This window comes from Acinetobacter sp. YH12144 (assembly GCF_013418345.1).
Taxonomy (GTDB): Bacteria; Pseudomonadota; Gammaproteobacteria; order Pseudomonadales; family Moraxellaceae; genus Acinetobacter; species Acinetobacter amyesii.
Window position 1 is genome coordinate 57,672 of sequence record NZ_VPCD01000010.1, and the last position, 57,671, is coordinate 115,342.

55 protein-coding genes and 2 pseudogenes (2 of these 57 cut by a window edge) are annotated in these 57,671 nt (G+C 39.7%); 29 read left to right on the forward strand and 28 right to left on the reverse strand.

Translation table 11 applies throughout. The features are described 5' to 3' along the window. Both fumC and FTU79_RS08340 read left to right on the forward strand, forming a co-directional pair. A protein-coding gene (gene fumC / locus FTU79_RS08335; protein WP_180003739.1) for a class II fumarate hydratase crosses the window boundary here: on the forward strand, positions 1–221 show its end. 1,174 nt of this gene lie to the left of the window's left edge; 221 of the gene's 1,395 nt are visible here — the last part of the coding sequence; the start codon falls outside the window, past its left edge; the stop codon is at positions 219–221. Between the two features lie 361 nt (positions 222–582). After that, positions 583–1,074 carry a hypothetical protein gene (locus FTU79_RS08340; RefSeq protein WP_078193829.1) on the forward strand — a complete coding sequence of 164 codons (492 nt, stop codon included), beginning with the start codon at positions 583–585 and terminating at the stop codon, positions 1,072–1,074. A gap of 127 nt (positions 1,075–1,201) precedes the next feature. Here FTU79_RS08340 and FTU79_RS16730 read toward each other — a convergent pair. After that, positions 1,202–1,988 (reverse strand): annotated as a pseudogene (locus FTU79_RS16730) (IS3 family transposase); the annotation flags it as partial. Positions 1,989–2,373: 385 nt separating this feature from the next. Between FTU79_RS16730 and FTU79_RS08345 the strand changes: the two are divergent. Both FTU79_RS08345 and FTU79_RS08350 read left to right on the forward strand, forming a co-directional pair. Beyond that, complete coding sequence (locus FTU79_RS08345) at positions 2,374–2,586, forward strand: DUF4177 domain-containing protein (protein WP_168378641.1); 213 nt, start codon at positions 2,374–2,376, stop codon at positions 2,584–2,586. After that, complete coding sequence (locus FTU79_RS08350; protein ID WP_168378640.1) at positions 2,583–2,795, forward strand: hypothetical protein; 213 nt, start codon at positions 2,583–2,585, stop codon at positions 2,793–2,795. Before FTU79_RS08345 ends, FTU79_RS08350 begins: the two co-directional genes overlap by 4 nt. A gap of 85 nt (positions 2,796–2,880) precedes the next feature. On the opposite strand, the gene FTU79_RS08355 is transcribed toward FTU79_RS08350, so the two are convergent. Both FTU79_RS08355 and FTU79_RS08360 read right to left on the reverse strand, forming a co-directional pair. Further along, entirely contained in the window at positions 2,881–3,366 is a 486-nt protein-coding gene (locus FTU79_RS08355) for an Lrp/AsnC family transcriptional regulator (protein ID WP_078188537.1), read from the reverse strand. A gap of 216 nt (positions 3,367–3,582) precedes the next feature. Further along, entirely contained in the window at positions 3,583–4,443 is an 861-nt protein-coding gene (locus tag FTU79_RS08360; protein WP_180007848.1) for an alpha/beta fold hydrolase, read from the reverse strand. Between the two features lie 173 nt (positions 4,444–4,616). On the opposite strand from FTU79_RS08360, the gene FTU79_RS08365 reads away from it, so the two are divergent. Next, the gene (locus FTU79_RS08365) at positions 4,617–5,078 is read left to right on the forward strand and encodes a hypothetical protein (protein WP_180007847.1); all 462 of its coding nucleotides are present in this window, start codon (positions 4,617–4,619) and stop codon (positions 5,076–5,078) included. 273 nt (positions 5,079–5,351) lie between these two features. Here FTU79_RS08365 and FTU79_RS08370 read toward each other — a convergent pair whose 3' ends face one another. Both FTU79_RS08370 and brnQ read right to left on the reverse strand, forming a co-directional pair. Beyond that, positions 5,352–5,588, reverse strand: a complete 237-nt coding sequence (locus FTU79_RS08370; RefSeq protein ID WP_078188534.1) for a hypothetical protein — start codon at positions 5,586–5,588, stop codon at positions 5,352–5,354. Positions 5,589–6,147: 559 nt separating this feature from the next. Further along, positions 6,148–7,440: a branched-chain amino acid transport system II carrier protein gene (brnQ, locus tag FTU79_RS08375; RefSeq protein ID WP_180007846.1), complete on the reverse strand. Its 1,293-nt coding sequence runs from the start codon at positions 7,438–7,440 to the stop codon at positions 6,148–6,150. Positions 7,441–7,789: 349 nt separating this feature from the next. Here brnQ and map point away from each other — a divergent pair, with 349 nt between their 5' ends. Next, on the forward strand, positions 7,790–8,584 hold the full coding sequence (gene map, locus FTU79_RS08380) for a type I methionyl aminopeptidase (RefSeq protein WP_168378636.1): 795 nt from the start codon (positions 7,790–7,792) through the stop codon (positions 8,582–8,584). Between the two features lie 319 nt (positions 8,585–8,903). Here the strand turns inward: map and FTU79_RS08385 are convergent, their stop codons facing one another. Next, positions 8,904–9,818 (reverse strand): LysR substrate-binding domain-containing protein, encoded by a 915-nt coding sequence (locus FTU79_RS08385; RefSeq protein ID WP_180007845.1) that lies wholly within the window; start codon positions 9,816–9,818, stop codon positions 8,904–8,906. Between the two features lie 279 nt (positions 9,819–10,097). Between FTU79_RS08385 and FTU79_RS08390 the strand changes: the two genes are divergently transcribed. Then, entirely contained in the window at positions 10,098–11,009 is a 912-nt protein-coding gene (locus tag FTU79_RS08390; RefSeq protein ID WP_078188530.1) for a LysR family transcriptional regulator, read from the forward strand. A gap of 134 nt (positions 11,010–11,143) precedes the next feature. Here the strand turns inward: FTU79_RS08390 and FTU79_RS08395 are convergent, their stop codons facing one another. Both FTU79_RS08395 and FTU79_RS08400 read right to left on the reverse strand, forming a co-directional pair. Continuing rightward, positions 11,144–12,052: an alpha/beta fold hydrolase gene (locus FTU79_RS08395; RefSeq protein WP_180049620.1), complete on the reverse strand. Its 909-nt coding sequence runs from the start codon at positions 12,050–12,052 to the stop codon at positions 11,144–11,146. Positions 12,053–12,077: 25 nt separating this feature from the next. Beyond that, the gene (locus FTU79_RS08400) at positions 12,078–12,617 is read right to left on the reverse strand and encodes a PadR family transcriptional regulator (RefSeq protein ID WP_180049622.1); all 540 of its coding nucleotides are present in this window, start codon (positions 12,615–12,617) and stop codon (positions 12,078–12,080) included. Positions 12,618–12,798: 181 nt separating this feature from the next. On the opposite strand from FTU79_RS08400, the gene FTU79_RS08405 reads away from it, so the two are divergent. The 3 genes from FTU79_RS08405 (at position 12,799) to FTU79_RS08415 (ending at position 16,650) form a co-directional block, all read left to right on the forward strand. Continuing rightward, positions 12,799–14,823, forward strand: a complete 2,025-nt coding sequence (locus FTU79_RS08405) for an NADPH-dependent 2,4-dienoyl-CoA reductase (protein ID WP_180049625.1) — start codon at positions 12,799–12,801, stop codon at positions 14,821–14,823. Positions 14,824–14,945: 122 nt separating this feature from the next. Beyond that, positions 14,946–15,350, forward strand: a complete 405-nt coding sequence (locus FTU79_RS08410) for a nuclear transport factor 2 family protein (protein ID WP_180026266.1) — start codon at positions 14,946–14,948, stop codon at positions 15,348–15,350. 208 nt (positions 15,351–15,558) lie between these two features. Next, the gene (locus tag FTU79_RS08415; protein ID WP_180049626.1) at positions 15,559–16,650 is read left to right on the forward strand and encodes a YheT family hydrolase; all 1,092 of its coding nucleotides are present in this window, start codon (positions 15,559–15,561) and stop codon (positions 16,648–16,650) included. A gap of 37 nt (positions 16,651–16,687) precedes the next feature. Here FTU79_RS08415 and FTU79_RS08420 read toward each other — a convergent pair whose 3' ends face one another. Beyond that, positions 16,688–17,863 (reverse strand): MFS transporter, encoded by a 1,176-nt coding sequence (locus FTU79_RS08420; RefSeq protein ID WP_180049628.1) that lies wholly within the window; start codon positions 17,861–17,863, stop codon positions 16,688–16,690. A 1-nt stretch (position 17,864) separates the two neighbouring features. Beyond that, a complete protein-coding gene (dkgB, locus tag FTU79_RS08425; RefSeq protein ID WP_218945433.1) occupies positions 17,865–18,671 on the reverse strand; it encodes a 2,5-didehydrogluconate reductase DkgB in 807 nt (268 codons plus the stop codon). A gap of 109 nt (positions 18,672–18,780) precedes the next feature. Between dkgB and FTU79_RS08430 the strand changes: the two genes are divergently transcribed. Continuing rightward, entirely contained in the window at positions 18,781–19,665 is an 885-nt protein-coding gene (locus FTU79_RS08430) for a LysR family transcriptional regulator (protein ID WP_180049670.1), read from the forward strand. A gap of 112 nt (positions 19,666–19,777) precedes the next feature. On the opposite strand, the gene FTU79_RS08435 is transcribed toward FTU79_RS08430, so the two are convergent. Beyond that, on the reverse strand, positions 19,778–20,191 hold the full coding sequence (locus FTU79_RS08435; protein ID WP_180005101.1) for an internalin: 414 nt from the start codon (positions 20,189–20,191) through the stop codon (positions 19,778–19,780). Between the two features lie 229 nt (positions 20,192–20,420). Between FTU79_RS08435 and FTU79_RS08440 the strand changes: the two genes are divergently transcribed. From FTU79_RS08440 to rodA, 6 genes are all read left to right on the forward strand, one after another. Beyond that, positions 20,421–22,061 (forward strand): CTP synthase, encoded by a 1,641-nt coding sequence (locus FTU79_RS08440; protein ID WP_180049630.1) that lies wholly within the window; start codon positions 20,421–20,423, stop codon positions 22,059–22,061. 31 nt (positions 22,062–22,092) lie between these two features. Next, the gene (gene kdsA / locus FTU79_RS08445) at positions 22,093–22,950 is read left to right on the forward strand and encodes a 3-deoxy-8-phosphooctulonate synthase (protein WP_078188522.1); all 858 of its coding nucleotides are present in this window, start codon (positions 22,093–22,095) and stop codon (positions 22,948–22,950) included. Positions 22,951–23,014: 64 nt separating this feature from the next. Continuing rightward, entirely contained in the window at positions 23,015–24,304 is a 1,290-nt protein-coding gene (eno, locus tag FTU79_RS08450; protein WP_180049632.1) for a phosphopyruvate hydratase, read from the forward strand. 16 nt (positions 24,305–24,320) lie between these two features. Beyond that, on the forward strand, positions 24,321–24,713 hold the full coding sequence (locus FTU79_RS08455) for a septum formation initiator family protein (protein WP_078188520.1): 393 nt from the start codon (positions 24,321–24,323) through the stop codon (positions 24,711–24,713). Beyond that, positions 24,676–25,401, forward strand: coding sequence for a 2-C-methyl-D-erythritol 4-phosphate cytidylyltransferase (gene ispD, locus FTU79_RS08460; protein ID WP_180049634.1), 726 nt, complete (start codon positions 24,676–24,678; stop codon positions 25,399–25,401). Before FTU79_RS08455 ends, ispD begins: the two co-directional genes overlap by 38 nt. An 86-nt stretch (positions 25,402–25,487) precedes the next feature. Continuing rightward, entirely contained in the window at positions 25,488–26,624 is a 1,137-nt protein-coding gene (gene rodA, locus FTU79_RS08465; RefSeq protein WP_180007840.1) for a rod shape-determining protein RodA, read from the forward strand. A gap of 360 nt (positions 26,625–26,984) precedes the next feature. On the opposite strand, the gene FTU79_RS08470 is transcribed toward rodA, so the two are convergent. The 8 genes and pseudogenes from FTU79_RS08470 to FTU79_RS08505 form a co-directional block, all read right to left on the reverse strand. Beyond that, positions 26,985–28,169 (reverse strand): hypothetical protein, encoded by a 1,185-nt coding sequence (locus tag FTU79_RS08470; protein WP_180007839.1) that lies wholly within the window; start codon positions 28,167–28,169, stop codon positions 26,985–26,987. Positions 28,170–28,416: 247 nt separating this feature from the next. After that, positions 28,417–28,719, reverse strand: coding sequence for a cyd operon YbgE family protein (locus tag FTU79_RS08475; protein WP_078188516.1), 303 nt, complete (start codon positions 28,717–28,719; stop codon positions 28,417–28,419). 3 nt (positions 28,720–28,722) lie between these two features. Beyond that, complete coding sequence (gene cydX / locus FTU79_RS08480) at positions 28,723–28,824, reverse strand: cytochrome bd-I oxidase subunit CydX (RefSeq protein WP_002120988.1); 102 nt, start codon at positions 28,822–28,824, stop codon at positions 28,723–28,725. Positions 28,825–28,848: 24 nt separating this feature from the next. Then, the gene (gene cydB, locus FTU79_RS08485; RefSeq protein ID WP_168378622.1) at positions 28,849–29,994 is read right to left on the reverse strand and encodes a cytochrome d ubiquinol oxidase subunit II; all 1,146 of its coding nucleotides are present in this window, start codon (positions 29,992–29,994) and stop codon (positions 28,849–28,851) included. Continuing rightward, positions 29,991–31,577: a cytochrome ubiquinol oxidase subunit I gene (locus FTU79_RS08490; protein ID WP_168378621.1), complete on the reverse strand. Its 1,587-nt coding sequence runs from the start codon at positions 31,575–31,577 to the stop codon at positions 29,991–29,993. Before FTU79_RS08490 ends, cydB begins: the two co-directional genes overlap by 4 nt. Next, entirely contained in the window at positions 31,577–31,768 is a 192-nt protein-coding gene (gene cydP, locus FTU79_RS08495) for a cytochrome oxidase putative small subunit CydP (RefSeq protein ID WP_078188513.1), read from the reverse strand. Before cydP ends, FTU79_RS08490 begins: the two co-directional genes overlap by 1 nt. 752 nt (positions 31,769–32,520) lie before the next feature. Further along, positions 32,521–32,748 (reverse strand): annotated as a pseudogene (locus FTU79_RS16735) (transposase). Positions 32,749–32,807: 59 nt separating this feature from the next. Further along, positions 32,808–32,957 carry a hypothetical protein gene (locus FTU79_RS08505; protein WP_168378620.1) on the reverse strand — a complete coding sequence of 50 codons (150 nt, stop codon included), beginning with the start codon at positions 32,955–32,957 and terminating at the stop codon, positions 32,808–32,810. A 308-nt stretch (positions 32,958–33,265) separates the two neighbouring features. Between FTU79_RS08505 and FTU79_RS08510 the strand changes: the two genes are divergently transcribed. Then, on the forward strand, positions 33,266–33,484 hold the full coding sequence (locus FTU79_RS08510) for a transposase (RefSeq protein ID WP_168378619.1): 219 nt from the start codon (positions 33,266–33,268) through the stop codon (positions 33,482–33,484). A gap of 135 nt (positions 33,485–33,619) precedes the next feature. Here the strand turns inward: FTU79_RS08510 and FTU79_RS08515 are convergent, their stop codons facing one another. Further along, a complete protein-coding gene (locus tag FTU79_RS08515; RefSeq protein ID WP_180049636.1) occupies positions 33,620–34,339 on the reverse strand; it encodes a UDP-2,3-diacylglucosamine diphosphatase in 720 nt (239 codons plus the stop codon). A gap of 122 nt (positions 34,340–34,461) precedes the next feature. Further along, positions 34,462–34,971: a peptidylprolyl isomerase gene (locus FTU79_RS08520; protein ID WP_078193500.1), complete on the reverse strand. Its 510-nt coding sequence runs from the start codon at positions 34,969–34,971 to the stop codon at positions 34,462–34,464. 168 nt (positions 34,972–35,139) lie between these two features. Between FTU79_RS08520 and FTU79_RS08525 the strand changes: the two genes are divergently transcribed. Both FTU79_RS08525 and FTU79_RS08530 read left to right on the forward strand, forming a co-directional pair. Then, positions 35,140–36,867: a glutamine--tRNA ligase/YqeY domain fusion protein gene (locus FTU79_RS08525; RefSeq protein WP_180049638.1), complete on the forward strand. Its 1,728-nt coding sequence runs from the start codon at positions 35,140–35,142 to the stop codon at positions 36,865–36,867. A gap of 136 nt (positions 36,868–37,003) precedes the next feature. Then, a complete protein-coding gene (locus tag FTU79_RS08530; RefSeq protein ID WP_180007836.1) occupies positions 37,004–37,915 on the forward strand; it encodes a bestrophin family protein in 912 nt (303 codons plus the stop codon). 9 nt (positions 37,916–37,924) lie between these two features. On the opposite strand, the gene FTU79_RS08535 is transcribed toward FTU79_RS08530, so the two are convergent. Then, on the reverse strand, positions 37,925–38,848 hold the full coding sequence (locus tag FTU79_RS08535; RefSeq protein WP_180007835.1) for a LysR family transcriptional regulator: 924 nt from the start codon (positions 38,846–38,848) through the stop codon (positions 37,925–37,927). Positions 38,849–38,944: 96 nt separating this feature from the next. Between FTU79_RS08535 and FTU79_RS08540 the strand changes: the two genes are divergently transcribed. Continuing rightward, on the forward strand, positions 38,945–40,006 hold the full coding sequence (locus FTU79_RS08540; RefSeq protein ID WP_180049640.1) for an aldo/keto reductase: 1,062 nt from the start codon (positions 38,945–38,947) through the stop codon (positions 40,004–40,006). A gap of 83 nt (positions 40,007–40,089) precedes the next feature. Continuing rightward, positions 40,090–40,548 (forward strand): SRPBCC domain-containing protein, encoded by a 459-nt coding sequence (locus FTU79_RS08545; RefSeq protein ID WP_372491103.1) that lies wholly within the window; start codon positions 40,090–40,092, stop codon positions 40,546–40,548. 139 nt (positions 40,549–40,687) lie between these two features. Here FTU79_RS08545 and FTU79_RS08550 read toward each other — a convergent pair whose 3' ends face one another. Next, positions 40,688–41,224, reverse strand: a complete 537-nt coding sequence (locus FTU79_RS08550; RefSeq protein WP_078193494.1) for a lecithin retinol acyltransferase family protein — start codon at positions 41,222–41,224, stop codon at positions 40,688–40,690. A 135-nt stretch (positions 41,225–41,359) separates the two neighbouring features. Here FTU79_RS08550 and FTU79_RS08555 point away from each other — a divergent pair, with 135 nt between their 5' ends. Next, on the forward strand, positions 41,360–42,136 hold the full coding sequence (locus tag FTU79_RS08555) for a phosphodiester glycosidase family protein (RefSeq protein WP_257224273.1): 777 nt from the start codon (positions 41,360–41,362) through the stop codon (positions 42,134–42,136). A gap of 56 nt (positions 42,137–42,192) precedes the next feature. Here FTU79_RS08555 and FTU79_RS08560 read toward each other — a convergent pair whose 3' ends face one another. From FTU79_RS08560 to putA, 4 genes are all read right to left on the reverse strand, one after another. Next, the gene (locus tag FTU79_RS08560) at positions 42,193–42,441 is read right to left on the reverse strand and encodes a hypothetical protein (protein ID WP_180041590.1); all 249 of its coding nucleotides are present in this window, start codon (positions 42,439–42,441) and stop codon (positions 42,193–42,195) included. A gap of 263 nt (positions 42,442–42,704) precedes the next feature. After that, positions 42,705–42,929 (reverse strand): hypothetical protein, encoded by a 225-nt coding sequence (locus tag FTU79_RS08565; RefSeq protein WP_168378613.1) that lies wholly within the window; start codon positions 42,927–42,929, stop codon positions 42,705–42,707. Positions 42,930–43,181: 252 nt separating this feature from the next. Then, positions 43,182–44,264, reverse strand: coding sequence for a tRNA (uridine(54)-C5)-methyltransferase TrmA (gene trmA, locus FTU79_RS08570; RefSeq protein WP_180049642.1), 1,083 nt, complete (start codon positions 44,262–44,264; stop codon positions 43,182–43,184). Between the two features lie 228 nt (positions 44,265–44,492). After that, positions 44,493–48,221: a trifunctional transcriptional regulator/proline dehydrogenase/L-glutamate gamma-semialdehyde dehydrogenase gene (gene putA, locus FTU79_RS08575; RefSeq protein WP_180049644.1), complete on the reverse strand. Its 3,729-nt coding sequence runs from the start codon at positions 48,219–48,221 to the stop codon at positions 44,493–44,495. A 133-nt stretch (positions 48,222–48,354) separates the two neighbouring features. On the opposite strand from putA, the gene FTU79_RS08580 reads away from it, so the two are divergent. After that, positions 48,355–48,849 (forward strand): Lrp/AsnC ligand binding domain-containing protein, encoded by a 495-nt coding sequence (locus FTU79_RS08580; RefSeq protein WP_180049646.1) that lies wholly within the window; start codon positions 48,355–48,357, stop codon positions 48,847–48,849. Between the two features lie 61 nt (positions 48,850–48,910). On the opposite strand, the gene putP is transcribed toward FTU79_RS08580, so the two are convergent. Continuing rightward, positions 48,911–50,413 (reverse strand): sodium/proline symporter PutP, encoded by a 1,503-nt coding sequence (gene putP, locus FTU79_RS08585; RefSeq protein ID WP_180049648.1) that lies wholly within the window; start codon positions 50,411–50,413, stop codon positions 48,911–48,913. Positions 50,414–50,837: 424 nt separating this feature from the next. On the opposite strand from putP, the gene FTU79_RS08590 reads away from it, so the two are divergent. From FTU79_RS08590 to FTU79_RS08610, 5 genes are all read left to right on the forward strand, one after another. Continuing rightward, entirely contained in the window at positions 50,838–52,286 is a 1,449-nt protein-coding gene (locus FTU79_RS08590; RefSeq protein WP_180049650.1) for an aspartate ammonia-lyase, read from the forward strand. A 317-nt stretch (positions 52,287–52,603) separates the two neighbouring features. After that, entirely contained in the window at positions 52,604–52,960 is a 357-nt protein-coding gene (locus tag FTU79_RS08595) for a hypothetical protein (RefSeq protein ID WP_180022141.1), read from the forward strand. A gap of 179 nt (positions 52,961–53,139) precedes the next feature. After that, positions 53,140–56,607: a transcription-repair coupling factor gene (gene mfd / locus FTU79_RS08600; protein WP_180049674.1), complete on the forward strand. Its 3,468-nt coding sequence runs from the start codon at positions 53,140–53,142 to the stop codon at positions 56,605–56,607. A 223-nt stretch (positions 56,608–56,830) separates the two neighbouring features. Beyond that, entirely contained in the window at positions 56,831–57,265 is a 435-nt protein-coding gene (locus tag FTU79_RS08605) for an HIT domain-containing protein (protein WP_067762788.1), read from the forward strand. 61 nt (positions 57,266–57,326) lie between these two features. Further along, positions 57,327–57,671 carry the 5' portion of an adenylate/guanylate cyclase domain-containing protein gene (locus FTU79_RS08610; RefSeq protein WP_180049653.1) on the forward strand. It continues 1,122 nt past the right edge of the window, so only the first 345 of its 1,467 coding nucleotides appear in the window; its start codon is at positions 57,327–57,329; its stop codon lies beyond the right edge, outside the window.

Sequence of the window (57,671 nt, forward strand, 5' to 3'; positions counted from 1 at the left end):
CAAACCGTGAAAAAATCGATCATTTCTTACATGATTCATTAATGTTAGTTACGGCACTCAATCCTGTAATTGGTTATGAAAATGCTGCAAAAGTTGCTAAAACTGCATATAAAGAAGGTAAAACTCTAAAGCAAGTTGCGGTAGAACTCGGTTTAGTCACTGCAGAGCAATTTGATGAAGTGGTTCGTCCTGAGCAAATGGTTTTACCCAATACCAAATAAATTGGTTTGAGATCATTCATCTAGAGTGTTTGAAAATAAAAAGAGGGGCTGATTCATATTCAGCCTCTCTTTTTATTGGATATATGATTGAATTATTTTTCAACTAGTTATTGCCTAACACAGATTCTTTGGATTCATATTCATCTTGAAATGTATGTATAGAAACCAGACGATTTATTAAAAATAGGGGAACGAACAAAATGAAGAAAGGCCTGATGATGAAGCGAGTAATTCATTGGATTGGGCTTTGAATTCATTGGCACACTTGTTAAAATGCCTTTCTTTTTCTGTTTTCGTTGCTATTTGACATTTGTTTGAATAAATATTTGCAAGACAGTGTTTTATTTAAGGATTTCCCCCAATGCTCACCATCTATTTGACAGATGTCCAAAAGAACGTTCAATTTAAAGACTATCCGGGCGAGCATCCTGTTAAATTTGTTTTGAATTTTAAAAAGATTTTCCCAAGTGTTATGGAGCTTTTGCTACCAGTTTTGCCTGAGAATGAAAATCTAGAAGAAATGAGCTGGGAATCAACAACGACAGATTTTGAAAAATTTAAATTACTACTCAGTGGGTGGGGCGTAATTGAGCTACGTTTGAATGCTATTGCCCAATATAAAGACCGTGCTTATGCAGATAACTTGGTAAAAAAAGCACAGCAAAAACGTAAAGAATATAAAAAAGCACAGTCAAAATTACAAACCGTTGAACTTGATTATTTATTCATGCACGAAGTTCATGGTTTGATTGATGCAGAGTTGGTCGAGCTAGGTGAAAAATTCTATCTACCGACTTTACGTGAGCTTTGGAAAAACCAAGTGTCAGCGAATGTATTAGAAGCAAAATTCTAAACTGCACACAGTTTTAGTCGAAAAATCCTCCGCTTAGGAGGATTTTTTATATGCACAGCAGAACTTCAGATTTACTGCGGCAAGTGACTGTTTCATAGTGACCCATCAAGCAAGTGAAGCATTGATCCTAAACAATATCGTGAACGGTCATCCCTTCTAAATACTTAAAATATTTCTGCTTAAAGGCTTTTAGACTTAACCAGTCATTTGTAGAAGGTCGTCTAATTCGATGGTAGTAAACTTTGAGAATAATACAGCATCGGTTTCTTTTCTAGTAGTAAACACTACCGTGAATCACATGGTCTTTTAATGTGGGAGACAAGCTTCGCTTACTGCATTATCCCATGAGCAGCATACTGTGTAAGGTCGCGACGGTTGTATACTAGAATACCGTTATTCATCAATAAATAGCCCCTACAATCATGATTACAGTACTTCGAGTCTGTGAAGTATTGCTTTGCAAGGAAATGTACCATGCACCTGTTTGGATAACCTTGATGAGCTACTGCTTAATTAAATGCATTACACGCATATTAATTGATGGTCTGATTTTACTTGACCATTACAATGGCTAGTTTGCCAACAGACAGTACAACGACTAAATAAACTTAGCATCCACATAAATACAACCCATCTTGCTTGGTACTGATATAAGTAATATCCGTTGTATGCTTATATTTGCGTGCAACTTTATTCAGTAAACTTAGCTTTTTAAATATTCTTAGATTCTACAGACAGAACATTCATTCATACGATAATCAAGATCATGTATGTCATGGACATGATTGTGCGCCTAAATGAGTATGATGCTGCCAATGGATAGCTTTCAAATCATCATACATAAATAAATCTAACATTTTTCATGCATAGAAGCGTGAAGTGCTGACACCTAGATATTTGCAGGCAGAAGAGACTGCAGTGATTATTTTTAACTGATCGGTGATAGATTTAAGTAAGTATATCGTTGCTTTGAATACTTTCTTAGCTTTACGAGTATAGGGCTATGCTGGCAGCATGTCGAAAGACACAGCAAACTATTAGCGAAAGAGTCTCTCAAAGATGCTAAAACTTGAAAATCATAAATGCGGACATTAAAAAGCCCCATGGTTAGGGGCTAGTCGTATCACTCGCGTGATACTCATATAAGGCTCATCTCATACTGCATGTATTAAAACATAAAATCGAAAAAATTGCTGAGCAAATTAGGCGGGTAAAACTAGGTTATTTTAGAAAAAAGCGATCGCTATACTTTGCCCTGAACATTTGTTCATTTCACTATAACCATAAAGAACTATATTGATGAAAGAATATAAAGTTGTTATCTATCAAGAAGGCATGCTGGGATCTTTACTGCTTGGCTCTTCAAAAGTTGATCCTGTTAAATTCACCAATTTTTTAAATCAAAATGCGCAGCAAGGTTGGGCGGTGATTACGATGGAAAAAGATATCCGCCGTATGCTACTTTTTTGGAAGCGTGAAGCTTATGTAGTTGTTTTGGAGAGAGAAATATGAAATATGGTGTCTTTAGCGCACTTATTATTTCAGTTTTATGGGGGTTATTAGCCATCGCTCAGTTGTGGTTTGAGTTGCTCAGTGTCGAAGTATTTACCAAAATAACCGTCACTGTGGCGATTCTAGAAGCCATCATTATTATCGCAACATTGGTCATACGTGAGTATTTGACAGATAAAAAATTGAAAAAAGATGGCTTTATAGATTAGACCGCATAAATAGGGCGATTGAGTGCTGAACTCAATTGCCCTTAAATTTTAAAGTCATCTTATAGATTAAATCTATATTGGCTCATTACTCAATCATCATAAGGTCAGCACTGCTGGCAGATTTTAATTGTCGTAGCGCAAAAATAGAGCGTGTATGGCGTATACCTTTCATAGAATATAAGTTTTTACGCAAAAAACGCTCATAGTGTTCAGCATTTTTAACCGCAACTTTCACTAAATAATCGTAATCGCCAGTGACTAAATGTGCCTCTACCACTTCTGGCATATTGGCTAAAGTTTCACTAAATTGATCTAAAATTTCATCATCGTGACGTTCTAATGTGATTTCAATAAAGAATAATTCATTGATCCCAATCGATTTTGGATTGATGTTGGCTGTATAACCATCGATAATTTTTAAATTTTCTAGACGTTTTAAGCGTGTCCAACATGGCGAAGAGGAGAGACCAACACGTTCAGAAAGCTGGGCTATGGTGAGTCGTCCATCTTCTCTTAATGCGGATAATATTAAACGATCAATTCTGTCGAGGTTGTGTCGTGCTTCACTCATGCCAAAATAGAATATAATTGAGAAAAAATAGTTATATCATTTTTTGCAATGGTCGGCTGAAGAAAATTAGCACACTCGGACTTGCAATGCAGATTTTAAAGATAGAAAAATAAATTATGTAAGGTGTTAGGCAGGGTGATTGAAGCTAAAAATAGAAAATCTTGTGCAGATTATAAAAAGACCACTCAGCCGGATTACTGACTGAGTGGCAAAAACTTAAGCGTGTAACTGTTGTTCAATGATCGGCCATAGGTTTTGATGTGACGATTTAAACATCAACATATGTCCGATGGCTTTATGACCTGTTTCTTTCGGTTTTAACTCAATCATTTGAGTCGAAGCATTCGGGTATAAGCGCAGCAAGTCTTTGACATTGGCTTCCGTGGCGATTTCGTCATCAGAGCTCCATACGGCAGTGATCGGACAGCTCACCTGTTGATGAAAATCATGCTGAACAGTTTTGCCTAAGGCGTTGATGACATAACCGGGTTTGCTACAAAATTCAGCCCATTCACGAGCAACATCTTTTGGCAAATTTTCACCCATGCCAATCGCATTAGTCGGGCCATAGCCAATGGTATAGCGTGCAATCGGGAAGATCACATTAAACATCACTGGAGCTAAAAGCTTGGTGCGACCTTTAAGATCTTTGACATGACCTGTAGAGCCAGAAACAGCAACCACTTTGGCAACTTTGTCATAATTTGGCACGATACCTAATAATTGTCCGCCTGCGCTATGACCGAGTAATATGACTTTAGGTGCCTGCGTTTTACTGATCAAAGCGTCGATTGCCGCAGGGATATCTAGCTGCCCCCATTGCACAATACTTGCTGTCGATTGTTTTAAAGGGCTGTGTAGCGACTCACCAATACCACGAAAATCGAAAACTAAAACGTCATAGCCTTGTTGGCTCAACCATGTTGCATAGCTATTATAAAATTGCTTGGTAATGCCTGTGGCTGGACAAATCAACACAGGTAAAGCCTGTTTGAGCTCTGTCTGGTGCGGATAAAAGCGCGCACTCAGTGAATAGCCGTCTTGGCAATGAATCGTGAGTTTTTCAGATGATGACATGATTCAAACTTCATGGGTGTGTTCCGATGTCACTAATTTACACAAGTTCCAAAAAGAAACCTGAAAAGAGTATGACTCTAAAGTCATGTCATAACAGGTTTGAAGCAAGTACTATTGCAGAAGAAATACAGATAAAAATAATGCGTATAATTGAACAATGGATGTAAATTAAAATGGACATGCTTCAACTTTCGAGTGCAGTAAAAATTGCGATAGTTTTTAGTGGGATTTATTTATGGGTAGGTATGCTCACAGGTGTGTGGAAATATGCACAAATAAGGCAGTCTGAACTGGCACGTGCGCATTATTATGTAGATATCGCACATCGGAGCAGTTTGTTATACGCCCCAGCGACGCTTATTTTAGCGGTATTGGCCTATTTTTCAGCACTTCCACATACACTCAATTTACTCTTTGTAATCATCAATTTGTTCTTTTTTAGCTTTTCGATTTTAAGCTATGTGCTGCATGGCTTTTTAGCTGATACCACCAATCAATTTAAAGTACCGCACGTCTTAGGCAAATGGCATTTACCTAAATGGATGATGAGTATGGCAATGCTTGGATTGGTGATTGGCGAGTTAATTGCAACACTCGGATTGCTCTTCGGAGTCATCGTTAAATTTTGGTTTTAAGCAAAGTAGTATCAAATAAAAATCGTATCAATTAGATTGGAGGCTAATCAGGAGATAAAAGCTTTTAAAGTGCAGACGATTGTTAGGTCGAAGAATTTATATAAACAAAATTTTAAGTTCTGCAGAATTGAAAATTTATGAGAAAAGGCTGATGATTTTCTGGTTATTTTAGGGATTATTTGTATTGTTATTTAAAAAGGATTAAATGATCGAGAAGGTGGGGGTGGCATCTTTCTTTTTTCAAGATGGATGATGCCTCATCCATCTTCTAACTTAAAATTCTGTTGATTTTTGCTTTCGATATTTGTGGTCAATGACTGCCCATAAATAAAAGGCTACAGAGACAATAAGCGCATAAGCAAAATATTCAGGTCTTAAATTTCCTTGTATTAAGCCTTGAATAAGTAGTGTCAGCATGAGAGCAATAGTGGTGCTTGTATAGGTCACCATGTTCTTATTTGCCTTCAGAGCGTTAATGAAGAATTGCTTTTTGAAATGTACTGATAACATCTCCACCCCTCCTTGTTGTTGTTTAGCCAAAACCCATGATTTTGGTCAGGTTTGAACTACTGTTGTACTTCGAAACTAGAAGTATTTCAATAGCAAATGTCATTATTTTGTCATAAAACTATGTTAGATCATCGTATAAGAATAATCATTTTATTCATATACTAAATATTATGAATCTAAAGGTGTTGACTGGTGAGTAAAATGGTCGATGCATAATATCTATGTATGAATAAGCAATATATATACCAACACGGGTATATCGGCTTTATGACACGAAACCGCCTAGCTTACAGTCTGAATCGGGCTTAATCATGGAGTTTGTGTACGGTGTATTTTGCAGAAAGTATTTGTATTTTAACTATTATTATATTTTGTAGCCAAAGGGCTGGATTTTTTTCTCATCATGAAAATAAAACTTTATTAAAAAAGTTCAATGACTTAGGATTTTTGCGCTGTAGTAGGACAAATAAAAGTCAGTTTGGGTAAAACTCGACAATTATTGGTCACAGGTAAAATCGTCATTCGGGTAAAACTCCGATTTTAGACAGGTCAAAAAAGGTTATTTTTTAACTTTGTCAATTACAGCAGCAATAATCAGCACAATCACAGAAGGGATCAGCCATGCTAAATTTTGTTGAGCAAGCGGTAGATTGGCAATAAAGCTTGGAAGCGCATCTTCGAAACCAGCTACTTTTAAACCATCAAAAATACCGAAAATAAACGCACAAGCGGTAACAGGAGCAATAACTCGTGATGGTGAAATAAACCATTTAGAGCAGAAGCTAAGTAGGATAACTGCAATCGCAGGTGGATAAATTGCACTTAAAACAGGCACTGAAACTGCAATGAGTTTGGTTAAACCTAAGTTTGAAATCAGCAGTGAGAAACCAACTAAAATGAACACAAAAACTTTGTATGGAATTTTAGTCAATTCTGAGAAATATTCAGCACATGCGCAGGTCAAGCCAATCGCGGTAACCATACATGCAACAAAGATCATTGCAGATAGGAAATAAGCGCCCATATCACCAAATGCATGTTGTACATATGCATGCAGGATCACTGCACCATTTGTTGCATTTGGAGCAATATCATGGCTGCCCATACCGAGTTTGAACAAGCTGATATAAACCAGTGTAAGTCCAATACCTGAAATAATACTGGCAATGACAGCATACTTGGTGACGAGCTTACTATCCGTTACACCACGTGAAGTAATGGCTTTTACGATCACGATACCAAAAACTAAAGCACCTAAAGTATCCATGGTTAAATAACCATTGACCACACCTTCAGAAACTGGTGCAGCCACGTAGTTACCAATTGCAGGCGGAATTACACCAGCAGGGATAAAGAACGCAGAGATACCCAGTACAATGAGACCTAAGATCTTGAGCGGTGAAAGGAAATAACCCACAGTATCCAAAATTTTGTTTGGATAAAGTGAAACAATGGTCACTAATGCAAAATAAATCACGCTATAAATTAGCAGACTGTTTGCGCCGTTACCAAAATAAGAAGAGAAACCAATTTCATATGAAACGGTAGCTGTACGAGGTGTTGCAAATAAAGGTCCAACAGCTAAGTAACACGCGACAGTAAGGATAATGCTGGCTGCTTTACCCAAAGGTGAACTTAAAACTTGAATAGAACCCTCAACACGCGACAAAGCAATAATCGTGATGACAGGTAGACCAACTGCGGTGATTAAGAAACCAAATGCAGCTAACCAAACATGTTCACCCGCTTGCTGTGCGACAATTGGTGGGAAAATAATGTTACCTGCACCAATAAACAGTGCAAAGGTCATAAAACCTAAGGCAACAATATCCCGTGTACGAAGACTTGTCATAAAGGGGAGATGAACTGTGAAAAAAGGCAATTTTAGTGCAATTAAGCTCGTTTTTGGAGCAAAATTTATAAATCGTATAGATAGTTTTTATAATACGAATCATGAATATATTGACAGATAAAATAATGTTTTATTTATATTTATGATAAATAAAAGAAATTTATTGTATATAAATTTTTTATAGAAATATGTTTAGCGATTAAGATTTATCAGATATAAATCAATTGTTCTAATTTTCAGCACTAAATAGGATGCTATAAGCCGAATAAATGCAGAAATATTGGCTGAATAAAACAAAAAAAATCTAAAAGGTCTATAATTCGGTGTATTCAAATTTGAGGATATTCAGATGAAAGCTTCCAAAATCACGATTAAAACCGAGCAAGATATTGAAAAATTACGCATTTCAGGTCGTTTAGCTGCTCAGGTTTTAGAGATGATCGGGGAGTATGTCAAGCCGGGCGTGACCACTGAATATCTAGACGATATCTGTAATGATTTTATCGTCAACACACTTAAAGTGATTCCTGCCAACGTTGGCTACTATGGCTATACCAAAACCACCTGTATTTCACCGAATGAAGTGGTTTGTCATGGTATTCCTTCGAAAGAAACTGTATTGAAAGATGGTGACATTATCAATATTGATGTTGCCATCATTAAAGATGGTTATTTTGGTGATACCAGTCGTATGTACTATGTGGGTGAGGTTTCGCCTGCGGCTAAAAAGTTAGTGGAAACTACCTACGAAGCCATGGTTGCAGGGATTCATGCAGTTAAACCGGGAGCAACTTTGGGGGATGTAGGCTATGCCATTCAACAAGTTGCTCATCGTGAAGGCTACAGCATAGTACGTGAATACTGTGGTCACGGAATTGGTAAGGTTTATCATGAGCAACCGAGCGTTTTACACTATGGTCAACCGGGTCAAGGTGTGATTCTGAAAAAAGGCATGGTCTTTACCATTGAACCGATGATTAACAGCGGTAAAGCGCGAACTAAAGAGTTAAAAGATGGCTGGACAGTGATTACTGCAGACCGCTCTTTATCTGCACAGTGGGAACATATGGTGGTTGTAACCGATAGTGGTTTTGAGTTGCTATCTCCATGGCCAGAAGGTACAGGTACATATCCTGCAATCTAAGCTAAATCGCGAATTTAATCCTGAATCTGCTGTATCTAAATGATTGAAGTTAAATTAAATTATACATGTGTATAATTTTTGACTTTAGTCTAATAATTTGTAGTGTGTATGAACGTTATAGGTTTTAAGACTAAGAGGTTTTGTCTATAGCTTAATTTATAAGGCTTTGCTTATAACTCTGAAAATCAGTTAGAGCTATTAACGATTTAATAAAGATGTATTTTATTTATATAATATGATTACAGATTCTGCTGTAGTTTCTGATTTTCTTAGTTTTTAAGTTTTCGCTTACCCATCACATGGGTAAGCTTTTTTTTGCCTAAAATTTAGCGTGTTCATGTTGGCTGAGTTTTTCAACTAAGTAATCAATGAATACTCGTACAGCAGGTAATAAGCCACGACGAGATGGATAAACAGCATGGAATATACCATGTGCAGCTTTCCATTCAGGTAACACACGAACCAAAGCACCTGATTTCACATGGTCGGACACAATACTGTCGGGCAATAACACCACGCCACAATCTTGGCAGGCTAGCGCAGCTAACATAGACAGGTCAGAGCCCATCACCGTTGGATTCACTTTAATTTTTTTCTGATGCTGCTGTGCATCGGTCACAATAATATGTTGATCGAGATGCTCATCCGCCATACTTAATATTTGATGTTGTGATAAGTCTTCGGGCTGTTTGAGTTCACCAAATTTATTCAGATAGGCCTGACTGGCAAATAAGTGCTGCTCAATCGTTTCAAATTTACGAATGACTAAATTGGGGTCGTCGTCTAGATTTGAACGTACACGCAGCGCAAGGTCGAAGCCTTCATTAATGATATCTACGCGGCGATTGGTCACCATCATTTGCACTTTAATTTCTGGGTACTGCTTTAAAAATTCAGGCAAAATTTTGGTCATTTCATTTTGCGCGATGGAAACAGGTAAGCTGACTTTAATTAAGCCGCGCGGCTGTGTGCTGAGATGATCAACCAAATCATGTGCGGCTTGAGCGGCATTCATCATAACTTGTGCATGGCGGTAGATATTCATACCAATATCTGTAACAGCAAAATGTCGTGAACTACGTTGAATCAGGCGGACACCTAAACGTTCTTCTAAGTTATAGACCCGACGACTCAGTTTTGATTTTGGAATATCTGTTGCACGTTCTGCTGCACTAAAACCACCATGTTCGACCACTTGGGCAAAACAATAAAAATCATCTAGATCACTCAGCACTGTTCTTATTCCATATTTGCAACGATTTTGCTAATTAACTTGAATTGTTTCATGAAGTCAATCACGTTTTGTAGTTTTTCATGTGAGAAGATTGAGTAAAATTGCCAAGACTAAAGTCGGGTTAACCTTGTAATCGTTTCACATTAGCATGACCAAACAATAAATGTGGTGTATACATCTTTTAAATAACCGAATTTGAAGGATGTGATTTGAGTGTCGTCCTGATATATTCAAATAAAAGACCATTATGAAAGAAATTCGACATTAAAGGACAATGTCATGGAATTAAGACATTTACGTTACTTTGTCGCCGTTGTAGAAGAACAGAGTTTTACGAAGGCTGCTGAAAAGCTATTTATTGCTCAACCTCCTTTAAGTCGTCAAATTCAAAATTTAGAAGAAGAGTTGGGTGCACAGCTTTTTGAGCGTGGCAGCCGTCCTTTGAGAACCACCACCATTGGCCGTTTCTTTTATCAGCAAGCCGTGAAATTACTTTCAAATGCAGAAGAAATTAAGCTCATTACGCAGCGGGCCAGTGCTACAGAACGTACGATTAATATTGGCTATGGCGGTTCCTTACTCTGTGGTTTGTTACCTCGAATTGTGTATTTGTTCCGCCAGCAATACCCACACTTAAATGTAAATTTAATTGAACTGAGTGCGGTCGATCAGATTCAGGCATTAAAAGAAGGTCGGGTTGATGCATGTTTTAGCCGAGTTCGTGTGTCGGATCAGGCGGTTAAACGTGTGCTATTGCGTGAAGAGCCGCTAATTGTTGCGGTGCATTCAAGCCATCCTTTATCTTCACAGCAGCAGATTGCATTAAATAATCTCAAAGATGAGCAGATTTTTATCTATCCAGCAACGGATGGTCAAAGTTATGCAACGCTGATCAAGTCGTTGTTTTTAGAATACGGTATGGAGCCGAAACGCTTTAACACTCAAGCAGATTTGCAGCAATCACTAGGCATGGTTGCCGCAGGCGAAGGTATTTGTATTGTTCCTGAATCTGTACAAATTATGCAGTTTAGGCATGTGAATTATGTGAAATTATCGGATAGTGCAGCCATTAGCCAAATTTATTTGATCGTGCGGAATGATGATGAAGGGGAATTGGCACGTCCTTTATTTGACTGCGTTTACCAAGTGTATGATTTGGAAGCAATTGAATACGATCGTCGAGTTTTCTAACACTTGTTAGAGCATTAAAAATAATTTGATTTTGAAATTAATTTTTAAGTTACTTATTAAGTAACACCATCCTGTATATAAAAAAACAGGCTCAATCTTGAAAAGTAATGAGCCTGTTTTTTTATTCAGTCTTATTAGATCGCTTGTTTTAAAAACTTGGTGATTTCACGGCTAAATTTGACCGGTTCACTGAGCAATGGCGTGTGTCCCGATTTTTTAAAAATGATTTGCTCTGCATTGGCTAGGCTATCAGCAATAATTTTTTGACCTTGAGCAGGATAGAGGATCGATTTTGCCCCTGTGAAAAAAGTCGTCGGAGCGGTGAGTGCTGCAATGGCTTCACGATAATCTTCAGTATGGTTCAAATAATTTTGAATATACCAATATAAATAGGCCACACTTTGTGAAGGTAACATCAGCTTCTGTAAAGTTGGTTGTTGGTATGCGAAACGGAAAGCGGATAATGCATAAGGATTGCTATTTTGTAAGTCTATGAACCTTAACCAAGCGTCGACCAGACCTTGACGGTCATGTTTATTCATCTGCTGTGCAAATGGCACGGAGAGGTTAGTTGCAAGTACCTTCGAGATGTCTTCTAAAATACTTAAAAACTCAGTGTGGCGTTTGCCATATAAACCATATTGCCAATCTTCATCTACTCGTATTTTAGGGGTTTGATCGATGTGCAAATAACGTTTAATTTTTTCAGCAAACTGACCGTATTTTAAACCGTGCATGGTGGTCGTTGCCCCCATGGAGTAGGCAATGACCGTGATTTTATCGTAACCAAGTTGGGAAACTAAGCTGTCAATATCTCGCCAATGGCTTGAAATGGTATCCATATTTGGAATTTGACAATGTTTAGAGCCGCCAAATCCACGCCAGTCTGGAATGATAAATTTAAAGTGTTTTCGGTGTTGATATAGAAAAGGGTGCCATTGCCAACTTTGCATGCCCAGCCCTGATAAAACCAGAATGGGTTCACCTTGACCATATTCGCGAACATACAGTTGTTGCTGATCGGGCATTGTATAGTGCGGCATGCGGCTTCCTATTTATTTTTTTGTTTTAGCGATTAAATTTATGCAACTGTGGAATGATGGTTTCAAGCCATTTGATCCAACCGATTTCCAAATCTATCCCAAGCTGTAAAATCATTTTATGAATGTACAAAGTACGGTCTTCATCATGCGCATGTGCAAAGTCTTTTGCAAAAATAGACTGGTACACTTTTAGTTTTTCTTTGTGAATGTCTAGATGGCGCTCTAATTCGGGTAATACGCCATTTGTACCCAGCTGAGCTTCTGCACGTAAACGAACCATCAACTCTTCACGTAATTGAGCCGGAGGGCTTTGCTCAACCATCCAATTGGCTAATTCAACACGTCCAAGCTGTTCAACTTGGTAGGTTTTTTTACGGGTTGTACTGTGCTCATCTTCAATGGTGCTGATCCAGCCTTTTTGCAGCATGCCATTGAGTTCACGGTAGATTTGCTGATGTGTTGCATTCCAAAAAAAGCCCATAGAGCGGTCAAAACGGCGTGCAAGGTCAATTCCTGTACTCGGTTTTTCAAGTAAGCTCGTGAGTAAAACATGGGCTAAAGACATATATGGCTCAGTCAAAATAGTTTTGTACTTTTTATTATGCAACATGTTGCATAAAAATCAAATCTCGCATATAAATTAGTGCAACAAGTTGCAAAAATCTTGTATGCGTAGATGGAAATAGAAAGCTCGTATACAAGCGAAGATAAAAATAGCCAGCTTTTCAGCACGCTAAGGAGAAAAAATGTCAAATTATCCAAATTTATTGGCACCACTAGATTTAGGTTTTACAACGCTAAAGAACCGTGTATTGATGGGTTCTATGCATATCGGTCTAGAAGAAGCACCGGGTGGCTATGAACGCATGGCAGCTTTTTATGCAGAGCGTGCGAAAGGCGGTGTAGGTTTGATTGTAACCGGTGGTATTTCTCCCAATGATGATGGTGTGACATTTGCTGGTGGTTCAAAATTAGACTCTTTAGAAGAAGCAGAAAAGCATAAAGTAATTACGCAGGCGGTACATGATGCTGGCGGTAAAATTGCGATGCAGATTTTGCATACAGGTCGTTATTCGTATCAGGCCAATAATGTTGCACCTTCATCTATTCAAGCACCAATTAACCCAGTAAAACCACAAGCTTTAAGCACAGCAGACGTCGAACGCACGATCAATGACTTTGCTAGATGTGCTCAGTTAGCACAGACAGCGGGTTATGACGGTGTAGAAGTCATGGGGTCAGAAGGTTATTTAATTAATGAGTTTATTGCTGCACGTACCAACCACCGTGATGACGAATGGGGCGGCAGTTATGAAAACCGTATTCGTTTTCCAATTGAGATCGTGCGTCGTACGCGTGAATTAATTGGTGAAAATTTTATTATTATTTATCGTCTTTCTATGTTGGATTTGGTTGAGGGTGGGTCGACTTTTGAAGAAGTTGTGCAACTTGCAAAAGCCATTGAAAAAGCCGGTGCAACTATTATCAATACCGGTATTGGCTGGCACGAAGCACGTATTCCGACCATTGCAACCAAAGTGCCACGTGCTGCATTTACATGGGTGACCAAGAAATTAAAAGGTCTTGTGAATGTTCCTTTAATCACCTCAAACCGTATCAATACTCCTGAAATGGCTGAGCACGTACTTGCTTCGGGTGATGCAGATATGGTGTCCATGGCACGTCCAATGTTAGCTGACCCATGTTTTGTGGAAAAAGCAGAACAAGGGCGTAGTGATGAAATTAATACCTGTATTGGTTGTAACCAAGCCTGCCTAGATCATATTTTCTCAATGAAAATTGCAACATGTTTGGTTAACCCTCAAGCCTGCTATGAAACTGAACTGATATTTAAAGAATCTGCACAGGTGAAAAATATCGCTGTGATTGGTGCGGGACCTGCGGGTTTAAGCTTTGCAACTTATGCAGCAGAACGTGGTCACAATGTAACGGTTTTTGAAGCTTCAAGCCAAATTGGTGGGCAGTTTAATATTGCGAAAACGATTCCTGGTAAAGAAGAGTTTTATGAAACGCTGCGTTATTTCAGACGTAAAATAGAACTATTACCTCAGATTAAATTGGTACTGAACCATACGGCAACTTATGAAGAGTTAGCACAGTCTGATTTTGATGACATCGTGGTGGCGACGGGTGTTACACCGCGTCAGTTAGATATAGATGGTATTGATCATCCAAAAGTATTGAGCTATTTACAGGTTTTACGTGAACGTCACCCTGTGGGCAAACGTGTAGCAATCATTGGTGCGGGTGGTATTGGTTTTGATACGGCTGAATATTTAACGCATGAAGGTGAAAGCGGTAGCCTCAATCCTGAGAAATTTTATGATGAATGGGGAATTGATACCACTTATGCGCAAGTCGGTGGCTTGAAACATCCAGACGTCGAAGAATCGCCGCGTCAAGTGTATTTATTGCAGCGTAAGGCTAAATCGGTCGGTGCTGGCTTAGGTAAAACCACGGGTTGGATTCACCGTACAGGTTTGAAACACCGCGATGTGAAAATGATTGCGGGTGCAAGCTACGACAAAATTGATGATCAAGGTTTGCATATTACCGTTGATGGTCAATCACGTATTTTAGATGTTGATCATGTGGTGATTTGTGCAGGTCAGGAATCCTATACCGCGATGTATGAACAGCTACAAGCAGATGGGAAAAATGTGCATTTGATTGGTGGTGCGAAAGAAGCAGGTGAGTTAGATGCTAAACGTGCCATTCGTCAAGGTGCAGATTTGGCTGCGGTGATTTAATCAGCCTCATACTAAACCACGACAACTTCATTCAATTTAATATGCAGTTGTCGTGCTTCCTCTCCATTTGGGAGAGGAGTTTGAGGAAAGGGAAATGATTCATCAAAAAAAAGGACATAAACATGACTATTGAAACAACAAAAAAATCTGTTGCACGTTGGCACGAAATGCTTAACACACGGGATATGAATATTTTAAATGAACTCTTGGCAGAAGATGTGGTGTTTCGTTCACCTGTCGCGTTTAACCCATATCCAGGTAAGCCTGTAGTAACTTTTATTTTGACCAATGTGATTCAAATTTTTGAAAATTTTACCTATCACCGTGAGTTCTATACAGAAGATGGCTTGAACGTAGTTCTTGAGTTTTCTGCCAATGTTGGCGAGAAAAAGTTAAAAGGGATCGACATGATTCAGTTTAATGAACAAGGTCAGATGATTGATTTTGAAGTCATGCTTCGTCCAAAAAGTGGCTTGGAAGCATTGGCGGCGAAAATGGGTGAGCGCATTATGCAATATCAGCCTTAAATCTGCTGATTTTAAATGCTCATCACAGAATGATAAAAAGCATGATGGATATTGTCATGCTTTTTGCTTTTGAGGCTTAAGCAAACAAATATTGCTAGCGAGATATGGTTTTGTAGATACGTTTTTTTTAATGGGCATTGTTAGTCAAAGTGAAAAGATTGGAATAATTTGCTGTGGTGCGAAGCGAGGTGAAGTGAAGGTAAGGTCAATGAATAATGTGATGCATAAAGGGCGTCAGGCTCTTTTAAATTTTGTAGATCATGCTATCGGTGCAGAATTACCACAGCTTTATTATCATCCTGAAGGGCAAATGAAACATGTGCTGCCGAAGTTAAAGCAACTACATGAAAAATATCGCCCTACGCCTTGGCTGTCGAATACCCACGCACATTTACTATATTTTGATGTCATTAAAAAGCGTCAAGTGAAGCTCAAATACGACGCCATAGAGCAGCTAACCATGGCTGATGGTGGAATCACAGCCATTGCATGGTTAGGTTTAGATTTACCTGCGGCTGTGCCAACTGTGGTGCTCATGCATACGATTACGGGAACGCCTGAAAGTATGCGAGAAGTGGTTCGGGATCTTCATCTATATACAGGTTGGCGCATTGCACTGTGTTTAAGACGTGGTCATGCCAATTTACCTATGCCTGTTGCCAAAATAAACTTATTTGGTTCAACCGATGACCTGCGTGAACAGATTGCCTTTATTCAGCAGAAATTTCCCGAATCGAATTTATTTGGCGTCGGTTCATCTGCAGGAACGGGGTTATTGGTCCGCTATTTAGGCGAACAAGGTGAGGAAACACCACTTAAAGCGGCTTTTGCTTTATGTCCGGGCTATGACACCGAGCTTGGCTTTAAAAATGTACATCCTTTTTACAGTAAAATGATGACCAAGAAGCTCTTTCAGAAATTTGTAGAACCCTATTCTGCAACATGGTCAACGACTCCATCTATAATTGAAGTCCTAAAAAGTAAAGATCTGGCGCAGTTTGAACGTACATATTTTCAAATGGCGGGTTTTACTGATTATGAAAGTTATGCCAAATCCACCAACCCAATTTATGTATTTGAAAATCTTAAAATTCCTTTGATGATTTTAAATGCCGAAGACGATCCTATTTGCCACATTCAAAACTTTGAACCCTATAAAGAATTAATCCGTTCTTTGCCGAATGTAGTGGTGGTGACCACTAAAAAAGGCAGTCACTGTGGTTATTATGAAGGTCTAGTGGAAACCCATTCATGGGCAACCAAATTGATGGCAGATTTTTTAAAGTTATATGCGAATTAAAAAATAGCCTATTTTTAATAGGCTATTTTTTGTGAAATTACTCAGCTTGTGCGCAACATGCAGTTGTTTGAGGTTTAAGCTTCATCTGTATCAATACTAAAATCAACGCTATAGCGCTCAGTGTAGCGCCTGCATAAGACACTGCAGCATAGCTTAGGTTGAGATTTAGCACTGCGGCACCTGTGACTGCACCCAATGCATTTCCAAGATTAAATGCACCAATATTCACAGAAGAAGCAAGGCCAGGGGCATCGTGAGCGACTGTCATAACACGCATTTGTAAAGGTGGTACAACGGCAAAGGCTGCTGCTCCCCAGATGATTAATGCAATCGCCGCGCCAATGGTGGATGTTGCTAAAATTGGAAATAACAGCATCATCAGCATGAGTAAGACTAAAAAGCCAATCAAGGTTTTATCTAAGGATTGATCTGCAAACTTACCACCGAAATGGTTACCAATTGAAAATCCGATCCCGATTAAAACCAACATGAAAGTGATAAGTTCAGGGCTTGCATGGGTAAAGACTTTTAAGCTCGGTGCGATATAGGTATAGAGCGCGAACATAGCTCCAGCACTCATTACCGTGGTGAGCAGTGCTAAAACAACAGGCATGCGTGTTAATACTTTTAACTCTGCTCGTACATCAGGTTTTTCGGTCTGTTGCCGATGGGGCAGTGCTTTCCATAATGCCAACATGGTGATGATGCCAAGTAAGGTGATGGCCGCAAAAGACATACGCCAACCGATATTTTGACCCACCCACGTTGCGAGGGGCACACCGCCAATATTGGCAATGGTCAAGCCCATAAACATCATAGCAACAGCACTGGCTTGTTTATCTTTCGGAACAACACTCGCTGCAACCATAGAACCTAAGCCAAAAAATGCACCATGATTTAAGCTAGTCACCAAACGTGCCGCCATTAAACTAAGATAATTGGGTGCAATCGTTGCCAAAATATTACCGATGGTAAAGATTGCCATCAGTAAAATAAGGGCAGTACGTTTAGGAAAACGTGCTAACCATAAGGTCATTAATGGGGCACCAATCATGACGCCAACGGCATAGGCACTAATCAGTAAGCCCGCTTGAGGAATAGACACCGATAAATCTGCTGCGATTTCAGGCAAAAAACCCATCGGTGAAAATTCTGTTGTGCCAATTGCAAAAGCACCAACAGCTAATGCAATTAATGGAAAATTGAATTTCATATTAAATATCCCACACTGGAGCAAGTTCAGGTGGGTTCACTTCACGCGCATTTCTGTCCAGTGTGGCAATGGCCTGCATCTGTTCTGGTGTTAAATGAATGTCTTGAGCTTTTAAATTACTGATTAAATGTTCACGTTGGGTTGATGATGGAATCACGGCATAACCTTTTTGCAGTGCCCATGCGAGTGCAATTTGGGCCGAAGTGACTTGGTGTTCGGCCGCAATATTTAACAGTGTTGGATCTTGCAAAACTTTGCCATAAGCCAAGGTCATATAGGATGTGACATCTATAGTGTTCGCTTGTAGGTAATTGACCAAGTTTTGATTTTGCAAATATGGACTCAGTTCAATTTGATTGGTTGCAATATTTTCCAGCCCGATGTGATCAATGGCTTGTTGAGTGAGCTCAATATTAAAATTAGATACACCAATATATTCAGTCAATCCTTGTTTTTTTGCCTCAAGTAAATGTCCCATTAATTCAGGAATATCGACTCCAAGTGCAGGTGCTGGCCAATGAATAAGTGTAAGGTTAACTGCATCAGTCCTCAATTTAATTAAACTGTCTTTTAGACTGGGTATTAGTTTGTCGGCAGCATAATTTTCAGTCCAAATTTTCGTGGTTAAGAAAATATCAGCTCGATTGACCTGACTTTCATGGATTGCATGGCCTACTTCTGCTTCATTAGCGTAAATTTGTGCGGTGTCTACAGCACGATATCCAAGCTCTAAGGCTGTTTTAACTGAGTGAATGACAGTATCACCTGTCAAACGGAAGGTACCGATACCAAATTGAGGAACAATCATCAGGAATTCTCTTTTTTGAATTGATGCTATTGTGCTGCTAATTTTAATGAAGAAAAATGCATGAGTTTGGAATATATTATTGATTAAAAATCACGAATTAGAATATGCAATGAAATCGACCATTGAGGAGCTGCAGGCTTTTACTGTTATTGTAGATAGCGGCTCTATTATCAAAGCAGCAGAAAGACTGGATCAAACAGCATCTGGTGTCAGCCGTGCATTACAGCGTCTGGAATCTAAATTAAATGTAACCCTGTTGGAACGAACAACCCGCAAAATTAAGCTGACGCAAGAGGGGCAATTATTTTTAGCTAAAACACGGCGGATATTGAATGATTTGAGTGAAGCGGAAGATTCTCTGCTGAAATTAGATGCAGATACTTCGGGGTTGGTGCGGGTCGATTCTGCGATTTCGTTTATTCTGCATATGATCGTTCCCTTGATACCAGAATTTAATGTACGTTATCCGCATATACAGATTGAATTGGTGAATCATGATCAAGTGATTGACTTATTAGAGCATAAAGCAGATGTCGCAATTCGCTTTGGAAAATTAAGCGACTCCAGTTTGCATGCAAAACTCATCTATAAGAGTCGATTGTGTTTGGTGGCGAGTCCTGAATATCTTCAGCAGCATGGACGACCGCAAAATGCTGATGAGCTAACAGCACATGCTTTACTTGGATTTAGTCAAATTACCCATATGAATACTTGGCCGTTCCAAGTCGCAGGGAAGCCCCTGACGATCCGACCCAACATCAAGGCATCAAATGGTGAAACACTACGGGAGCTTGCGATTCATGGGATGGGCATCGCTTGTCTTTCGATTTTTATGTTAGAAAAAGATATTGCAGAAGGGCGATTGGTACAATTTTTAGACGATCAAATTGAACCGCATGAACAGCTTATTCATGCTGTCTATTATCAACAAGAGCATTTACCGAAACGTGTTCGTTTATTTATTGAATATTTAGCTGAAAAATTACAAGAATAGTTGTGAGAAAAAACAGTGCATCGTCGGGTACAGATTTTTATTTACATAGAAACAATAAAAAACCCGACTTTTGCCGGGTTTTTTTGATCATTTGTTTGATAAAACTTCGATCTTAGTTCTCTAAGGCTGGTGTTGCAGCAGCAATGGCAGCGGCCACGGCGTCATCTTCAGACTGTGCAGAACCAGAGTTTTGTTTAGGTTGAGCAGCTTGCGCAGGTTTTTCTGCTGCTTTAGGTGCTTCTGCTTTTGGAGCAGGAGCTTCTGCAGGAGGAGTAGGTTCACGACGAATTTCAGTTGTTGTATTCGGTGTTTCTTCACGAATCACTTCAACTTGCTGCTGAGTCGGTTCTTCAACAACTGGTTGTTCTTCAACTGGTTCTAATTGTGTAGGTACAGATACTGTTGGTTCAGATGCTGCAACTTCAACCTGTTCCTGTTCTTCTTCTTTTGGTGCTTCTTTTTTTACACATGCTGTAAGAAGTAGACCTGTTGCGATTGCACCGCAGATTAAAAGTTTCTTATTCATAATTACACAAAACAAAAAAGTGTGGATTGGATAACTGCATTATAACAGCAAATAAGAATATAGAAATGATAAGAACTTACTCTAAATTTTTATGATAATTGCTGTTACAATAGCCAATTGTTAATTGTTCTATGAATTGATGCGGAATGACTTTGCTTTCTTGGTACAGAGTAAAGTAAAATCGCACAACATTGTAGGCCAATTTAGGCTCCATTGTACGAGAAACTTAATGACCCATTTTATTTTCGTTACTGGTGGTGTTGTATCATCACTAGGTAAAGGTATTTCAGCTGCATCAGTGGCTGCGCTTTTAGAAGCCCGTGGTTTAAAAGTAACCATGGTAAAAATGGATCCATACATTAATGTCGATCCAGGGACTATGAGTCCATTCCAACACGGTGAAGTTTTTGTCACAGAGGATGGTGCTGAAACTGACTTAGACTTGGGTTATTACGAACGTTTCTTGCGTCGTGCGAAAATGACCAAACTGAACAACTTTACTTCAGGACGAGTGTACCAAGATGTCTTGAATAAAGAACGTCGTGGTGATTACCTCGGTGGTACAGTTCAAGTTATTCCACATATTACTGACAATATTAAAGAACGTGTTCTTCGCGCAGGTGAAGGCTATGACGTTGCGATCGTTGAGATCGGCGGTACAGTAGGTGACATTGAATCTCTCCCATTCATGGAATCTGTACGTCAACTTATGGTCGAACTAGGTCATAAGCGCACAATGTTAATGCACTTAACTTTACTCCCATATATTAAGTCAGCTGCTGAATTAAAAACTAAACCAACTCAACACTCTGTAAAAGAGCTTTTGTCGATTGGTATTCAACCAGACATCCTGATCTGCCGTACAGAGCATGATGTTGATGCTGACACTACACGTAAAATTGCGTTATTTACGAACGTTGAAGCGCGTGCAGTTGTGGTATGTAAAGATGCGCGTTCAATTTACCAAATTCCACGTACTTTCTATGAACAAAACGTTGATGATTTAATCTGCGAACGTTTTGGTTATGACGATCTTCCAGAAGCTGATCTTACAGACTGGGATAACGTTGTAGATGCATTACTGAACCCTGAATATACAGTTCGTGTAGCGATGGTTGGTAAATACGTTGAACTTCCAGATGCATACAAATCTGTAAACGAAGCACTTTTACATGCGGGTATTCAAAACCGTGTGAAAGTTCAAATCGACTACGTAAATGCAGAAGAACTTGAAAGCCAAGATGTAAACGACGTATTAAAAGACGCGGATGCAATCTTAGTCCCGGGTGGCTTCGGTGAACGTGGTACAGAAGGCAAAATGAAAGCGATTCGTTTTGCACGTGAAAACGGTGTGCCATTCCTTGGCATCTGTTTAGGTATGCAGTTGGCTGTGATCGAATATGCGCGCAACGTTGCGGGTATTAGCGATGCAACTTCAACTGAATTTAACCGTTCTACAAAATCACCATTGATTGGTCTAATCACTGAATGGTTAGATGAGCGTGGCGAAGTTCAACAACGTAATGCAGATTCTGACTTAGGCGGCACAATGCGTCTGGGTGCTCAAAAATCTGAATTGGTTGCAGGTACAAAAACTGCACAAGTTTACGGTTCTGAAGAGATCGTTGAACGTCATCGTCACCGTTATGAAATGAACAACCGTTATATCCCAATGCTTGAAGAAAAAGGCATGAAGATTTCAGGTTATTCTCCAGTGCAACGTCTTGTTGAAACTGTTGAAATTCCTGAACATCCTTGGTTTATTGCTGTACAATTCCATCCGGAATTTACAAGTTCACCACGTGATGGACACCCATTATTCGCAGGCTTTATTGATGCTGCTAAAAAGCAGTACCAAAAAGCGAAATAATGTGTTTTTGACTAAACCAGGAAGAGTTTAAATGTCACAATTAAAACCACAGGAAATTGTACGTTTAGGCGATATACAAATGGCAAATCATTTGCCATTTGTACTATTCGGCGGCATGAACGTACTTGAGTCAAAAGACCTTGCTTTTGAAATTGCTGAAACCTATGTGGATATCTGCAAACGCTTGGATATTCCGTATGTGTTTAAAGCAAGTTTTGATAAAGCCAATCGTTCAAGCTTGAACTCTTTCCGTGGCCCAGGCCTGGAAAAAGGAATCGAGTGGTTAGCTGACATAAAAAAACACTTTAATGTGCCGATTATTACTGACGTACATGAACCATATCAAGCTGCGCCTGTTGCTGAAGTTGCGGATATTATCCAGCTTCCTGCATTTTTAAGCCGTCAAACTGACCTTGTTGAAGCGATGGCGAAAACTGATGCCATCATCAACATTAAAAAAGCACAGTTCCTCGCACCACACGAAATGCGTCATATTCTGCATAAGTGTTTGGAAGCAGGGAATGACAAACTGATTCTTTGTGAACGTGGTTCAGCATTTGGTTACAACAACTTAGTTGTCGATATGTTGGGCTTTGACATCATGAAAGAAATGAATGTCCCTGTGTTCTTTGATGTGACACATGCGCTTCAAACGCCGGGTGGTCGTGCGGATTCTGCGGGTGGTCGTCGTGCGCAAATCACGACACTGGCACGAGCAGGTATGGCGACTGGTTTAGCAGGTTTGTTCTTAGAAGCTCATCCAGATCCAGAAAATGCCAAATGTGACGGTCCATGTGCGCTACGCATGTCACAGTTGGAGCCTTTCTTGGCACAGTTAAAAGAACTCGATACCTTGGTTAAAGGTTTCGCAAAGTTAGACACACACTAATTCGATACACATTGATGCGTCACTTTTGACGCATCATTTTTATTAATCAACTGAGGAATTGTTCATGAGCCAAATCGTTGACATTCGTGCACGTGAAATTTTGGACTCTCGTGGTAACCCTACCATCGAAGCAGACGTAATCTTAGCCTCTGGCGTTGTAGGCCGTGCATGTGCACCATCTGGTGCTTCAACTGGTTCTCGTGAAGCTTTAGAACTTCGTGACGGCGACAAAGCTCGTTACTTAGGTAAAGGCGTTAAAACTGCGGTTAACAACGTTAACACAGTAATTCGTGATGCATTGTTGGGTAAATCAGTATTCGAACAAAAAGACATTGATAACACAATGATCGAGCTTGACGGTACTGAAAACAAAGAAAAATTAGGTGCGAACGCAACTTTAGCGGTATCGCTAGCTGCTGCGCGCGCTGCTGCTGATGAAAAGAAAATTCCACTTTTCCAATACATCGCAGACCTTCGAAATAACAGCATTTTGACTATGCCTGTTCCAATGATGAACATCCTAAATGGTGGTTCACATGCAGACAACAACGTAGACATTCAAGAATTTATGATTGAGCCAGTTGGCTTCACTTCATTCTCTGAAGCTTTACGCGCTGGTGCTGAAATTTTCCATTCTTTAAAATCAGTTTTAAAGAAACAAGGTCTAAATACTGCAGTTGGTGATGAAGGTGGTTTTGCACCGAACCTTCGTTCTAACGAAGAAGCAATTACAGTAATTCTTGAAGCAATTGAAAAAACTGGCTACAAAGCAGGTTCTGACATTATGCTTGCGCTTGACTGTGCATCTTCAGAATTCTACAAAGATGGTCAATACATCCTTGCAGGTGAAGGCAATAAAGCATTCACTAGCAACCAATTTGCTGACTACCTTGCAGGTTTTGCAAAACAATACCCAATCATCTCAATTGAAGATGGTTTGGACGAGTCTGATTGGGAAGGCTGGTCTTACCTCACTTCAATCCTTGGCGACAAAATCCAATTGGTTGGTGATGACCTATTCGTTACGAATCCTAAGATTCTTCAACGTGGTATCAACGAAAAAGTGGGTAACTCTATTCTGATCAAGTACAACCAAATCGGTACATTGACTGAAACTCTAGATGCAATCTACCTTGCGAAAGCAAATGGTTACACTACAGTAATTTCACACCGTTCTGGTGAAACTGAAGATTCAACTATTGCGGATCTTGCAGTGGGTACAGCAGCGGGTCAAATCAAAACTGGTTCACTTTGCCGTTCTGACCGTGTAGCGAAATATAACCAATTACTTCGTATTGAAGAATTGACTAATGCTGCATATCGCGGTAAAGCTGAGTTCAAAGGTTTGAACTAAGCAGATCATGCTATCTATGTTAAATGTATTTGACTCCAAAGCGAGTAAAGCATTGTTGGGCCTTGCGATCTTTTTGATCGCAGGGTTTCAATATTTATACTGGTTCGGTGAAGGTGGTTATCATCAACATCAACAACTGAGTCAGAAAATACAACAACAAGTCGAACTCAATGACGAATTAAAAGAACGAAATCGCGTGCTTGCCGCTGAAGTATACGATTTAAAAAATGGCGTTGAAGCTATTGAAGAGCATGCTCGTCTAGATTTAGGTTTAATTAAACCGCATGAAACTTTCGTACAGATGAGTACGATTAGTACTCAGTACAAACCAATTTATATTGATCCAAACGCAAAAGTAGACCTACGTACCAATGAGTCAGAACCAGCCGAACTTCCACCCGAACCTTAAATTGTGGGCCATTATTCCTGCTGCTGGTTCAGGAAGTCGATTTTCTAAAACTGAACTAAAACAATATCAAAACATTGCGGGTCTAACTGTGCTTGAACACACAGTTGCACGTCTCAACCAATTGCCGTTGATGGGTTATGTATTGGCTATAGGCGAGCAAGATAATGTTGCGCAGACCTTGGCACTCACTAATCAAGAGAAGGCTCATTTTTGTTTAGGCGGTGCAGAGCGTGTGCATTCTGTACTCAATGCATTGCAATATCTATCTTCGATTGCCAATGATGATGATTGGGTGTTTGTTCATGACGCAGCACGACCATGTGTCTCTCAGTTGAGTTTAGAAAATTTAGTTCAATCGGCAGTAGAAACTGAGCAAAGTGCGATTCTCGCCATTCCTGTACGCGATACCTTAAAGCGAGTTGAAACGGCACCACAAATATCAACAACGGTAGATCGTTCAACTTTATGGCAAGCGCAGACACCACAAATTGCCAAATTGGGTGTACTTAAAAATGCCATTGAACAAGCGCTTGCCGCTGGTGCGACCATCACAGATGAAGCAAGTGCCTTAGAATTTTTCGGTGAGCATGTCAATGTCGTGCAGGGTCGTTCGGACAATATTAAAATTACCTATCCTGATGACTTGGAATTGGCACGTTTAATTTTAGCGTCTCAAGTTAATAGATGATTATTTCGAGGAATATTTAAGGGAAAGTGATTTTTACTGTCGCTTTAATCTATAATTCCCGCATCCTTTTTTAGATCTGTTTCGCAATGATCCCTTCTCAACAGTATCGTTTTTTACGTCAGTCATTACGCGATGGCCGCAGTATAAAACACGATTCTTCTCGATGGGCTAAACTTCATTTAGACCCGTGGTTACTTTGCTTCTTGGTACTCAATGCAATATTGGGGCTGATGGTTGTCTATAGTGCGACCGCAGAAGATTCGGGAATGGTACTACGCCAAGCCACAAGTTTTGGTGTGGGCTTTATTGTGATGCTGATTTGCGCGCAAATTCCACCCAAAGTTTACCAATCTATGAGTCCGTACTTATACGCCATCGGTATATTTTTACTGTTGTTGGTGTTGGTCATTGGTGAAAAAAGGATGGGGGCGAAACGCTGGATTAGCTTGCCGGGTATCGGTAGTATGCAGCCGAGTGAATTTATGAAATTTGCCATGCCACTCATGATGGCGTGGTATTTTGCGCGAAAACCATTTCCACCGAAATTTTTACAAATTGTCGGTGCATTAATTTTATTATTGATTCCATTTGCATTGGTCGCTTTACAGCCTGACTTGAATATCGGTTTGATTATTCCGGGTATTTTTGTTTTATTTTTAAGTGGAATGTCTTGGCGTTTGATTGCCGGTGCTTTAACAGCCTTTGCAATTGCAGCACCTGTACTTTGGATGTTTTTTTTGCAGGAATATCAGAAAAAACGTGTGCTAACGTTATTCGATCCTGAGTCTGACGCGCTTGGTGCAGGTTGGAACATTATTCAGTCTAAAATTGCTATTGGTTCAGGCGGTTTAATGGGCAAGGGTTATACCGAAGGGACGCAGTCGCACTTGGGTTATCTGCCAGAGCATCATACTGACTTTATTATGTCGACTTATGCTGAAGAATTTGGCTTTATTGGTGTATTCCTTTTATTTAGTTTGTTTACAGCAATTATTGTTCGCTGTCTGATTATTGGACTAAATTCCTTCCATAATTTTGGACGACTTTATGCAGGGGCGATGGGCTTAACCTTCTTTTTCTTTGTGTTTTTGAACTCAGGTATGGTTAGCGGTATTTTGCCTGTAACAGGCGATCCATTGCCTTTGATGAGTTATGGGGGTACAGCAGTCATATCCATGCTTGCAGGTATGGGGATTGTGATGTCGATTCATACGCATCGTTAAACAGAATAGACAACATTAAGCCGGATTTATATCCGGTTTTTTTATGGGTTGGGTTTATAGATTTAAAAATTGGCTATTTAAGTAACCACTAAATGTCTCAAGCTGCATAAAAGTACCATCTCGTAGGATAGTACTTTTATGCATAGTTTAAGGTTGATCTAGCAAAGGTAATTGGAAGTATTTTGTGTAACGTATATTGTGTTGATTTTTCCTTTAAAATAAATGGATCTAAAGTAAAATTTTTCTTAAGATCCATTCGGTTGATCTTTAAAAACAGAATGTAATTCAGTTAGAAAAGGGATAAAATATAAAAAATACTACTATATATTTAATAGAATACTTAAAATAGTTGCCTGTATTTTAGATAAGTCCAATCTTTTTTAATTTTCGAATAATTTTTCGATAATAAAAAAACTTAACTTTACTCACTATTTTATTAGGAATTTTAACACCTTTTTCTTTTGCCAGTTCAATTAGACTTTGTGCAAAAATATCTTTTTTTGAATCTTGAATAAGTTGTGCAATATAAAAACCTTTCACTTTTTTATACTTTTTAATATCAAAGATATTTTCATATTTATTTAGATTTCCTGAAAGATCTAAAGCAAACAAAGTTCTTAGGCATTTATTGCAAGTTGAACAATTTTCATGTGTATCATCACCACTTACACATACATTTAAATATCTATACGTTGGCTCGTAGTTTGATATATCTACTATTTTGTCAACACGTGAGTACGCAGCACCCTCTTGATAAAACTCCGTACTTTCTGTTGATAATAAAGGTAATAAAATAGGATCACAATAAATACCAATATCTTTATCTCTATATTTTTTTGAGAAATTTATAATCTGAGTGTAATTAAATCCAGCAGATGCATAATAATATTTTGAAAAATGTTTTTGTAGTACTAGGACACCAGCACAGCCTGTCAAAGTATGTATCTTTTCATGCCCCCAGGGATGAAAAGTGTGTAAATTAGAATCTATAGGTATGTAATCAAGATTTACTTCTTTGGGATAGTTTTTAAGGTGGTTATATCTTTGCAAATATTTTACCTTTGCACTTTCCTCCTTACTGCCATGAGAACCTACATTTAAAAATAAAAGTGTATTTACTCTTAAACCTATATCATTTTGTTTAACAAATAGCTCATGTATCGCATTAAAAGAGTCTACACCACCAGAAAATCCTGTACCAATACCTGTATTATCAAAAAATTGTTCACTTAGTTCCTTCGCACTAACTTTTATTTTTTTAGCAGTAGGGCAAAATGAAATGAGTAATGGAATGACATATTTATTTATGTTAAAAATTAATTTCTTAGACACAATGCCATCAATATAAAGATCTTCTCCACACATCATTGCTGGAAAAAGCATCCCTACAAGAAATGCGTCCATTTGAGTGGTACAAACATGTTGTTCATACAATTCTGGTACAGAAAACCAAAGATTTTTAGATCCTAAGACACTACTTTCTATAGTGGCTGATAATATTAATTTATCGTTTTGGTGAGTAACCTCAATACTTTTAATATACATGTTTTTTACACTAACTATAAAGTAGCTGAATTTTATATATTTTTACTTTTTTTTACAAATAAATGTTCGCTATTTATCCATTAGTATATTAATTACTTTTTTATATCCATTGAGCATAACGGCGATTATATAAACTCTAAAGTATCTAACTAGGATCGATTTTTTTATTTATTTGTGGAATTTGAAACAGTTTTGTTGTTTCAATCAAAAATAAAGCCCTCAATTGAGGGCTTTATTTAGATATTAATTAATGTAGGAACCATGTGTAGTAGCCCCATAACATGAGTGGCCAAGCGAGGAAGGGGCTAAAAAGCCATTTCCAGAACCAATGGTGTGGCGTAAAACCCACACCATGCACAAAACCACCTGAAATACCTATCATGATGAACATCAGCGCTCGATGGCTATATCCACCATTGTCATCCAGCATGGCAGCAGGATGTACAAGTAACACGGCTGCCAAAGGAAAAGCTAACAGGCAGGAAATGACCATTGCAAATTTATTTGGCTTCTTTTCTACAAGTGATTTTTCTACAGCAGCATCAGTCATTTGTTATTCCTCATCTAGATCTTGATGATGTTCGATGTAAAGCGCACTAAGTACACCTGCAAAACATGCCATCAAGATACCGAGAATCCAAGCAAAATACCACATCGTCTTTTCTCCTTAGACACAGCCTTAGTATAGGCTGTGTGAATTCTCTTCAATATGTTTGTTAGTAACCACGCCCCACATTTTGTAGTAACACCAAGTTGTGTAGCACAGGATAAGTGGGACAAAAATACATGCTGCAACTGTCATCACAGTTAGGGTATTTTTACTTGATACCGCATCCCACATAGTCAAACTTACAGTTGGGTTGATGCTCGATGGCATAAGGAAAGGGAACAATGCAAAACCAGCAGTTAAGATTGCACCAATGACTGCCAAGCTTGAACCAAGGAAGCTGAAACCTGCTTTACCTTTACCTGCGGCAAGGATGATGATCAGCGCACCTAAAATAGCCATGATTGGCGCAATCATAGTAATTGGATAAGTACTGTAATTGTTCATCCAACCTGGGTTGGCATTGGTGATCACTTCTTTAGCTAATGGGTTTGCAACGCCATTAGTGTCAAACGGTTGAGCTAATGTGTAGCCTTGGATATTACCGAAGTATAACCATGCGCCTGCCAGTAAGAAGCAAACTAAGAATACGATACCCATAAGCTGAGTTGCTTTTGCAGAGCGTGCGCGTAGATCGCCGTCTGTACGAAGCATGAGCCATGCACCACCGTGAGCGCAAAGCATAGATAAACTCACGATACCGCAAACTAAAGCGAATGGGTTAAGCAGTGCAAAGAAGCTCCCTGTATAAGTCGAGCGAACAGTTTCGTCCATAGTGAATGGAACACCAAGGAACATATTACCAAACGCAACACCAAATACGAGGGCAGGAACGGCACCACCAATTGCTAAACCCCAGTCCCAAGAATTACGCCACTTGGTATTTTCAAGTTTAGAACGGTAGTCAAAACCGACTGGACGTAAGAAGAGAGCGAAGAGTACCAGTAACAGCGCCCAATACATGCCTGAGAATGCAGTTGCATATACCATTGGCCATGCTGCAAACAGTGCACCACCGGCAGTAATAAACCATACTTGGTTACCGTCCCAGTGTGGGGCAATCGTATTGATTGCCGCACGACGTTCTTCGTCTTTTTTACCTACGAATGGCATGATCGCCATTGAGCCCATATCGAAGCCATCGGTGAGGGCGAAGCCGATCAGTAGGACACCGACTAAAACCCACCAAATGATTTTGAGTAATTCATATTCGATCATGCTTGAGCCTCCTCATTTGCCTTTTTTGCAGCTTCAAGTTTCTCGAAGTGGTATTTACCAGTATGTAGAGAACTTGGGCCAAGGCGTGAGAATTTAATCATTAAGTACATTTCAATGATCAGCAGTACAGTGTAGAACGCTGCCAATGCAAGGATAGAACCCCATACATCACCTGTACTTAAGCTAGAAGCTGAAAGATGTGTAGGTAGAACTTCACCGATAGTCCAAGGTTGACGACCAACTTCGGCAACATACCAACCTGTTTGTGCAGCAATCCAAGGTAATGGTAGAGCAAACAAAGCAAATTTTAATAACCAAGGTTTGTTTTCTGCATTACGTTTACCGACAGCAAAGGTAGCAAGTACGAACAGAAGGAGCATTAAGAAACCAGAAGCAACCATTGCACGGAATGCCCAGAACAAGCTTGGAACATGTGGAATAGTGTCTTTTGCAGCAGCTTTGATTTGATCATCAGAAGCATCGACCACTTTGTCTGTGTATTTTTTCAGAAGCAGACCATAACCCAAGTCTTTTTGAGACTCAGCAAATGCTGCTTTAAGTTCAGGAGACGTATCGCCTGCACGAAGTTGTTCTAACTGTGAGTAAGCCACCATACCGTTACGAATACGCGCTTCGTGTTGTACGATCAGGTCTTTAATACCTGTCACTTCTTTATCAGTTGAACGTGTTGCGATAATCCCCATGACATAAGGAATTTTGATCGCGTAGTCAGTAGACATGGTTTCTTTATTTGGAATACCGAACAAAGTAAATGGCGCTGGAGCTGGGTGAGTGTCCCATTCAGCTTCAATCGCAGCTAGTTTAGTTTTTTGTACGTCACCAATTTCATAACCAGATTCATCACCCAGTAAGATCACCGAAAGTGTAGACGCTAAACCAAAGATAGCAGCGATGGCGAATGAGCGACGCGCAAATGGCAAGTCACGCTTTTTCAATAAGTAGTAACTTGAAATTGCCAGTACGAAAATAGCACCAGTCACATAACCTGCAGATACGGTATGCACGAATTTAACCTGAGCCACGGGGTTGAAAATCAGCGCACCGAAGTCCACCATTTCCATACGCATGGTTTCATAGTTAAAAGCAGAACCAACAGGGTTTTGCATCCAACCATTGGCTACTAAAATCCATAGTGCAGACATGTTCGAGCCAAGTGCAACTAACCAAGTTACAGCCAAATGCTGAACTTTGGATAGGCGATCCCAGCCGAAGAAGAATAAACCAATAAATGTTGATTCAAGGAAGAATGCCATCAGACCTTCAATGGCTAATGGTGCACCGAAAATATCACCGACATAGTGCGAGTAATACGCCCAGTTAGTACCGAACTGAAACTCCATGGTCAAACCAGTAGTAACACCTAATGCGAAGTTAATACCGAAGAGTTTTCCCCAGAATTTAGTCATGTCTTTATAAATTTCTTTGCCAGAAATCACATAGGTGGTTTCCATAATGGCAAGAATAAAAGCCAGACCTAAAGTCAGCGGAACAAAAATAAAGTGATACATCGCGGTCATTGCAAATTGGAACCGCGAAAGATCGACCACGCTTTCAGAAATCATCAACGTGTCTCCTTGATTTGGGAAGGACTGCCAGCAATATGCTCGGCAACTTGATTGTCAAAGTTTTTAGGGATGGTAGGGGCGTCGAACCAGATGTTCTTAATGATCATTAAAATAATCACTTTAATTATTAGTATTGCGGTTATTTCTCTGACCACACGACGATTTAAATCTTTGAATTTTAAGCTCATGGAGATAAGCCTATTCTTTAAACTTGTACTATATTATTAACAAATATACACAAAAAGCAAATAGGTTGAACAGTTAAAATAAAAATATATTATTAAAGTGTTTTAATACAATAACTTAATCGTTTTAATGATTTAAAAATAAACTAATTCTGTTATTTAAATACCTGACTAAAATACTTATATTTAAACTTTTTAAACCCGACTAAATTGCTTATGTATCTAATTTAAATTCTGACTAATTTACTATATTTACTAAAATTTACATTGTGAATAATGAGAATCTTTACTAATTAAATATAAGTAGGTTAAGTCTTGAAGTGCGACACCACCTCGCTATTAAATAACCCGAATCATGAATAAGCCCAGATATATCATGATAAATTGAGGCTTGTTTTGATGTGGGCCGCATTCTTCAGTGTATAAACTTCTGTCTGCGGACATATCGCAGCAATTGCCTCAGGAAGCTTTTACGTCCATCAATGCAGGCGATCAGAATGTCTGTCACTATTCTGCAAATCTGTGAATACGCTGAACATTCATTAGCACCTTCACTTTTTGAAAGGTAAAGACCTAGCCGTTCTTTATGGTCCTCGGCATGTAATCCCAGAATGGTAAAACGGCTTTGTTGACAGAAATACCTTCATTCTTGATCTTTTTTGTTAAAAACACGACATTTTAATTGGTGAATAATACTTGTAATGAATGGTATTGAGCCACACAAATGGATATACGGCAATATCGAGAAGACGCCGTTACCAAGCATGTAATTCAGGGATTAACTTGTCTGTAATATTGGTAATGCCACCCTTGGAAAGAACCAGTGCATACATATCGGTAATTTGTTTCTGAATATTGCGGTAGCCCGTACGGAGTGCATATAGCGAAATGACTTTGTTGTCGATCTATTTATGGAGTTAGGTTTGATTTTTCTTGACGAGTTGAGGCTCAAAATCGTCAGCACGATCCCGAGGTATTTCCAGTTCAAATGAACCGTAAGATGATTTTACAGTCTTACGAGAATAGCTATTCCTACAATTGGCTAGTGGGGGCTTCTAAATTCAATTTCAGCATTTAAAGCTGCTTCTGTCAGTTGTTTGAGGGGTGGGGTTAAGATACCGTTTTCACCAGTGAGGAGGGCTTGACTGTAATTGTTTTTAAAAACAGCTTTGAAATCAAAGTTGCTTGCCATGATGTGTCATTTCTTGTTTGATTCAGTTTATTGAAATGACACAGATTTTTGAATACTATTGAAAAAGCAGGTATTTATAACGTATATAAGTCCTACTTTTGCTAATCAAAGCGCAATATTGTATACTTCTGCTTAACTCGAAGCGGGTAATGTTCCTGCTTATCTTTTTTTATTTAGCTGATTGTGATTTATCTGTATTCAAGCTTCTGACTTGAATCATATCTTTGTAACTACAGAATTATTATTCCAAACCCGATTGATTAATCTCTTTGTTCTGTCACAAAAAGCTCACATGTTGAGTAAATCTTTTGAATATTTTAAATACTTGGCAAACTGCCAAAGCCGTAAATGGCGACGAAATTAATGTAAAAATGGTGCCTTTAAAACGTCAACAAAATACCAATGCTGGTTTAATTTGGGTTGATGTTGGGCAAATGGTTGAATTAGAAACAGGCGAGACATTTAACCTGAATCTAGATGGCAAAAGCTTCTATACTGGCCCAAACCAGCTATATCGCTTAGCCTAAAAGCAAAAAACAGCAGATGATCTGCTGTTTTTTTTTTTGCTTAATTTAAAGTCTACGTTTGCATGGTCTGGATGCGTATATTAATCAAATATGATGGTAAGTTTTTCTAAAGGCTAACGATTAGAAAGCTATGGACTAGTAAGACCAAATTTTTAATTTTAAATCACTCACAGATGGGTTTTCACCCATCTCTAATATTTGAGCTTGTTCTGCACGCCAGTCCCCTAAAACGATACGTGATTTGCCGTGCACATCATGTATTTGGGGGCGGTGGGTATGTCCATGAATCAGTAGATCGGCTTGCTCTAAAGCCTTTTCTACAGCTTCGGCATTTACATCCATAATGTCATAGGATTTAACTTGCTTGGTTTCTGTACTTTTTTTGCGGAAGCCATTGGCGATTTTTTGTCGAATGCTAAGCGGTAAGCTCTTTAAGAAACCTAAAAGCAAAGGATTACGAATCACTTTACGAAACTTTTGGTAAGACACATCATCGGTGCAAAGTAAATCGCCATGTTCGAGGCGAATTTTATAGTTGCTAATGTGGAGATAATCAACGTCTTGTAATAATTGACCGTGAAATTTATCTAAAAACTTTTGACCCAATGCAAAATCACGATTACCTACTTGGAAATAAATTTGATTTCCCAAAGCAGTAAAATCTTTTAGCGCTGCAATGATTTCATCTAACCAAGGGGCAGTGAAGTCATCACCAATCCACGCATTAAACCAATCACCTAAAATATACAGCTGGGTATGTTGAGTTTTGTATTGTTCTAACAAAGCTAAAAACCCCCGAACGAGTCGAGGGTGTTCAGGTGACAAATGTAAATCAGCGATAAACAGATAGGTCACGAATCTTTTCCTTATTCTAAAAATCCCTCCCAGCCTCCCTTTGGAAAAGGGAGGAGTTCCGACATTTATTTCATATTGAAACTCCCTCCTTTATTAAAGGAGGGTTGGGGAGAATTTAAAAATTATTCAGAAATGATTTTAGCTGATTCGATTACAACGTTCTCTAGAGGAACGTCTGCGTGGTAGCCACGGTTACCAGTACGAACGCTTTTGATTGCGTCAACAACGTCAAGACCTTCAACTACTTTACCAAATACTGCATAGCCCCAACCTTGCGCTGTTTTACCAGTGTGATTAAGGAAAGAGTTGTTTTTCACGTTAATGAAGAATTGAGCTGAAGCAGAGTGAGGTGCTTGAGTACGTGCCATAGCGATCGTACCAACATCATTGCTTAAACCGTTGTCAGCTTCGTTTTCAATAGAATCACGAGTTGTTTTTTCTTTGAAGTTTTCATCCATGCCGCCGCCTTGGATCATGAAACCATCAATAACACGGTGGAAAATCACGCCGTCATAGAAACCATCGCGAACATACTGTAAGAAGTTTTCAGCAGTTTTAGGTGCTTTTTCAGTGTTAAGCTCAAGAACAATACGACCTTTATTGGTGTTTAATTCGACTTGAGGAAAACTCATTGTGTAATCTCCTGTACATGGACATGAAAGCCATGGGTTTTTTGGTTGTGAGAAGCATAAGCAAACTGTAAACTACAAGGCAAGTAAAAACGTTACTTTCTTTGTTAAAAATAAAGAAAAGCGTTTTAATTATCCTAATTTTATCTTTATAGAAGTGATTTTATTACCATGAAGCCAAACGATGTTGTTTCATCCCTGCCTAACAATCCGACAACCAAGAACAATGCCCCTGTCGAAGCTGCGCAGCAGGAACAACAGCCAGGCTTAGATTTTGTACGTCAAGTCATTACAGATGATTTATCTGCAGGTCGTACCGAACAAGTTGTAACACGTTTTCCACCAGAGCCAAATGGCTACCTACATATTGGTCATGTAAAAGCTATTTGCCTAAACTTTGGTATTGCTCAAGAATTCGCAGGTCTATGTAACCTCCGTTTTGACGATACAAACCCGGATGCCGAAGAGCAAGAGTATGTAGACGGTATTGCCAATGACGTCAAATGGCTAGGTTTTGAGTGGAATGGCGAGCCACGTTATGCATCGAGCTATTTTGATCAGCTTTACGCTTGGGCAGTTCAATTGATTGAACAAGGTGATGCTTATGTGGATTTGCAAAGCCCTGAAGAAATCAAACTGAACCGTGGTAATTTTGTTGAGCCGGGTAAAAACTCGCCGCAACGTGATGCTAGCGTAGAAGAAAACTTAGCGCGTTTTGAACAAATGCGTAATGGTGAGTTGGGAGAAGGTCAGGCAGTACTACGTGCCAAAATTGACATGACTTCACCTAACATTCATATGCGTGATCCTATTTTGTATCGTATTTTGCATTCTGAACATCACCAAACTGGTGATAAATGGAAAATGTACCCAATGTACGATTATGCGCATCCATTATCAGATGCCATTGAAGGAGTTACGCATTCACTGTGTACACTTGAGTTTGTTGATCACCGTCCATTTTATGACTGGGTTGTAGAGAAAGTTAAATCACCATCTGTACCGCGTCAGTACGAATCAAGCCGCTTAAATGTAGATTACACCATTACCTCTAAACGTAAATTACGTAAATTGGTTGAAGGTGGATTTGTGAATGGTTGGGATGATCCACGTATGCCGACCGTTGTGGGTATGCGCCGTCGCGGCTTTACTCCAGAAGGTCTACGTGACTTCTGTAAACGTGTAGGTGTAACAAAAGTCGATGGCAGTATCGTAGATGTTGCAATGCTTGAATACTGCATCCGTCAGTCTTTAGAAAATACTGCTTCGCGTGGCATGGCTGTGTTGAATCCACTCAAAGTGACTTTAACTAACTTGCCTGAAGCAATGGATTTGGTACATGCACGTCATCCAAATGTAGACATGGGTGACCGTATTATTCCGTTGACTCAGGACATTTACATTGATCGTAAAGACTTTGAAGAAGTTGCACCTAAAGGCTTTAAACGTCTGATTCCGGGCGGTGAAGTGCGTTTACGTCATGCGTATGTGATTAAGTGCGATGAAGTGATTAAAGACGAGAACGGTGAAGTGGTTGAATTGAAATGTTCAATTGACCCTGAAACTTTAGGTAAAAACCCCGAAGGCCGTAAGGTGAAGGGCGTTGTACATTGGGTTTCTGCAAGCAAAGGTATTGCTGCGGAAGTTCGTATCTACGACCGTTTATTTACTGAGTCAGACCCTGAAGTGGGTGATGACTTCCTTGCTAACTTAAACCCTGAATCGCTGAAAGTGGTTCAAGCGGTGATTGAGCCTGCATTGGCAGAAGTAAAACCTGAAGACCGTTTCCAATTTGAACGTGAGGGTTACTTTGTTGCAGATCAGTTTGATCATACAGCAGAAAAACCGGTGTTTAACCGCATCCTAGATTTGAAAGACAGTTTCAAACCGGGTAAATAAAATCTTAGATTTTTAAAGGGATTCATCTTTGAATCCTATATAGATTAAGATCAAGTAGGTTAAAATTAAGCTCAACTTCGGTTGGGCTTTTTTCATGGTTGAGATGGTTCATTAAGGCAGTACAGAGGGAAAATAAGTGATCATTCGAAATAAAAATAATAGCTTTAAACTTTTATTTGCATGGCATGGCACGATACTCCCAAAAGTTATGCCTGCTTTAGCCGTCGTGGTGAGTTTGTCGGCGATTTTGGTGTATCTAAGTGCTGCGCACTACCTGAATACCCCCGAAGTTCCTGCCATCGGATTTACCATCTTTGGGGTGATTCTGTCGATTTTTTTGAGCTTTCGAAATACTGCCTGTTATGACCGTTGGTGGGAAGGTCGCAAGCTTTGGGGCTCATTGATTGCCAATACACGCCACATGATTCGTGATAGCCATGTCCTTGAAGATGAGCAAAGAACCGTGTTGATTTACCGCATCATGCTGTTTTGCAATTTGTTACGTGATCGCTTACGCCATGAATCACAAGATATTGCACATTTTAAAGATGGTGCAGCTTTGACGGATCAGCAATGGCAGCAATGTCGAGACAATATCAATGCGCCACAGTATTTACTTGAAATTATTCAAAAAGATTTAGTCAAAACTTATAAACAATGTCAGATTACAGATATTATTTACAGCACGCTTACACGTCATACTGTAGCAATGGGTGATATCCATGCAGGCTGTGACCGTATTATGACCACGCCACTACCATTTTCCTATTCGGTGCTTTTACATCGCGCGGTGTATTCATTTTGTCTGATTTTGCCGTTTAGCCTAGAGGCCAGTTTAGGGATTTGGACACCTGTTATTGTGGCTTTGATTGCATATTTATTTTTAGGTTTGGATGCGTTAAGTGCAGAGCTAGAAGAGCCTTTTGGCTTGCAGGAAAATGATTTACCGCTGGACTCGATTGTACGCAATATTGAGCGTGAAATGTTTAGCAGCCTAGAAGTTGAACTTCCGCCGCTGATTAAGACATTTAACAGTAACCTAAGATAAGTTCTTGGCCTAATTTTTAGATAAATTGGGCGATACGTACCAAGCATACTGATGCTGAAAAAAATCGTCCAAGTGTTGCATAAAGGCCTGTACTTTAGGCGGCACAAAATGTCGATGCGGAATTACCACATAGATTGCTGTGCTTTGAACAGGGATTGCAGGTAGAACTTGGATGAGTCGGCCAGATTGTAGATCGTCCTCCACATGCCAGATGGAGTGGTTCGAAATGCCTAAACCTGCAAGTGCTGCTTGGCGTACGCCTTCACCTGAGTTGATATGAAATTGCCCTGAAACAGGTATTTTTATGCTGTGTTGATCTTGGAAAAATGTCCAATGCTGCGAAACGCCCTTTGGGTATTTCTGCAAAATGCATTGGAGCATAGAGAGCTCTTCTAGAGAGCGAGGTTCGCCATGTTGTTTGATATAGCTAGGCGAGGCACACAAAATACGACGGTTTAAGCTGAGTGGTTTAGCAATCAGCGATGAGTCTTCTAGCTGTCCAATACGTATCGCAACGTCGATACCTGCGGAGACCAAATCTAAATTTTGATCGGTCTGTTCAATATCTAAAGTCAATGTTGGGTGTAGATTGGCAAAGGCTGCAAATACTGGCCCTAAGATACGATTTCCAAAAACTTCTGAACAGGTGATTTTTAATGTGCCACTGAGTTGTTGTGGTTCAGGCTGAAATTGGCCTAGCAGAGAATTAAATTGTTCGAGTAAGGGAAAACCTTGCTGCAATAAAACAGCACCCTCCTGTGTTAAATGTAGTTGCCATATAGTGCGATGAAATAAGCGCAGCCCTAAACTTTGTTCAAGTCTGTGTAGACGGCTACTAGCGACAGAAACAGAGAGATTGGCTTCTTTGGCAGCTTGACTGATTGAACCCAGTGCCGCCATTCGTGTGAATAAGTCGAAATCTTCAGTTAGCATTATCAATATAATCAAGAAAGTCTTTCTCGATATTCAGGGTTTTTCTGATAAATATCTGTGCCTATTCTGTGTATAAATTAAACACAGGAAATCACCATGAACTATCACAATCTAGGGCAATCTGGCTTACAAGTTTCAGAGTTCGGCTTTGGTGCAGGTACATTTGGCGGGCAAGGCCCTATTTTCTCTGCATGGGGGCAATCGAGTTTAAATGATGCCCAACGTATGATTGATCTGTGTATTGATCAAGGCGTGAATTATTTCGATACCGCAGATGCTTACTCAAATGGTGCCTCAGAGCAGATGCTCGGTGCATTACTTCAATCAAAACGCCAAGAGGTGATTATTTCCAGCAAAGTGGGTATCCGATTGAACGATGGAATCAATCAAGGTGGATATTCTAGAAGCTATTTAATACAAGCTGTGGAGGCGAGTTTAAAGCGTTTAGGCACAGATTATATTGATGTGCTGCAACTACATCAGTTTGATAGCACGACGCCACTTGAGCAGCTGATGCGCAGTTTGGATGACTTGGTACGTAGTGGAAAAGTTCGCTATATCGGTGCGTCGAATTTTTCAGGCTGGCAGCTCATGAAAGCTCAGTCGATTGCCCAACAGCAGGGCTATGAAAAGCTAAGTGTGCATCAAGTCTATTATTCTTTGATTGGACGTGACTATGAATGGGAGTTGATGCCTGCGCAGCATGATCAACAGATTGGTGCAGTGGTTTGGAGTCCGCTGGGCTGGGGGAGATTAACAGGAAAATTTGATCGTGAGCATGCGATTCCAAAGCAAAGCCGGCTGCATGAAACAGCACAATTCGCACCGCCAGTTCAACACGAGAAGTTATATGCGGTGTTAGATGTAATGCAAGAAATAGCCATGGAAACAGGGCACTCTATCCCGCAGATTGCATTGAATTGGCTGAAAACCAGACCGACAGTTTCTAGCATTTTGATAGGCGCACGTAATGAACAGCAACTGTTGGATAACCTTGCGGCGAAAGATTGGTCGTTAAGCGTAGAGCAGTTAGCCCGATTAGACGCAGTCAGTGCAGTGTATCCACCTTATCCATACTATCCCTATTGGAATGGGCAATTTACAGAGAAGAATCCCACGCTAGTGACATCAGCATTTATTACAGAACATACAGCTTAATAGGGCAATAACAATTCAGTGGTAGGCAATGATCAGTTCTCTGTGCTATCACTGAATAAAATTAAAATACTGTAGGAATGCTGATGAGTGTCGTGATTGAAACCCAGATGTTAATTCGTAAGTCCATCAATATCGTATTTAATGCTTTTGTTGATCCTTTAATAACACAGCATTTTTGGTTTAGTGCATCGAGTGGCTATCTAGAAGAAGGTAAAACCGTGCAATGGACTTGGCAGAAATATAATGCAGTCGCCGATGTAGACGTGCTGAGTATTAAGGAAAACAAATTAATTCAAATACAGTGGGGAGAACCAAAAACTCAAGTCGATTTTATTTTTGAGCAGATTAGCCCGATGGAAACCTACGTTCGTATCAAAAATTCAAAGATTCCTCTGCAAGGTCAGGCATTAATTGATTTTATTATCGATAGTACAGGTGGTTTTACAACGGTTTTGGATGCAGCCAAAATTTATTTAGAACATGGCCTGCAAAGCAATTTGGTTGAAGATAAATTTCCACCTTTTAGCAATGCGAACTTTTAGCAATGTGAAGAGTGACCAAAATTAAGCATGACATCTGATACGCCGTAAGGAAAAGCTTGTGTATTAGCGCAGTATTTCTAAGCAATGTGCTGATGTATTGAAATTTGATAAAGCCACGGTTCAATGCTGCTGCAGTGAATTAACGATTTTTATGTTCTTCACGCTTTAAATAGGTATAAACCGGCATCTGCATTTTGGCTTTTTCGCGCAGTTTCTTTTTGATATAGAACACCAGTGCAAAGCAAGTAGTGGTCACGGTCAGCATCATACTGCTCATAAAACTCATCAGAGAACTGACATAGCCAATCGTGGTGAGTCGGTTCATCATACGGAACACTTGAGGACTACTTTCAACGCCGGTAATAGCCCATGTGCATAAGTGTTCACAGTTATTAATAATCAGATGATAGTTGTTTTCATGCATGCGAGAGCGCATACGACGCACCACTTTACGACCTTTAAATTTTGGATTGCTATATGACTGAACGATAATTTTTTTGCCGTGGCTGAATTTTTCGATCGAAGTCATTTCAATTGGATGTTTTTTGAAAAGGTGTGCAAAACCAGAGTAGTGAATGACTCTACCGCGGCCGGCATATATGCCATGATGGCTATAACCGAAGTGTTTAACAATAAGATGTGTTCCAAGAGGAAAACCATCTTTCTGCACGTGCATGAATTTACCAGTCCTACTTTAAATCCGAATTATTTTTAAAGATTAGTCTACTTTTAATCTGTGAATTAATCGACTATTTTAGCGATGATTTAGCTAAAATTTGTTCGATTTTTAACGCACGCTATGGATAGGGTCATGCTTGGTGTTCAATCAACCTCAATGTTTAAAAAAATGCGCTTTATGATGCTGCTCGGTCTGATTTTCTCACCGACTATTTCCTATGCCAATATTCAAGCGAAACGTGTCAGTCAGCCCATTGCCGTGGATGTGGTTGAAATTTCGGATCTGAGTCAACTGAAGCTCTATTTATATAATGCAGAGCAGCAGCCATATCGAGACTTACAGCGTTTAAAGCAGGCATTAGCGCGTAAATGTAATACGATGAACTTCGCAATGAATGCAGGGATGTATCATGCAGATTTAGCGCCTGTTGGTCTTTACGTTGAAAATGGGCTGCAGAAAAAAGCCTTGAATCGTGCAACACGAGGCTTTGGCAATTTCTTAATTCAGCCGAATGGTGTTCTAGCATGGAATGACAAGCAAGCGGTGATATTAACTACACAAAAATATGCTTCCACAAATTTTAATGCACGTTATGCGACGCAGTCAGGCCCGATGCTAGTGGTAGATGGAAAAATCAATTCAAACTTTATCCCACAGTCAGATTCATTGAAAATCCGCAATGGTGTGGGGATCAAAAACGGCAAGTTGTATTTTGTGATCAGTCGTGAAGGCGTGTCGTTTTATGCATTTGCACAATATTTTAAGCAGCAATTATCGATTAACAATGCCTTGTATTTAGATGGATCTGTGTCTAGTGCAGATATTCAAGTATTGAATAGACATGATTCAAGTTTGAAAGCTTTAGGGCCAATTGTAGCGTATACAACAGCATTTCAATGCAAACAATAAAAGCCCGAATGGTCGGGCTTCATGTATACAGTCTTTAGATTGATAGCAACTACTGTTTATTTGCCGACTAAACCTAAAAAGGTACTTTGGGTTTGGCACATTTGAATGGCTTGTTCTTTAGATTGTTGCTTGATACTTTCTTCAAACTGTTTTTTCTGTTCTTTGATTTGCTCTTCGTTTAAGCCCATTTGTTTCGATAAGGCTTCGAGTTTATCCCAAGATTCTTCGCATTCTTTGGGAATTTGGCTACAAGCACTTAGACTAAGTATGCAGCAGGCGATTAGGCAAATTGTTAATTTATTCATGTTCATTCCTTTAGTTTTTATATCAATGCTGTTTAGAGGTCTTCGGCATCATATTTGATGCAATATTAGGTTTTATTGTCGTGTGTTTAAAAATTAGACATCACTGAGTTGCCTTGGAGCATAGCATAAAAGCTGTAAATAGCGATGTGGCCAATCCACAAAACCTAATCTGTAAATAAGCGGCATACTTTTGATTAGACTAAAAAATGAAAAAGGCACTCTGTAAAACAGAATGCCTTGTTTGAACATTGAATGTTCAGACTCTACTGTAGAGGTAGATGCTGGATTTCATTTAATTCCTTACGGCTATAACCGCGCGAAGCGAGCACTTTTTTAATACCGAGGATAACATCTTCATCTGTTGCCTTTGTAAGAGCAGCAATAAGCTGTTCATTGGTTTTACAAGAGCAATCATTTTCAACACAGGCAATTTGATTCTTATGCCCGTTTTGCTGTTCATTAGCGAACAACTTATGCCAAAAACTCATAGAGCCTTCATTTGCGACCTAACATAGGACGAAATATAACCAATCCAATAAATAAAGCAAGACTACTAAAGTGAAATTTTAGCCACTTGAATCATCATTTTTTCGATTGGACTTTTAGAATCTTTGCCTAATTGATATAAAAAGGCATCCATTACACCGCATGTGGCGAGAAAATAAAGCTTTTTTGGTATATAAAAAAGGAGCTTTTAGAAAGCTCCTTTTATGACAACAACATGACTTGAAATAATTTGTTTAAATCTTCTCAAGAAACACACCAGACTCTACATGGTGTGTATAAGGGAATTGATCAAACAAGGCGAATTTGCTGATTTTATGCGTTTGTGAAAGCAGTTTAAGATTGTCATGCAAAGTATCTGGGTTGCATGAAATATAGATAATGCGTTCAAAACGTTGCAACAGTTTTAGTGTTTCATCATCGATGCCTGCACGCGGTGGATCGACAAATACCGTATCGAAGTTATAGCTTGAAATTTCAATTTCAGCTTCTTCAAGGCGGCGGAATGTACGTTCAGCATTGTAGGCTTGGGTAAACTCTTCAGCTGATAGACGAGCCACTTGGATATTATTAATGCCATTTTGCTCAATATTCCACTGTGCTGCATAGACTGAAGACTTGGCTAATTCTGTTGCCAAAACGCGATTAAAGCGTGTTGAAAGAGGCAGCGTGAAATTACCATTACCACAGTAGAGCTCAAGTAAGTCTTTGTCTGAATGATCGGCAGCCTGACACGCCCATTCCAGCATTTTTTGACATACGCCAGCATTGGGCTGCGTGAAGCTACTTTCGATTTGTTTGTACTGATATTTACGGTCAAACACTTGGAGTTCTTCAATCACATAGTCATCAGTCAAAATCACGCGCTGACCACGACTACGACCATAAATCTTGATATTGAGCTTTTCAGACAGCGCTTTGGCAGCAACTTCCCATTCAGCATTGAGCGGGCAGCGGTAAACCAATGAAACCAGCATTTCACCTTTCAGCGTCGCTAAGAAATGAACCTCAAATAAACGGCTCGATAAGATCTCTTGCGCCTTGAGTTCATTTAATAATATTGGCATTAAATCATTAATGCTTTTATCTGCAATCGGGAAATCTTTAATTTCGACAACTTGTTTTTCATTGTCTGCATTGCGTTCAAACATTGCATAGAACATATCATTTTCAGTATGCCAAATTCGGAATTCCGCTCGCATACGAAAGTTTTGTTCAGCAGAAGGAAAAACTTCTAAAGAGGGAGGGTTATATTCTGAAAATTGAGCCGAAATGCGGGCAACTTTGGCATCAAGTTGTTGCTGATAAGTTGAAGTCATATGCAGTAAAAAATCGCAAACATATTAAAAAAAGTCATGTTAGCAAAATTCACCTTATAAGACTAAATTAATTCCACTTTTGGCTGTATTTATCTGTCGAGAAAATGAGTCTGAATGCGCTAAACAGAATATTTATCTAGGGGTAGTTAAAAAACGCTCAATCTTTATGGAACATTCATAAAGATTGAGCTAAGTGAGGAACTGATTAGTTGGAGTTCAATTCAGTGTTTAATTCATCGTCATTAAGCTGGCATTACCACCGGCTGCCGCAGTATTGACACTGATTGCCCGCTCAATCACGAAACGCTCTACAGGGATGTCATATTGGCCTGAAGCTAAATGCGTAATGCCAATAATTGCACCTTCACGAGATGCAATGACTTGTTGAATTTTTAATAACTCAGCTTTTTCACCATGGTGTAAAACCGCATCAAAATTGCCATGATAAATATCCGTGATCACTTTAAATTGGTCCACGAGGATTTTCGGCATGCTATTTAAGTGTTTCAACACAAAAGTATTGTCTGCAAGTACCATTGGTTGACTACCCACCGATAAAATCGCAGCAATTTGATTCAGTTGATCTGCATCATTATTGGCTAGTGAAAGTACACCTTTACGTGCCAAAATGGCATATTGGTTGTTTTCACCAGTTGGGCCTTGCAGTTCAAAACTTTGTCCTGCGGCTATGGCCTGCGGTGCTTGAATGGCAATGCCTGCAAAATGTTGCTTCGCCCAAGCGTTAAAAGCTTCATATGCAGGGAAGTGTGCAGCTTGTGTTTCTGCCTGAGCAGCATAAGGTGTAGCCAATTTTTTCTCAGAAATTTGATGCATTAAACGGTAAAGATATAAAGGACCGCCAGCTTTTGGACCTGTACCTGATAAGCCTTCGCCGCCAAAGGGTTGTACACCAACCACAGCACCTACAATATTACGGTTAATGTACAGGTTGCCGACTTCTGCATGACCGATGACTTTTTGAATCGTGTCATCAATACGTGTATGCAAGCCCATGGTTAAACCATAACCTTTGACATTAATTTGTGTTAATAGGTTTTCAATCTCACCATATTTGTAGGTGATTAAATGCAATACTGGCCCAAAAACTTCGCGTTCTAAATCATTTAAATTTGGCAGTTCAATCAAAGTTGGTGCAACGAAAGTTCCCGTACTTAAGGCATTGTCATCAGCATTAAACATGATTTGATGTACTGGATAGCCTTTGCTACGCATCTTCTCAATATGTTTTTCAATATTTTGCTGTGCTTCAAGGTCGATCACTGGGCCAATGTCAGTTGCTAAAAGTGCAGGATTTCCGACACGAAGTTGCTCCATGGCACCTTGTAACATGGTACGGACAACGTCCACATTATCTTCTTGCACACAGAGAATACGTAGGGCAGAACAGCGTTGACCGGCACTATCATAAGCTGAGTTAACGACATCTAATACCACTTGTTCTGTCAATGCTGATGAGTCAACAATCATGGCATTTTGACCGCCAGTTTCAGCAATCAAAACCACGCTTTCGCCAAATTGGTTTAAACGCTGTGCCACGGTTTTTTGCAAGATACGTGCGACTTCAGTGGAGCCTGTAAACATAATGCCTTGGATACGTGAGTCAGCACTGAGTTTGGCACCAATGGTTTCGCCACGCCCAGGAAGGAGTTGCAATACATCAAACGGAACACCTGCTTCCCATAAAATATGTACAGCTTGAGCAGCAATCAGTGGCGTTTGTTCAGCAGGCTTGGCAATCACGGTATTACCTGCAACCAAGGCTGCAGCAATTTGACCTGTGAAAATAGCAAGCGGGAAGTTCCATGGGCTAATGCACAGCACAGTACCTAGGGGTTCAATTTGCGTATTCTCTGCTAGATCAATTATTTGAGCTGCATAATAACGTAGGAAATCTACAGCTTCACGGACTTCAGCAATAGCATTGGCATAAGTTTTACCACTTTCACGTGACAACAACACCATCAGAGATTGCAATTGTGCTTCCATCAAATCCGCCGCACGGTTTAAGCATGCTGCACGCTGATCTTTGTCTAAAGTTTTCCATGAAGCTTGGGCATTTACCGCATTATTGAGAGCGATTTCCGCTTGTTCTAAACTGGCTTCGCTGACACTACCGACCACATCACTACGGTTTGCAGGGTTTGTAATGTTGATACTTGCAGTATGAATTTCTTCTAAATTAGCGCCCATTGCACTAGCATGCCACTGGGTATGTGCATGCTGTACTGCCGTGGTATTGAGCTGAGATAAGTCGCGATCATTGGCTAAATCGAGTCCTTTTGAGTTGCGACGTTCTGAGCCATACAAATCTTGCGGAAATGGGATGGATGGATGCTTAGCGCCAGTCACACCTTCTTTTTCAGCAGCCGCTAATATCGTCTGTCTTGGATTTTCAATTAAATCTTCAATTTTTAAATTTTTATCTGCAATACGGTTAACGAAAGAAGTATTCGCACCATTTTCCAGTAAACGTCGAACTAAATAGGCCAATAAGGTTTCATGGTTACCCACCGGTGCATAAATACGACATGGCACCCCCAGTTTGTTGTCAGACTTTGAACCCACCACTTGTTCATAGAGGGGTTCACCCATGCCGTGAAGGCACTGGAATTCATACTGGCCTGGATAGTAAAGCTCTGGCTGTGCTAATTGGTAGATCGTAGCAACAGTTTGCGCATTGTGTGTTGCAAACTGAGGATAAATTTGCTCAGGTGCTGCCAAGAGTTTTTTAGCACATGCAATATAAGACAGGTCGGTATGAACTTTGCGCGTAAATACAGGATAGTCACTCATACCTTCAATTTGCGCTTTCTTAATTTCGCTGTCCCAGTATGCACCTTTCACCAAGCGAATCATTAAACGTTTTTGGCTACGCTTAGCGAGGTCAATAATATGGTCGACCACATAGAAACAGCGTTTTTGGTAGGCTTGAATCACAAATCCAATGCCTTTCCAATCCGCTAATTTAGGCTCAAAACACAGGCGTTCGAGTAGTTCCAAAGAAATTTCTAAACGGTCAGTTTCTTCAGCATCAATGTTTAGACCAATATTGTAATGCTTGGCTAATACTGCAAGTTCAAGCACTTTGCCATAAAGTTCGTTATGCACACGGTCGATCTGTGAACGTTGGTAGCGCGGGTGTAGGGCAGATAATTTGATCGAAATGCCTGCTCCGTTATAAACATCTTTACCTTCAGAGGCTTGACCAATCGCGTGGATCGCATCGGTATAGTCTTGATAATAACGTTCTGCATCAGGTTCAGTTAATGCTGCTTCACCTAACATGTCATATGAATAACGGAAGCCTTTGTCTTCTAATACTTCTGCATGTTTAATCGCTTCATTGATGGTCTCGCCTGTGACAAACTGTTCGCCCATCATACGCATAGCCACGTCGACAGCTTTACGGATAATGCCACGACCACTGCGTGCTAAAATACCCGTCAATAGACTAGAAAGACTTTTTTGTTGAGGGGTTTCCATTAGTTTACCCGTCAGCATTAAACCCCAAGCAGCAGCATTTACGAACATGAGGCTACTTTGGCCAACATGATCTTTCCAGTTACCTTGGTTGATTTTATCTTTGATCAGTAAATCACGCGTTGCTTTGTCTGGAATACGGAGTAGCGCTTCGGCTAAACACATGAGCGCGATGCCTTCCTGAGAAGACAATGAAAACTCTTGTAGCAAGCCTTGCACAATGCCTGCTTTACCTGTACCGCTTTTACGTTCACGTAATGAATGGGCTAAAAAAGCCAATTGTTGAATTTGATCGCTGATCGGGGAAGGGATTTCACTGTGTGCTAATAAGTTTTCAATACACTCAGTTTCAGCACGACGCCATGCTGTATTAATCGATTGTTCAAAGCTATTCTTGTCTTTAAATTCAATGATGTAGTCATCGCTTCCCGTGACTTCAAATACTTTTCCATTCATGTTTCAATTTTCCGTGTCAAAGTTCTATGACGAGCAAATAAATCTTGAGCTTGATCCTTTATTTAATTTATCATCACAGAATATTTAGCGAATAACTCACTATAGTTTTAATAATATTTAGAGAAAAATTCAGATGAGTGGCCCATATTTGAGCTTAGACCGTATAGATATTCGAATTTTAGAGCTGCTGCAAGAAGACGGAAAATTGTCCAATATTAAGCTTGCGGAAATGGTGAATTTATCACCCACTGCGGCGTTGGCACGTGTGCAAAAATTATCGAAAGAGGGCTTTATTTTAGGCTATGAAGCACGTTTAAATCCGGTCTTACTCAACAATGGATTTGTGGTTTTTGTGGAGATTTTACTAGATAAAACTACACCCAATGTATTGGAAGATTTTTCGGATGCAGTGCGTCAAATTCCAGAAATCGTAGAATGTCACATGATCAGCGGTGGTTTTGATTTTGTGGTGAAAATACGCTGCGCAAATATGGAAGAATTTAGAAAAATTTCAGGGCAGGTACTTTGGCAATTACCTGGTATCAAGGAAACGCGTAGTTATCCTGTGATGGAAGTGATCAAAGAAAGTATGCAAATTAAGCTGAAACCTGCGGCTCGGCCGAAGTAGCTAATCATCAATAATTGAGTATAAAAAAGGGGCATTTAGCCCCTTTTTAGTGTCAAAAATTTTAGATTTCAGACATTTCTTTTTGATATTGCGCTTCGGCTTTTTCAAAGCGTTCAACCACATCCGCCTCTGGTGCTTTACCCAATAAGCTCACGACAACGATACTGATTGCAGAGAAAATAAAGCCTGGAATGATTTCGTATAAACCAAGGTGGCCTAAGTAGTTTTTCCACACGATGACAGTCACAGCACCTACGATCATGCCAATGATTGCTCCGTTAAGCGTCATACGTTTCCACAGCAATGAAAGAATAATCAGCGGGCCAAATGCAGCACCGAAACCTGCCCATGCATAAGCCACTAAGCCTAAAACTTTACTTGCAGGGTTCATTGCAAAGGTGATTGCAAATACAGCAATTGCCAAGACCATCGCACGTCCAATCCAAACCAATTCTTTTTGCGATGCATTTTTACGAATAAAACCTTTGTACAAATCTTCCGTCAAGGTTGTTGAACATACCAATAACTGACAGCTAAGTGTGCTCATCACCGCAGCTAAAATTGCGGCTAAAATAATCCCTGCAATCCACGGATTGAATAGAATTTTAGTCAATTCCATAAATACCGTTTCAGGGTTGGCATTAACGACGCTTGCCAGTTCTGAGTGAACTTGGAAGTAAGCAATACCGATATAACCGGCTGCTACAGCACCGCCTAGACATAGGATCATCCATGTCATACCAATGCGTCGTGCATTCGGAATGGATTTAACAGAATCGGCTGCCATAAAGCGAACCAAAATATGCGGCTGACCAAAATAGCCTAAGCCCCATGCCATGCTGGATAAAATCGCAACTGTACTTAAACCTTCAAATAAATTAGAAGCTTGTGGGCGAGCTGTTTCCAAAACAGCAGCAAGATTTTGACTGTTATCACCTAAAGCAAGGTAGGCGATGATCGGTGTGATCAGCAGTGCAAAGATCATCAGACCCGCTTGGAAAGTATCGGTCCAACTGATCGCTAAGAATCCACCAATACAGACATAGCTGATGGTTGCAATTGCACCAATCCACAGTGCTGTTGTGTAGTTCCAACCGAATAAACTTTCGAAAAGTCGTGCGCCAGCCACCATGCCAGAAGCACAGTAAATCGCAAAGAACACTAAAATCACTACAGCTGAAATGATACGTAAAATCTTTTTACGGTCTGCAAAACGGCTCGTGAAATAATCGGGCAGGGTCAGGGCATTATTTTGATATTCGGTATGAACACGCAAGCGACCAGCAACGATCAACCAGTTCAACCAAGCACCGATAATTAAGCCGATTGCAATCCAAGCTTCGGAAAGACCAGATAGATAAATTGCACCAGGGAGACCCATGAGTAGCCAACCACTCATGTCGGATGCACCTGCTGAAAGTGCAGTCACAACACTTCCTAAACTTCGTCCACCTAAAATGTATTCGTCAAAGTTATGCGTAGCTTTGTAGGCACACAAACCAATGGCAAGCATTGCAAGAATATAAAAAATAAAGGTGACTAATGTCGGGTTTAAATGGCTCATAGGCGGTTCATCCTTAATGAAAGCAAATCATCTCTGTCCTAGATGAAAATTTGTACTTCTGTCGTAAATCGCAGATTCAAGCACGATTTAAAAATTACACTCTGTAACCTTTAAGCATATTTTATGTATATTTTGTGTAAATACTATTTTTTCTTATTACAAATCGAATTTTTTTATTGTGCTGCTGAAATGTTGTACAGAAGGGAATTTAAATTTTGAAATATAAATCTACTTAAGACTTTTCATCACAAAAAGAGAACTAATGAAATTAGGTAAAAATTACACAATGTTACATGGTGAACAAGAAATGTGCATTTGAAATATTTGGTTGCAAATGTGCATCACATCATCTGTAGTGAGATGATTTGAACAGGTCGAATATGAGGTATGCACAGTCTTGGTGCGTAATTAGAGGGAATGCGCAGTGACAACGGTTCAAATGGAAAAAACGAGAATAGAGCATGATTTATTGGGGGATAAAGCAGTCCCGCAGTCATGTTATTACGGTATACATACATTGCGTGCCATCGAAAACTTTCAAATATCAAAGCAGCATGTCGGACAAAATTTAAACTTTGTACGCGCTATTGCTCAGGTAAAAAAAGCGTCAGCAGAAACCAATTATCAATTTAACTTAATACAAGATGATATTCGCCAAGCGATTCAGCAGGCCTGCGATGCATTGATTGATCATCCAGAACATTGGCAGCCTGCATTTCCAATTGATATTTATCAAGGTGGAGCAGGCACTTCTATTAACATGAATGCCAATGAAGTCATTGCCAATATTGCCCTTGAGTCGCTCGGAGATGCTAAAGGCAGTTATCAACGGATTCATCCAAACGATCATGTTAATAAGTCACAATCCACCAATGATGTCTATCCAACAGCGCTGCGTCTAGCAACATTTAGCGCTTTTGATGCTTTATTTGTGGTTTTAAATCAGCTAATTGGAAGCTTACATATTAAAGCCGATGAGTTTAAACATGTAATCAAAATGGGGCGTACACAGTTACAAGATGCTGTTCCGATGACTTTGGGGCAAGAATTCCGTGCATTTGCAACATTATTAAAAGAAGATTTGAAGTTAATTGAGCAAAATCGACAGCTTCTATTGGAAATTAATTTAGGTGCGACGGCAATTGGCACTGGCGTGAATTCTCCTGCGGGTTATGCAGCGAAGGCCGTTGAAAATCTAGCTCATTTGACCGGTCTAAAATTGCAAGGTGCAGAAGACTATGTCGAAGCAACCAGCGATTGTGGCGTATTTATTTTATTATCGAGTTGCTTAAAACGTTTAGCTGTCAAACTTTCTAAAATTTGTAATGACTTACGTCTTTTAAGTTCAGGGCCACGAACAGGTTTAGCGGAAATTCGTTTACCTGAGTTACAAGCAGGTTCGTCGATCATGCCTGCAAAGGTCAATCCTGTGATCCCTGAAGTGGTCAACCAAATTGCATTTCGAGTAATGGGGAATGATTTAACCATTACTTTGGCCGCAGAAGCGGGGCAATTACAATTAAATGTCATGGAGCCGGTGATTGCATTGTCCATGAATGAATCAATTGAGCTTTTGGTGAATGCGGTGAAAACTTTAGACAGCAAATGTATTCAAGGGATTCAGGCAAATGAGCAAGCGTGTTTTGATGCTGTGATGCGTAGTGTAGGTATTGTGACCTTACTCGATCCATATTTAGGTCATGCAAAATGTGATGAAATCGGCAAGCAATGTATTGCCGAAAATAAAACCATTCGCCAAGTGGTTTTAGAGCAAGAGCTGTTAACTGTAAGTCAATTGGATGAAATTTTCTCGATTGAAAATTTAGTTTCTGAAGTGACACCATTTAGTATGCCACTCGCTCAAGTGAGTTAAATGCTTATTTAAGACTTTTAAATAGCCCCATGATGAGTAAATGACGAAGGTTAATCCTTCGTTTTTTATTTGAAGAAATTAGTGGTAAATCTAGAAAACTAATCTGATGGCAGTGATGTTTTAGATTTCTAAAAGAAAGTATTAGGTTGAGAATAAAACGCTATATTTGCTTAGGATTGTAATTATTGTTCTATATATAGTCATGAAGGTTTGGATGAAAAATTTAGTGCATAGATAAAGTCAGAAAAGCTTTAACTTGCCCAAAAAAGGATGTAATCGAAGTACAATAGGTTTTTTATCATGTTGTAGATAGTCAGATGTTTAATAAGTTAGTCGATTTATTCAAAGGCGCTAAAGAGTCGCCTGAGCAACTTTACTTAGAACAATACCACATTCAATATGATGAAACTCAGGGCTATATCATTGAAGGCGTAGTTTTAAATACTTTGTCTGAACGTATGGAATATTTGTCGAATAGAAAAATGACAAATTTCGATGATTTAAAACAGCTCTATGCGACTGCAATGATTATCAATGAAAAAATAGACTTGGAAATTGCAAATCAACGCTTTGTTGCACGATTAGGCAATACTGAAGAAAATCTGTTGCAATTTAAACATTATGTCAAACTATTGAATGATTATTATCGTCAATTCATCCGTGATCGTAAGTAAGTGAATGGACTGCAGTGTTTGAGTTTGATGGGTGCGTTAAGGGTACTCATCAATAGAAAATACAATCACAAATCCACATTGGTTAAAACACTGTATATAGTTGCTTAAATCTCGGAATGTAAAAAGCATCGTGTTAATATGATCACCAAGTGATTAAAACATTAAAAGCTATTTACATCATGTTCCAGCAAGAAATTTCACAACTCAATCTTAAACAGCTTAAAGCTGGCGAAAAGCGGTGGGTCGGAAACTTACAAGGCTCATCTGCTGCATTATTATTTAAAGAAATTAGCAAACAATCCAAACAGTTGTTTGTGATTGTTGCACGTAATAATCAGCATCTCGGGCAGTTAGAAAGTGAGCTGGAATTTTACGGAATTAAGCCAACTATTTTCCCAGATTGGGAAATTTTACCTTATGACCGGCTGTCGCCACATCAAGACATTGTTTCTGAACGCTTGGCGATTTTGTCCAATATGCCACAGCAAGGTGTGTTGTTGGTTTCAGCAACAACTTTAGCGCAGCGAGTTGCACCGGCATCTTGGGTATTAGGTGAACACTTTGATATTAAAGTGGGTCAAAAATTTGATATCGAACAACAAAAATTAAGATTAGTACAAGCGGGCTATCACTTGGTGGATACCGTTTATGATCATGGTGAATTTGCAGTACGCGGTAGCATCATGGATATTTACGCTTCGGGACAAAGTTCACCGATTCGTGTTGACTTATTTGATGATGAAATCGATACCCTCAAATTCTTTGATCCTGAAACTCAGCGAACCACCCAAAACTTAGATCATTTTACGGTTTTACCTGCAAAAGAATTTCCATTAAAAGAAGCGCGGTCACTGTTTCGTGATCGATATGCGGAAAATTTTCCGACGGCAAATCCAAAGAAAAATCCAATTTATCAGGATGTACAAGATGGTATAGCTTCACCGGGTATTGAGTTTTATTTTCCGTTGTTCTTCTCTGAACAAGCCATGAAAGAGCAAAGTACGCTATTTTCGTACTTACCAGAGAGTGGCATTGTCATTACAGATAAAGCTATTGATGACACATTGATTCAGTTTTGGTCGGATATTGTGCGTCGTTATGAAGACCGCCGTCATAATGTCGACCAACCGATTTTGCCGCCAGAGCAGATTTTCCTACAACCAAATCAGGTTTTAGAACAATTAAATCTCTGCCGTCGTATTGTGGCTTCGCCTGAGGCTTTTGATGAACGCAATGGCGTGATCAATCTTGCAGCTGAGATTCCACCCCGATTACCTGTCGATCCAAAACGTGAAAAACCATTTTCTGCGGTTAAGCAGTATATCGATGCGGCAAATTATCCGGTACTTTTAGTGGCTGAAAGCGCTGGTCGACGTGAAACTTTAAAAGATGCATTGCGTCCAAGTTTGGGTGATATCCCGACGGTCGAAAGTTTTAATGATTTTATGCATTCTATGCATGCGATTGCGATCACCAATGCGCCCTTAGATCGTGGTTTATTGTTAACTGACAAGCTCAGTGTAATTTCTGAAAATCAGCTTTATGAACACCGTGTGGTTCAACGTCGTCGTAAACGCCAACAGGAAGTATCAGAAGAGTTCCTAGTTCGTAGTTTAACCGAGCTAAGTATTGGCGCACCAGTGGTTCATATTGATTATGGTGTGGGGCGATATGCAGGTTTAATTACCTTGAGTATCGATGAGCAAGACCATGAATTTTTGCAGTTAGACTATGCCGATGCAGCCAAAGTGTATGTCCCTGTGACAAACCTGCATTTAATTAGCCGATATAGCGGTGGTGACCCAGATCTAGCACCATTACATAAATTGGGCACAGATGCATGGTCTAAAGCCAAACGCAAGGCTTTAGAGCAGATCCATGATGTGGCGGCAGAACTTTTACATATTCAAGCCCGTCGTCACTCGAAGCCGGGTTATGGATTTGAACTGGATCAAAGTCTGTATATGCAGTTTGCCAGTGGCTTCGCCTATGAAGAAACTTTAGACCAAGCCAATGCTATTGAAGCGACACTGTATGACATGCAACAAGCGAAGCCGATGGATCGCTTGGTTTGTGGTGATGTCGGTTTTGGTAAAACAGAAGTGGCCATGCGTGCTGCATTTGTGGCAGTACAAAATAACAAACAAGTGGCTGTACTTGTGCCAACCACGTTGTTGGCGCAGCAGCACTACGAGTCTTTCAAAGACCGTTTTGCGGACTGGCCTGTACGTATTGAAGTCCTTTCACGCTTTGGTTCATCAAAATCACATACCAAAACCATTGAAGACCTCGCAGAAGGCAAAGTGGATATTGTGATTGGCACACATAAAATCTTGCAGGAAAGTGTGCAATTTAAAAATCTCGGCCTCATGATCGTGGATGAAGAGCACCGTTTTGGTGTACGTGATAAAGAGAGAATTAAAGCCTTACGTGCCGATGTTGATATGCTAACGCTAACTGCAACGCCTATTCCACGTACGCTGAATATGGCTTTTAGTGGTATGCGTGATCTATCTATTATTGCAACGCCACCTGCCCGTCGTCTTGCTGTGAAAACTTTTGTGCAAGAACACACTGGGGATTCGATTAAAGAAGCCATCTTGCGTGAACTATTACGTGGCGGGCAAGTGTATTTCTTACACAATGAAGTCGAGACCATTGAACGTACGGCAGAAACTCTACGTGAATTGGTTCCTGAAGCCCGAGTTGCGGTAGCACATGGTCAAATGCGTGAGCGTGAGCTAGAGCAAATCATGCAGCAGTTCTATCACAAAGAATATAACGTGCTGGTGTGTTCAACCATTATTGAAACTGGGATTGACGTGCCAAACGCCAATACCATTTTGATTGAGCGTGCAGATAAACTGGGACTTGCGCAGTTGCACCAATTACGTGGTCGTGTCGGTCGATCGCACCATCAAGCATACGCCTATTTACTTGTACCTTCGCTCAAAGGCTTAAAGGGTGATGCTGAAAAACGCCTAGATGCCATTTCTCGTGCATCGACTTTGGGTGCGGGCTTCATGTTGGCTACAGAAGACTTAGAAATTCGTGGCGCAGGTGAGTTGCTGGGTGAACAGCAAAGTGGCTCAATGCAAACCATCGGTTATAGCCTGTATATGGAAATGCTTGAAAAAGCCACCAAAGCCATTCAAAAAGGTAAAACGCCTAACTTTGACTCTCCATTGTCATTAACGGCTGAAATTAGCATGCACATGCCAGCCTTAATTCCAGATGATTATTTAGGTGATGTACATCAACGGTTATTGTTCTATAAACGCATTAGTAATACGGATACTCAAGAGAAACTCGATAACATTCGTATGGAGTTAATTGATCGTTTCGGCTTGCCGCCGCAAGCAGTCAAGCAATTATTCTCTGTCCATCAGTTGCGTTTAAAAGCGGAACAATTGGGTATCACAAAAATTGATATCAGCTCACATGGCGGCAGTATTGAGTTCTCGCCAGATACACCAGTTCAAGCCATATCGATCATTCAAATGATGCAAAAGCATCCGACTTTCTTCCGAATGGAAGGTGGACAGCGTCTAAAAGTGATGGTCATGCTCGAAGAATATGACAAACGCATTCAATTTATAAATGACTTATTAGACAGTTTGCTGAAGGAATTGGCGCCAAATCAATAGATTTGGCGTATAAATTGCTTGTTTATAATGAGTAGATTTTCATGCGTGTTTTTTATATAGAAGAAACGCTTGATTTTTTTGAAAAATTTATTAGAGTCATAAGCACGCAACGTTTTATTCAAATGCAGTTTATTTGTAATGAAACGTTCTGTACAGAATATTCACACCCATAAGGATGTGATAGTATTAGCCATCATTCTAATTTTGCATCATTTATAAAGATATGTTTAGTTTACATCCACAACTTGCTCAAGATACGTTTTATGTAGGCGACTTTCCTCTGTCAACATGTCGTTTGATGAATGATATGCAATTCCCGTGGCTTATTTTGATTCCACGTGTTCCGGGAATTACAGAGCTTTATGAATTAAGTCAGGCAGACCAAGAGCAGTTTTTACGTGAGTCAAGCTGGTTATCAAGCCAATTGTCACGTGTATTCCGTGCAGACAAAATGAATGTAGCTGCATTGGGTAATATGGTTCCACAATTACATTTTCATCATGTTGTTCGTTATCAAAATGATGTGGCTTGGCCGAAACCAGTTTGGGGTACGCCAGCAGTTCCTTATAACAATGATGTCTTGGCACACATGCGCCAAACACTGATGCTTGCACTACGTGGTCAAGGTGATATGCCTTTTGATTGGCGTATGGACTAATCCCGATTTACGGACAATATCAGGATAGTAGAAGAATGAGTGTCCGTATGGGGGCGATCGAGTGCCGTTAGACAATTTAATCAGCAAAGAGCCTAAACAGTTTGAATATTTTCATCGTTTGATGGGATATATCATGCTGTCTTTGGTGATTATTGTCTATCATTACACTCAGCCAGATACGCAATATCAAATCTATATTCCTGCATTTTTATTTTTTCTGATTTTAGTCGTTCCTAAGTTTTCTCATTGGTTAATTTATCGATATAGCAATCAAGTTAAGCGTAATGTGCTTTTTCTGATCGATATCATCGTTATTGCTGTACTGATGTCTGCAGTACATTTAAGCCTTGTTTTAACTTTTCTTGCGGTCTTTGCGCTGCTATATACAACCATTTATAACAAAATC

Coding starts and splice junctions, on each gene's coding strand:
- FTU79_RS08340 (WP_078193829.1), top strand. CDS start 583: ATGCTCACCATCTATTTGACAGATGTCCAAAAGAACGTTCAATTTAAA.
- FTU79_RS08345 (WP_168378641.1), top strand. CDS start 2,374: ATGAAAGAATATAAAGTTGTTATCTATCAAGAAGGCATGCTGGGATCT.
- FTU79_RS08350 (WP_168378640.1), top strand. CDS start 2,583: ATGAAATATGGTGTCTTTAGCGCACTTATTATTTCAGTTTTATGGGGG.
- FTU79_RS08355 (WP_078188537.1), bottom strand. CDS start 3,366: ATGAGTGAAGCACGACACAACCTCGACAGAATTGATCGTTTAATATTA.
- FTU79_RS08360 (WP_180007848.1), bottom strand. CDS start 4,443: ATGTCATCATCTGAAAAACTCACGATTCATTGCCAAGACGGCTATTCA.
- FTU79_RS08365 (WP_180007847.1), top strand. CDS start 4,617: ATGGACATGCTTCAACTTTCGAGTGCAGTAAAAATTGCGATAGTTTTT.
- FTU79_RS08370 (WP_078188534.1), bottom strand. CDS start 5,588: ATGTTATCAGTACATTTCAAAAAGCAATTCTTCATTAACGCTCTGAAG.
- brnQ (WP_180007846.1), bottom strand. CDS start 7,440: ATGACAAGTCTTCGTACACGGGATATTGTTGCCTTAGGTTTTATGACC.
- map (WP_168378636.1), top strand. CDS start 7,790: ATGAAAGCTTCCAAAATCACGATTAAAACCGAGCAAGATATTGAAAAA.
- FTU79_RS08390 (WP_078188530.1), top strand. CDS start 10,098: ATGGAATTAAGACATTTACGTTACTTTGTCGCCGTTGTAGAAGAACAG.
- FTU79_RS08395 (WP_180049620.1), bottom strand. CDS start 12,052: ATGCCGCACTATACAATGCCCGATCAGCAACAACTGTATGTTCGCGAA.
- FTU79_RS08400 (WP_180049622.1), bottom strand. CDS start 12,617: ATGTCTTTAGCCCATGTTTTACTCACGAGCTTACTTGAAAAACCGAGT.
- FTU79_RS08405 (WP_180049625.1), top strand. CDS start 12,799: ATGTCAAATTATCCAAATTTATTGGCACCACTAGATTTAGGTTTTACA.
- FTU79_RS08410 (WP_180026266.1), top strand. CDS start 14,946: ATGACTATTGAAACAACAAAAAAATCTGTTGCACGTTGGCACGAAATG.
- FTU79_RS08415 (WP_180049626.1), top strand. CDS start 15,559: ATGAATAATGTGATGCATAAAGGGCGTCAGGCTCTTTTAAATTTTGTA.
- FTU79_RS08420 (WP_180049628.1), bottom strand. CDS start 17,863: ATGAAATTCAATTTTCCATTAATTGCATTAGCTGTTGGTGCTTTTGCA.
- dkgB (WP_218945433.1), bottom strand. CDS start 18,671: ATGATTGTTCCTCAATTTGGTATCGGTACCTTCCGTTTGACAGGTGAT.
- FTU79_RS08430 (WP_180049670.1), top strand. CDS start 18,781: ATGAAATCGACCATTGAGGAGCTGCAGGCTTTTACTGTTATTGTAGAT.
- FTU79_RS08435 (WP_180005101.1), bottom strand. CDS start 20,191: ATGAATAAGAAACTTTTAATCTGCGGTGCAATCGCAACAGGTCTACTT.
- FTU79_RS08440 (WP_180049630.1), top strand. CDS start 20,421: ATGACCCATTTTATTTTCGTTACTGGTGGTGTTGTATCATCACTAGGT.
- kdsA (WP_078188522.1), top strand. CDS start 22,093: ATGTCACAATTAAAACCACAGGAAATTGTACGTTTAGGCGATATACAA.
- eno (WP_180049632.1), top strand. CDS start 23,015: ATGAGCCAAATCGTTGACATTCGTGCACGTGAAATTTTGGACTCTCGT.
- FTU79_RS08455 (WP_078188520.1), top strand. CDS start 24,321: ATGTTAAATGTATTTGACTCCAAAGCGAGTAAAGCATTGTTGGGCCTT.
- ispD (WP_180049634.1), top strand. CDS start 24,676: ATGAGTCAGAACCAGCCGAACTTCCACCCGAACCTTAAATTGTGGGCC.
- rodA (WP_180007840.1), top strand. CDS start 25,488: ATGATCCCTTCTCAACAGTATCGTTTTTTACGTCAGTCATTACGCGAT.
- FTU79_RS08470 (WP_180007839.1), bottom strand. CDS start 28,169: ATGTATATTAAAAGTATTGAGGTTACTCACCAAAACGATAAATTAATA.
- FTU79_RS08475 (WP_078188516.1), bottom strand. CDS start 28,719: ATGACTGATGCTGCTGTAGAAAAATCACTTGTAGAAAAGAAGCCAAAT.
- cydX (WP_002120988.1), bottom strand. CDS start 28,824: ATGTGGTATTTTGCTTGGATTCTCGGTATCTTGATGGCATGTTTTGCA.
- cydB (WP_168378622.1), bottom strand. CDS start 29,994: ATGATCGAATATGAATTACTCAAAATCATTTGGTGGGTTTTAGTCGGT.
- FTU79_RS08490 (WP_168378621.1), bottom strand. CDS start 31,577: ATGATTTCTGAAAGCGTGGTCGATCTTTCGCGGTTCCAATTTGCAATG.
- cydP (WP_078188513.1), bottom strand. CDS start 31,768: ATGAGCTTAAAATTCAAAGATTTAAATCGTCGTGTGGTCAGAGAAATA.
- FTU79_RS08505 (WP_168378620.1), bottom strand. CDS start 32,957: ATGGCAAGCAACTTTGATTTCAAAGCTGTTTTTAAAAACAATTACAGT.
- FTU79_RS08520 (WP_078193500.1), bottom strand. CDS start 34,971: ATGAGTTTTCCTCAAGTCGAATTAAACACCAATAAAGGTCGTATTGTT.
- FTU79_RS08525 (WP_180049638.1), top strand. CDS start 35,140: ATGAAGCCAAACGATGTTGTTTCATCCCTGCCTAACAATCCGACAACC.
- FTU79_RS08535 (WP_180007835.1), bottom strand. CDS start 38,848: ATGCTAACTGAAGATTTCGACTTATTCACACGAATGGCGGCACTGGGT.
- FTU79_RS08540 (WP_180049640.1), top strand. CDS start 38,945: ATGAACTATCACAATCTAGGGCAATCTGGCTTACAAGTTTCAGAGTTC.
- FTU79_RS08545 (WP_372491103.1), top strand. CDS start 40,090: ATGAGTGTCGTGATTGAAACCCAGATGTTAATTCGTAAGTCCATCAAT.
- FTU79_RS08550 (WP_078193494.1), bottom strand. CDS start 41,224: ATGCACGTGCAGAAAGATGGTTTTCCTCTTGGAACACATCTTATTGTT.
- FTU79_RS08555 (WP_257224273.1), top strand. CDS start 41,360: ATGCTTGGTGTTCAATCAACCTCAATGTTTAAAAAAATGCGCTTTATG.
- FTU79_RS08560 (WP_180041590.1), bottom strand. CDS start 42,441: ATGAATAAATTAACAATTTGCCTAATCGCCTGCTGCATACTTAGTCTA.
- FTU79_RS08565 (WP_168378613.1), bottom strand. CDS start 42,929: ATGAGTTTTTGGCATAAGTTGTTCGCTAATGAACAGCAAAACGGGCAT.
- trmA (WP_180049642.1), bottom strand. CDS start 44,264: ATGACTTCAACTTATCAGCAACAACTTGATGCCAAAGTTGCCCGCATT.
- putA (WP_180049644.1), bottom strand. CDS start 48,221: ATGAATGGAAAAGTATTTGAAGTCACGGGAAGCGATGACTACATCATT.
- FTU79_RS08580 (WP_180049646.1), top strand. CDS start 48,355: ATGAGTGGCCCATATTTGAGCTTAGACCGTATAGATATTCGAATTTTA.
- putP (WP_180049648.1), bottom strand. CDS start 50,413: ATGAGCCATTTAAACCCGACATTAGTCACCTTTATTTTTTATATTCTT.
- FTU79_RS08595 (WP_180022141.1), top strand. CDS start 52,604: ATGTTTAATAAGTTAGTCGATTTATTCAAAGGCGCTAAAGAGTCGCCT.
- mfd (WP_180049674.1), top strand. CDS start 53,140: ATGTTCCAGCAAGAAATTTCACAACTCAATCTTAAACAGCTTAAAGCT.
- FTU79_RS08605 (WP_067762788.1), top strand. CDS start 56,831: ATGTTTAGTTTACATCCACAACTTGCTCAAGATACGTTTTATGTAGGC.